The sequence below is a fragment of the Erwinia sp. PsM31 genome, from assembly GCF_030433775.1.
GTDB classification, from domain to species: Bacteria; Pseudomonadota; Gammaproteobacteria; order Enterobacterales; family Enterobacteriaceae; genus Erwinia; species Erwinia aeris.
The window spans coordinates 1-55,580 of record NZ_JARUWZ010000025.1; the positions used below are offsets into that span (position 1 = coordinate 1).

The 55,580-nt window shown below is 52.7% G+C and carries 63 protein-coding genes and 1 pseudogene; 48 read left to right on the top strand and 16 right to left on the bottom strand.

Features of this window, described 5'->3' with window-relative positions; all coding sequences use genetic code 11:
* A partial coding sequence (locus QCD69_RS16925) for a hypothetical protein (protein WP_301252858.1) occupies nucleotides 1–189 on the top strand: 189 nt, incomplete at its 5' end.
* A 356-nt stretch (nucleotides 190–545) separates the two neighbouring features.
* Here the strand turns inward: QCD69_RS16925 and QCD69_RS16930 are convergent.
* Nucleotides 546–1,172, bottom strand: a complete 627-nt coding sequence (locus QCD69_RS16930) for a hypothetical protein (RefSeq protein ID WP_140034307.1) — start codon at nucleotides 1,170–1,172, stop codon at nucleotides 546–548.
* Between the two features lie 938 nt (nucleotides 1,173–2,110).
* On the opposite strand from QCD69_RS16930, the gene QCD69_RS16935 reads away from it, so the two are divergent.
* From QCD69_RS16935 to QCD69_RS16990, 12 genes are all read left to right on the top strand, one after another.
* Entirely contained in the window at nucleotides 2,111–3,004 is an 894-nt protein-coding gene (locus QCD69_RS16935; protein WP_140034366.1) for an integrase domain-containing protein, read from the top strand.
* A 314-nt stretch (nucleotides 3,005–3,318) separates the two neighbouring features.
* The gene (locus tag QCD69_RS16940; protein WP_140034308.1) at nucleotides 3,319–3,576 is read left to right on the top strand and encodes a hypothetical protein; all 258 of its coding nucleotides are present in this window, start codon (nucleotides 3,319–3,321) and stop codon (nucleotides 3,574–3,576) included.
* Nucleotides 3,577–3,654: 78 nt separating this feature from the next.
* Nucleotides 3,655–4,002 carry a hypothetical protein gene (locus QCD69_RS16945; RefSeq protein ID WP_140034309.1) on the top strand — a complete coding sequence of 116 codons (348 nt, stop codon included), beginning with the start codon at nucleotides 3,655–3,657 and terminating at the stop codon, nucleotides 4,000–4,002.
* 93 nt (nucleotides 4,003–4,095) lie between these two features.
* Nucleotides 4,096–4,437 carry a hypothetical protein gene (locus QCD69_RS16950; RefSeq protein ID WP_140034310.1) on the top strand — a complete coding sequence of 114 codons (342 nt, stop codon included), beginning with the start codon at nucleotides 4,096–4,098 and terminating at the stop codon, nucleotides 4,435–4,437.
* 13 nt (nucleotides 4,438–4,450) lie between these two features.
* Nucleotides 4,451–4,795 (top strand): hypothetical protein, encoded by a 345-nt coding sequence (locus tag QCD69_RS16955; protein ID WP_140034311.1) that lies wholly within the window; start codon nucleotides 4,451–4,453, stop codon nucleotides 4,793–4,795.
* A 68-nt stretch (nucleotides 4,796–4,863) separates the two neighbouring features.
* A complete protein-coding gene (locus tag QCD69_RS16960; RefSeq protein WP_140034312.1) occupies nucleotides 4,864–5,472 on the top strand; it encodes a hypothetical protein in 609 nt (202 codons plus the stop codon).
* Between the two features lie 81 nt (nucleotides 5,473–5,553).
* The gene (locus QCD69_RS16965) at nucleotides 5,554–6,165 is read left to right on the top strand and encodes a hypothetical protein (protein WP_140034313.1); all 612 of its coding nucleotides are present in this window, start codon (nucleotides 5,554–5,556) and stop codon (nucleotides 6,163–6,165) included.
* 69 nt (nucleotides 6,166–6,234) lie between these two features.
* On the top strand, nucleotides 6,235–6,831 hold the full coding sequence (locus tag QCD69_RS16970; protein ID WP_140034314.1) for a hypothetical protein: 597 nt from the start codon (nucleotides 6,235–6,237) through the stop codon (nucleotides 6,829–6,831).
* 74 nt (nucleotides 6,832–6,905) lie between these two features.
* Nucleotides 6,906–7,892, top strand: coding sequence for an ArdC family protein (locus QCD69_RS16975; RefSeq protein ID WP_140034315.1), 987 nt, complete (start codon nucleotides 6,906–6,908; stop codon nucleotides 7,890–7,892).
* Between the two features lie 101 nt (nucleotides 7,893–7,993).
* Nucleotides 7,994–8,929, top strand: coding sequence for a DUF1281 domain-containing protein (locus QCD69_RS16980; RefSeq protein WP_140034316.1), 936 nt, complete (start codon nucleotides 7,994–7,996; stop codon nucleotides 8,927–8,929).
* Between the two features lie 162 nt (nucleotides 8,930–9,091).
* Nucleotides 9,092–10,507, top strand: coding sequence for a UvrD-helicase domain-containing protein (locus tag QCD69_RS16985; protein ID WP_140034317.1), 1,416 nt, complete (start codon nucleotides 9,092–9,094; stop codon nucleotides 10,505–10,507).
* A gap of 51 nt (nucleotides 10,508–10,558) precedes the next feature.
* A complete protein-coding gene (locus QCD69_RS16990; protein ID WP_140034318.1) occupies nucleotides 10,559–12,331 on the top strand; it encodes a TraI domain-containing protein in 1,773 nt (590 codons plus the stop codon).
* A 32-nt stretch (nucleotides 12,332–12,363) separates the two neighbouring features.
* Here QCD69_RS16990 and QCD69_RS16995 read toward each other — a convergent pair whose 3' ends face one another.
* The 3 genes from QCD69_RS16995 to QCD69_RS17005 are packed head-to-tail and all read right to left on the bottom strand — an operon-like array spanning nucleotide 12,364 to nucleotide 13,777.
* The gene (locus QCD69_RS16995; protein WP_140034319.1) at nucleotides 12,364–12,750 is read right to left on the bottom strand and encodes an acyl-CoA thioesterase; all 387 of its coding nucleotides are present in this window, start codon (nucleotides 12,748–12,750) and stop codon (nucleotides 12,364–12,366) included.
* Nucleotides 12,750–13,220, bottom strand: a complete 471-nt coding sequence (locus QCD69_RS17000) for a hypothetical protein (protein ID WP_115388365.1) — start codon at nucleotides 13,218–13,220, stop codon at nucleotides 12,750–12,752. Before QCD69_RS17000 ends, QCD69_RS16995 begins: the two co-directional genes overlap by 1 nt.
* Entirely contained in the window at nucleotides 13,202–13,777 is a 576-nt protein-coding gene (locus QCD69_RS17005) for a hypothetical protein (RefSeq protein ID WP_263055015.1), read from the bottom strand. Before QCD69_RS17005 ends, QCD69_RS17000 begins: the two co-directional genes overlap by 19 nt.
* Before the next feature lie 266 nt (nucleotides 13,778–14,043).
* Here QCD69_RS17005 and QCD69_RS17010 point away from each other — a divergent pair, with 266 nt between their 5' ends.
* The 20 genes from QCD69_RS17010 (at nucleotide 14,044) to QCD69_RS17105 (ending at nucleotide 31,212) form a co-directional block, all read left to right on the top strand.
* Nucleotides 14,044–14,286, top strand: a complete 243-nt coding sequence (locus QCD69_RS17010) for a hypothetical protein (protein ID WP_140034321.1) — start codon at nucleotides 14,044–14,046, stop codon at nucleotides 14,284–14,286.
* Nucleotides 14,287–14,334: 48 nt separating this feature from the next.
* Entirely contained in the window at nucleotides 14,335–15,714 is a 1,380-nt protein-coding gene (gene dnaB-PI / locus QCD69_RS17015; protein ID WP_140034322.1) for an SPI-7-type island replicative DNA helicase, read from the top strand.
* Entirely contained in the window at nucleotides 15,711–17,288 is a 1,578-nt protein-coding gene (locus tag QCD69_RS17020) for a ParB family protein (RefSeq protein ID WP_140034323.1), read from the top strand. Before dnaB-PI ends, QCD69_RS17020 begins: the two co-directional genes overlap by 4 nt.
* Nucleotides 17,278–17,859, top strand: a complete 582-nt coding sequence (locus QCD69_RS17025) for a DUF2857 domain-containing protein (RefSeq protein ID WP_140034324.1) — start codon at nucleotides 17,278–17,280, stop codon at nucleotides 17,857–17,859. The genes QCD69_RS17020 and QCD69_RS17025 overlap by 11 nt, the downstream gene beginning before the upstream one ends.
* A 70-nt stretch (nucleotides 17,860–17,929) precedes the next feature.
* Entirely contained in the window at nucleotides 17,930–18,178 is a 249-nt protein-coding gene (locus QCD69_RS17030; protein WP_140034325.1) for a ParE family toxin-like protein, read from the top strand.
* Between the two features lie 83 nt (nucleotides 18,179–18,261).
* Nucleotides 18,262–19,437, top strand: coding sequence for an STY4528 family pathogenicity island replication protein (locus tag QCD69_RS17035; protein ID WP_140034326.1), 1,176 nt, complete (start codon nucleotides 18,262–18,264; stop codon nucleotides 19,435–19,437).
* 275 nt (nucleotides 19,438–19,712) lie between these two features.
* Nucleotides 19,713–20,426, top strand: a complete 714-nt coding sequence (locus QCD69_RS17040) for a PFL_4669 family integrating conjugative element protein (RefSeq protein ID WP_140034327.1) — start codon at nucleotides 19,713–19,715, stop codon at nucleotides 20,424–20,426.
* Nucleotide 20,427: 1 nt separating this feature from the next.
* Nucleotides 20,428–20,982, top strand: coding sequence for a hypothetical protein (locus tag QCD69_RS17045; protein ID WP_140034328.1), 555 nt, complete (start codon nucleotides 20,428–20,430; stop codon nucleotides 20,980–20,982).
* A gap of 15 nt (nucleotides 20,983–20,997) precedes the next feature.
* A complete protein-coding gene (locus QCD69_RS17050; protein WP_140034329.1) occupies nucleotides 20,998–23,040 on the top strand; it encodes a DNA topoisomerase III in 2,043 nt (680 codons plus the stop codon).
* 325 nt (nucleotides 23,041–23,365) lie between these two features.
* On the top strand, nucleotides 23,366–23,854 hold the full coding sequence (locus QCD69_RS17055; RefSeq protein ID WP_110412182.1) for an STY4534 family ICE replication protein: 489 nt from the start codon (nucleotides 23,366–23,368) through the stop codon (nucleotides 23,852–23,854).
* Nucleotides 23,855–23,957: 103 nt separating this feature from the next.
* Nucleotides 23,958–24,200, top strand: a complete 243-nt coding sequence (locus tag QCD69_RS17060) for a DUF4160 domain-containing protein (RefSeq protein ID WP_064703431.1) — start codon at nucleotides 23,958–23,960, stop codon at nucleotides 24,198–24,200.
* Nucleotides 24,184–24,432 carry a DUF2442 domain-containing protein gene (locus QCD69_RS17065; RefSeq protein WP_064703432.1) on the top strand — a complete coding sequence of 83 codons (249 nt, stop codon included), beginning with the start codon at nucleotides 24,184–24,186 and terminating at the stop codon, nucleotides 24,430–24,432. The genes QCD69_RS17060 and QCD69_RS17065 overlap by 17 nt, the downstream gene beginning before the upstream one ends.
* Before the next feature lie 127 nt (nucleotides 24,433–24,559).
* Complete coding sequence (locus QCD69_RS17070; RefSeq protein ID WP_140034330.1) at nucleotides 24,560–25,180, top strand: PilL N-terminal domain-containing protein; 621 nt, start codon at nucleotides 24,560–24,562, stop codon at nucleotides 25,178–25,180.
* A complete protein-coding gene (locus QCD69_RS17075; protein ID WP_140034331.1) occupies nucleotides 25,177–25,920 on the top strand; it encodes a DUF2275 domain-containing protein in 744 nt (247 codons plus the stop codon). The genes QCD69_RS17070 and QCD69_RS17075 overlap by 4 nt, the downstream gene beginning before the upstream one ends.
* 10 nt (nucleotides 25,921–25,930) lie before the next feature.
* Nucleotides 25,931–26,650 carry a TIGR03759 family integrating conjugative element protein gene (locus tag QCD69_RS17080; RefSeq protein ID WP_140034332.1) on the top strand — a complete coding sequence of 240 codons (720 nt, stop codon included), beginning with the start codon at nucleotides 25,931–25,933 and terminating at the stop codon, nucleotides 26,648–26,650.
* The gene (locus QCD69_RS17085) at nucleotides 26,629–27,279 is read left to right on the top strand and encodes a transglycosylase SLT domain-containing protein (protein ID WP_140034333.1); all 651 of its coding nucleotides are present in this window, start codon (nucleotides 26,629–26,631) and stop codon (nucleotides 27,277–27,279) included. The genes QCD69_RS17080 and QCD69_RS17085 overlap by 22 nt, the downstream gene beginning before the upstream one ends.
* Nucleotides 27,276–27,782 (top strand): integrating conjugative element protein, encoded by a 507-nt coding sequence (locus QCD69_RS17090; RefSeq protein ID WP_140034334.1) that lies wholly within the window; start codon nucleotides 27,276–27,278, stop codon nucleotides 27,780–27,782. Before QCD69_RS17085 ends, QCD69_RS17090 begins: the two co-directional genes overlap by 4 nt.
* Nucleotides 27,782–28,354: a restriction endonuclease gene (locus QCD69_RS17095; RefSeq protein ID WP_181162252.1), complete on the top strand. Its 573-nt coding sequence runs from the start codon at nucleotides 27,782–27,784 to the stop codon at nucleotides 28,352–28,354. Before QCD69_RS17090 ends, QCD69_RS17095 begins: the two co-directional genes overlap by 1 nt.
* Nucleotides 28,347–30,446 (top strand): type IV conjugative transfer system coupling protein TraD, encoded by a 2,100-nt coding sequence (gene traD / locus QCD69_RS17100; RefSeq protein ID WP_140034336.1) that lies wholly within the window; start codon nucleotides 28,347–28,349, stop codon nucleotides 30,444–30,446. The genes QCD69_RS17095 and traD overlap by 8 nt, the downstream gene beginning before the upstream one ends.
* Nucleotides 30,439–31,212 (top strand): TIGR03747 family integrating conjugative element membrane protein, encoded by a 774-nt coding sequence (locus QCD69_RS17105; RefSeq protein WP_140034337.1) that lies wholly within the window; start codon nucleotides 30,439–30,441, stop codon nucleotides 31,210–31,212. Before traD ends, QCD69_RS17105 begins: the two co-directional genes overlap by 8 nt.
* A 350-nt stretch (nucleotides 31,213–31,562) precedes the next feature.
* Here QCD69_RS17105 and QCD69_RS17110 read toward each other — a convergent pair.
* A pseudogene (locus QCD69_RS17110) lies at nucleotides 31,563–31,810 on the bottom strand (NAD(P)H-binding protein); the annotation flags it as partial.
* A 147-nt stretch (nucleotides 31,811–31,957) separates the two neighbouring features.
* On the opposite strand from QCD69_RS17110, the gene QCD69_RS17115 reads away from it, so the two are divergent.
* Nucleotides 31,958–32,851, top strand: coding sequence for a LysR family transcriptional regulator (locus QCD69_RS17115; RefSeq protein WP_031594275.1), 894 nt, complete (start codon nucleotides 31,958–31,960; stop codon nucleotides 32,849–32,851).
* Between the two features lie 34 nt (nucleotides 32,852–32,885).
* Here the strand turns inward: QCD69_RS17115 and QCD69_RS17120 are convergent, their stop codons facing one another.
* From QCD69_RS17120 to QCD69_RS17160, 9 genes are all read right to left on the bottom strand, one after another.
* A complete protein-coding gene (locus QCD69_RS17120) occupies nucleotides 32,886–33,875 on the bottom strand; it encodes an aldo/keto reductase (RefSeq protein ID WP_140034338.1) in 990 nt (329 codons plus the stop codon).
* A 25-nt stretch (nucleotides 33,876–33,900) separates the two neighbouring features.
* Nucleotides 33,901–34,752 carry an aldo/keto reductase gene (locus QCD69_RS17125; protein ID WP_095708126.1) on the bottom strand — a complete coding sequence of 284 codons (852 nt, stop codon included), beginning with the start codon at nucleotides 34,750–34,752 and terminating at the stop codon, nucleotides 33,901–33,903.
* 134 nt (nucleotides 34,753–34,886) lie between these two features.
* Nucleotides 34,887–35,951, bottom strand: coding sequence for an alpha/beta hydrolase (locus QCD69_RS17130; RefSeq protein WP_140034339.1), 1,065 nt, complete (start codon nucleotides 35,949–35,951; stop codon nucleotides 34,887–34,889).
* Nucleotides 35,952–36,059: 108 nt separating this feature from the next.
* Nucleotides 36,060–36,644 carry a flavodoxin gene (locus QCD69_RS17135; RefSeq protein ID WP_140034340.1) on the bottom strand — a complete coding sequence of 195 codons (585 nt, stop codon included), beginning with the start codon at nucleotides 36,642–36,644 and terminating at the stop codon, nucleotides 36,060–36,062.
* Between the two features lie 9 nt (nucleotides 36,645–36,653).
* A complete protein-coding gene (locus QCD69_RS17140; RefSeq protein ID WP_031594270.1) occupies nucleotides 36,654–37,415 on the bottom strand; it encodes a carboxymuconolactone decarboxylase family protein in 762 nt (253 codons plus the stop codon).
* On the bottom strand, nucleotides 37,393–37,872 hold the full coding sequence (locus QCD69_RS17145) for a (R)-mandelonitrile lyase (protein ID WP_140034341.1): 480 nt from the start codon (nucleotides 37,870–37,872) through the stop codon (nucleotides 37,393–37,395). The genes QCD69_RS17140 and QCD69_RS17145 overlap by 23 nt, the downstream gene beginning before the upstream one ends.
* 65 nt (nucleotides 37,873–37,937) lie before the next feature.
* Nucleotides 37,938–39,395, bottom strand: coding sequence for a heavy metal sensor histidine kinase (locus tag QCD69_RS17150; protein WP_140034342.1), 1,458 nt, complete (start codon nucleotides 39,393–39,395; stop codon nucleotides 37,938–37,940).
* Nucleotides 39,396–39,410: 15 nt separating this feature from the next.
* Nucleotides 39,411–40,091 (bottom strand): heavy metal response regulator transcription factor, encoded by a 681-nt coding sequence (locus QCD69_RS17155; protein ID WP_031594267.1) that lies wholly within the window; start codon nucleotides 40,089–40,091, stop codon nucleotides 39,411–39,413.
* Nucleotides 40,092–40,106: 15 nt separating this feature from the next.
* Complete coding sequence (locus QCD69_RS17160) at nucleotides 40,107–41,273, bottom strand: aldo/keto reductase (RefSeq protein WP_031594266.1); 1,167 nt, start codon at nucleotides 41,271–41,273, stop codon at nucleotides 40,107–40,109.
* A 250-nt stretch (nucleotides 41,274–41,523) separates the two neighbouring features.
* Here QCD69_RS17160 and QCD69_RS17165 point away from each other — a divergent pair, with 250 nt between their 5' ends.
* Together QCD69_RS17165 and QCD69_RS17170 are read left to right on the top strand one after the other, a co-directional pair.
* Entirely contained in the window at nucleotides 41,524–42,573 is a 1,050-nt protein-coding gene (locus tag QCD69_RS17165) for an alpha/beta hydrolase (protein WP_140034343.1), read from the top strand.
* Nucleotides 42,574–42,843: 270 nt separating this feature from the next.
* Entirely contained in the window at nucleotides 42,844–43,524 is a 681-nt protein-coding gene (locus QCD69_RS17170; RefSeq protein ID WP_031594680.1) for a nitroreductase, read from the top strand.
* Here the strand turns inward: QCD69_RS17170 and QCD69_RS17175 are convergent, their stop codons facing one another.
* Both QCD69_RS17175 and QCD69_RS17180 read right to left on the bottom strand, forming a co-directional pair.
* Entirely contained in the window at nucleotides 43,525–44,733 is a 1,209-nt protein-coding gene (locus tag QCD69_RS17175; protein ID WP_140034344.1) for a multidrug effflux MFS transporter, read from the bottom strand. It abuts the gene before it with no gap.
* A 271-nt stretch (nucleotides 44,734–45,004) separates the two neighbouring features.
* Nucleotides 45,005–45,346, bottom strand: coding sequence for a hypothetical protein (locus QCD69_RS17180; protein WP_140034345.1), 342 nt, complete (start codon nucleotides 45,344–45,346; stop codon nucleotides 45,005–45,007).
* Nucleotides 45,347–45,627: 281 nt separating this feature from the next.
* Between QCD69_RS17180 and QCD69_RS17185 the strand changes: the two genes are divergently transcribed.
* The 12 genes from QCD69_RS17185 (at nucleotide 45,628) to QCD69_RS17240 (ending at nucleotide 55,399) form a co-directional block, all read left to right on the top strand.
* Complete coding sequence (locus QCD69_RS17185) at nucleotides 45,628–46,398, top strand: DUF3800 domain-containing protein (RefSeq protein WP_140034346.1); 771 nt, start codon at nucleotides 45,628–45,630, stop codon at nucleotides 46,396–46,398.
* Nucleotides 46,399–46,798: 400 nt separating this feature from the next.
* A complete protein-coding gene (locus QCD69_RS17190) occupies nucleotides 46,799–47,134 on the top strand; it encodes an RAQPRD family integrative conjugative element protein (RefSeq protein ID WP_140034347.1) in 336 nt (111 codons plus the stop codon).
* Nucleotides 47,134–47,376 carry a TIGR03758 family integrating conjugative element protein gene (locus tag QCD69_RS17195; protein WP_140034348.1) on the top strand — a complete coding sequence of 81 codons (243 nt, stop codon included), beginning with the start codon at nucleotides 47,134–47,136 and terminating at the stop codon, nucleotides 47,374–47,376. Before QCD69_RS17190 ends, QCD69_RS17195 begins: the two co-directional genes overlap by 1 nt.
* 30 nt (nucleotides 47,377–47,406) lie before the next feature.
* Complete coding sequence (locus QCD69_RS17200; RefSeq protein ID WP_140034349.1) at nucleotides 47,407–47,796, top strand: TIGR03745 family integrating conjugative element membrane protein; 390 nt, start codon at nucleotides 47,407–47,409, stop codon at nucleotides 47,794–47,796.
* Nucleotides 47,797–47,811: 15 nt separating this feature from the next.
* Nucleotides 47,812–48,177 carry a TIGR03750 family conjugal transfer protein gene (locus QCD69_RS17205; protein WP_064691080.1) on the top strand — a complete coding sequence of 122 codons (366 nt, stop codon included), beginning with the start codon at nucleotides 47,812–47,814 and terminating at the stop codon, nucleotides 48,175–48,177.
* A complete protein-coding gene (locus QCD69_RS17210) occupies nucleotides 48,174–48,812 on the top strand; it encodes a PFL_4703 family integrating conjugative element protein (RefSeq protein ID WP_140034351.1) in 639 nt (212 codons plus the stop codon). Before QCD69_RS17205 ends, QCD69_RS17210 begins: the two co-directional genes overlap by 4 nt.
* Entirely contained in the window at nucleotides 48,812–49,729 is a 918-nt protein-coding gene (locus QCD69_RS17215; RefSeq protein ID WP_258195920.1) for a TIGR03749 family integrating conjugative element protein, read from the top strand. Before QCD69_RS17210 ends, QCD69_RS17215 begins: the two co-directional genes overlap by 1 nt.
* Nucleotides 49,719–51,260: a TIGR03752 family integrating conjugative element protein gene (locus QCD69_RS17220; RefSeq protein ID WP_140034352.1), complete on the top strand. Its 1,542-nt coding sequence runs from the start codon at nucleotides 49,719–49,721 to the stop codon at nucleotides 51,258–51,260. The genes QCD69_RS17215 and QCD69_RS17220 overlap by 11 nt, the downstream gene beginning before the upstream one ends.
* Before the next feature lie 11 nt (nucleotides 51,261–51,271).
* The gene (locus QCD69_RS17225; RefSeq protein WP_140034353.1) at nucleotides 51,272–51,688 is read left to right on the top strand and encodes a TIGR03751 family conjugal transfer lipoprotein; all 417 of its coding nucleotides are present in this window, start codon (nucleotides 51,272–51,274) and stop codon (nucleotides 51,686–51,688) included.
* A complete protein-coding gene (locus QCD69_RS17230; protein ID WP_140034354.1) occupies nucleotides 51,688–54,546 on the top strand; it encodes a conjugative transfer ATPase in 2,859 nt (952 codons plus the stop codon). The genes QCD69_RS17225 and QCD69_RS17230 overlap by 1 nt, the downstream gene beginning before the upstream one ends.
* Complete coding sequence (locus tag QCD69_RS17235; RefSeq protein WP_140034355.1) at nucleotides 54,543–54,938, top strand: hypothetical protein; 396 nt, start codon at nucleotides 54,543–54,545, stop codon at nucleotides 54,936–54,938. The genes QCD69_RS17230 and QCD69_RS17235 overlap by 4 nt, the downstream gene beginning before the upstream one ends.
* A 203-nt stretch (nucleotides 54,939–55,141) precedes the next feature.
* Nucleotides 55,142–55,399 carry a hypothetical protein gene (locus QCD69_RS17240; RefSeq protein ID WP_258195921.1) on the top strand — a complete coding sequence of 86 codons (258 nt, stop codon included), beginning with the start codon at nucleotides 55,142–55,144 and terminating at the stop codon, nucleotides 55,397–55,399.
* The last annotated feature ends 181 nt before the right edge of the window (nucleotides 55,400–55,580 follow it).

Consider the following 55,580-nt stretch of genomic DNA (forward strand, 5'->3'; position numbering starts at 1 on the left):
GGCGTACCAGCTGCGGTGCGTGCGCGTCCGGAAGTAGGGCTGTTTCCCATATCCCGCGCTGGCGTACCAGCTGCGGTGCGTGCGCGTCCGGAAGTAGGGCTGTTTCCCATATCCCGCGCCGGCGTACCAGCTGCGGTGCGTGCGCGTCCGGAAGTAGGGCTGTTTCCCATATCAGCCTGCAATAGCTAAAGTAGGGGCTATTCCCATACTGGCCTTTATTGCGCTGAACTGGCAGTACCTGGCAGAAAATGTAGGGGCGATTCCCATACCGGCCTACACGGCGCTGCACTTGTTAAATCCGGCAGAAAAATTAGCGGGAATTTCTAGGCCGGCCTGCATACTGTTAATACAGTGAAACTAAACGCCTCAGTAGTGTAATACTGCACAATAATGATAATTACATTAAAAATGCAATTGTCGGAAAATTCATAGCCACTTTATGACTATTTTATTTCCTTCATTGTTATTGATTGTTAAAAATTAATACCCTCAAGTTAATAATAAAATTCATCTGTCGGTAGTTGCTACCAACGCCTGATTAAATCTTAACTTTCATCGCGAAATCTATTCAATGAATCTATGATTTCTTTGTTTTTCTTATAAAATCCGTACATGGGGTATGTGGCAACTGTTACTAATATAGGAACTAAAAGTACAATGGATGTGATAAACATTCCTATAGCTACTACAACATCCTTTTCGGGAACCGTAAAAGAACAAAAGAAAAAGATGTAGTAAGTAGCCAGAAATGTAATTAAAAATCCAGCGCCTTCATTCCTCTTTTTAATATACTTGCTCTTGTTAAGTTTGAATGTTACCTCTTTATTTTCATTTGCGGTGTTATTAGTTTCTTGATCAATGCAGTGTGCAAGTCTCTTAATTCTCGACTTTTGAATATCAGTAACATCATTACAGCTTAGTATTTTCAAATGCTGCCGCGCCAAAAGGGGGTCTCTTATTCCTGTTGCCTCAAGTAGAATCAGATTTCTTATTTCCTTGTCAATCGCTTTTATCTCATAGGGTTCCATTTCTATCGCTGCGCAAAGTGGCTTTATATCTTTAAAAACAGATATCCTCTCATTTGTAAGCTTTTTAAATCTTGCAGAAAAATTAAGAGCCATTGCAGCTGCTGGTAATATAAAGCTTATTCCTCTTAACCATTCAATATTCACGGTTCCTCCTGTGATTGATTTTTGTTGTATATATTAATTGCAAATCTAACGTTTGACATTTCTACAGATTGATTGATATATTTTCAACTGTTCTATGTCGTCGATGACGACCACCAATGGTCCGGTAGCTTGAGAGGATCGCCTTCGGGTAGCTACAAGAAACACTCCCGCAGCCTGAAAGGGAGAACGCAAAAGCGTGGTAAATCTGCTCACCTTTGGAAGCGGATATCGTCTTTAACAGCGCATCTATGTCGCAGACGATGAAGGTTTATATACACATCTCAGCCACGGCTTTTACATACGCCAGGCATCTCACGAACGGCATAGCTTATGCTGCTTCGCACACTTCCGTTATGAAGCTTTTCAGGTGTACGGCCTGAGCTGCATCCGACTTTTGCTATGACGCATAAGCCCATTTGGAACATTTGGGCGCTTGCGGAAGACGCATTAGGAGCATGAAGCTGCGCGGCGTCACTTTGGTTCGAGTGAAACGAGAACAAAGTGACGCGCGCAGCGCATAACGTCCAAACCCACGTACAGTGCGGTTTTCAACGGGCCGGTACAATCTGACGTGCACGTAGTACGTGTTTTCAGAACAACTCTGGCTATTTATTAACCACAACGCGGCACTGACGAACGAAACGTCAGGGGCGTTTAACTAGAAGGAGAATGATCGACTCGGTATCGATGGCGACATCAGGAAACTGATGTACGGAGGCAGACTGACTCACGTCAGCACGGCGCAAGCCGCAAACAGGTCAGAGACCTGGGGAAGCCTCGCAAGAACTCAACATTTCGCCGCCCCGATGCACAGATACCAGTTGAGCCGCAGGAAGCGCAAAGGCAACCACGCCGTCGGGGAAGAGATGTAAGCGCACAGAGTTACAGAACGGTCAGCACAGGCGTGCTGAATGTTCTGGATTCTGGCAGAGGTGAATATGTCCAATAAATTAAGTAAACAACTCGTGACGCTGGCACGCCAGGGCGGAGGAAGTTTTAAAACTGTTTCAGATCGTTCTAAGATTGCCAGCCGCTTTTCGGAGCGACTAGCAACCCTTAATATTCAGATTCGGGACGTAAGCCATGTTAAAACAAAGCATATCGAGAATTATATAAGAAGCCGACAGGAAGAGAATATATCTTCCCGAACGCTGCAGAATGAAATGGCTGCTATTCGGTCTGTGCTTTCACAGGGAGGCAGAAATATCCTTGCTAATCCCTCGCATGAAAAGTTAAGCAATGAGGCGCTGAATATTTCAGGGGCGAGCAGGGAAGGGAAGAAAATTGCAATTACTGATGAAAGACTGGCCGAAATCGTGGCTGCTGTCTCGCTCAAAGATGAAGGAGTGGCGATCGGTGTTCAGCTTGCAAGATATATAGGTCTTCGTGCAGAAGAAGTTGTCCAGTCAGCAAAATCCCTGAAAACCTGGAAGCAAACTTTAGCTGCCGGTGAAAATAAAATAAGCGTTGTTTTTGGATCAAAAGGTGGGCGGGCACGGGACGTCACAATATTTGAGCGTGAGAAAGTCATGCACTTATTGAATCAAGCCATTTCTTATGCAAATGAAAATAATGGAAGACTGATTAATAAACCTACCCTTCATCAGTCGCTCGACCGTTTTCATAATGTTCTAAGAGAAAATGGTATGACCGGCGTTAATGCCCCGCACAGCCTGCGATATGCTTATGCTCGTGACGCTGTTAATTTTCATGTTGAAAATGGAATGAGTCGTAAGGAGGCTGAGGCGCTTGTTTCAATGGATCTTGGGCATGGCGACGGGCGGGGTGCATATGTTGCCCGCGTATATAATCGAATGATCAATGATGAATAATATTTTCTTGAACAATAAGTACAATAAACGTTATTATTAAACTGTTTCGCACGTTGTCTTCGGACAACCACCAATGGTCTCGTAGCTTGAGATGACCGCCTTCGGGTAGCTACAAACGAACACTTCCAAAGCCTGCAAGGAAGTACACGTAAAGTGTGGTACATCTGCTCACCTCTGGAAGCAGATATCGTCAGTTTTCGCTCCTAATGCGTGACGATCGAGGTTTCTTAACTATCCGGCTTCGGCCTTTGTCCTTCGGGGAAACATTCCCGATCGGGCTAATGTTTCTCCATTTATCGTGAGAAACTATACCTATGATGAATCTATCAACAACTCTGTCCGATATGCTGAGATTAGCTGAATTCGAGAGCGAATTGCTCACTGCATTAGCTTATAAAAAACTCGGCATAGATGATCCTAATCATGAAGTGCATATCGATAGTGAAATCGCTATTTTCACCTTCGAGTACGGAATTGATATAGGACATTTTCTTGCCCCGGCCTGTGCAGATTTGGTGTGCTCAATACAAACTCTCGCACAGGAAATAAACGGGGTACATGTAGTTTCTTAACTATCCGGCTTCGGCCTTACGTCCTTCGGGAAAACATTCCCGAGCGGGCTCATGTTTCTCCCGTTTTCAGGAGAAATCATGTCACTTATCCGTTCGTTTCTTACTGAGCTCAGCAAACCGTTTGATTTGGCCCGTTCTGCCACAACTCGCGTTGTTTCAGACTGTCCCCGACTCAAAGCTGCTATCAGAAGAACGCCCTGGCTTGCCTCACCCTCCGGTCTGCATGAATACCGCTCCCACGTCTGGTTTGACGATCGTCGTTACCACGCCATTGTTATGGCCCGTAAGATGATCGACGGACAGCCGTCGGAAGCATTTGTGCACAGCCGTCACGGTGAGTTTCATACGTTCAGAGCGGCCCGTAAAACGGCGCAAATGGCAACGTCAGCACTGGCGACACTTACCGTCTTAACGGGTCAGGACTGATTACTTTCTTAACCATCCATCCGCTCAGCGGACCCCCTCGGGAAACATCTTTCCCGACAGGGCAGGTGTTTCCCGTTTTACAGGAGAAACACCATGATTACCCTTTTATTACCAACCTCCCTTTCCATAAAAGGCATCTTTTCAGCAGCCTTCGCTACAGCTTTATCCCTGAGGGATCGCGTTGCGGCCGGCAAAAGAAAAGAAGAGTGGATAACGAACCGGACTGGCTCACTCAGCTTTAAGGTTCAGGTTCATCAGTTACCTTCAGGAAAATGGACGGCCGGCATACTTACTCGTTCCGGCACGTTTTACGGTAATCACCGGTTTGGTTCTTTGAAAAAGCCGGATGAGGTATTCCGCTCTTACCGTCAGGCTCGCCGTTTTGCACTGAAGCTGGCGAATCAGATGGCAAACCTGCGTTATGCATATCAGTAAAGGGACGTGGAATATGACTATTTCAACAAACCTGGCAGATATGCTGCAGTTAGCTAAATACGAGTGCGACATGCTTACGGCATTAGCCTATCAGCGATTTGGTCTGGACGATCTTGACGAGCAGGTGCACCTATACGGTGAGCTGCCCTTCACGATAGCTGTTCAGATCAACGTCATATACAACCTTGAGTTCGGTATGGTTCAGGATCGTTTTCTCAGTTCTGGCTGTGCTGATTTGGTTGACTCCATCCGTGCCATGAGCATCAGGCTTGACCGCTCTTTGCATGAACGGATTTCCTTAAATGGACGTTCTGAAGGCTTGGGCGATCTGGCAATTGGCCGATTAGAATCTTTCTAATCTGACTTAACCCTGTGGGGATTTATTCCCCATCAGGGGGATAAATCCCCTTTTTTTGAGGATTTATCATGACACCAATCTCCGTACCGCCCCAACACGTTACCTATACCGTGAAGCAGAGCGGATGGATATCCCCTAGCCAGTGGCACAGTTTTACCCTGGCGGTCACTGAAGCATTCTGGCTGTTACCGGTACATCTCCGTCCGTGCTCGCCAACTGACGGTACACGTCTGGAACGTGCATCTTTGATGTTTACTCACCCTGATGCTTTTGAATTCGTTGGAAAAGACGAAGGGAATTACATATCTCAAAGCGTGATGTTTACCCGGGATACGAGCCCTGATTTGCGTATTGAAACGGAAGGTCAGCCCATCGACTTTTTCACGCGGATTGCGCTGCTAATGCTGTATCACCATTGCTCAGGCTGCTTTGAGATAACGTCATCAGCCGGCGGCGTCAGCTGGGCGCTTCCTGTTCGCTGGGCAATACGACACCAACTGATTGATGGCAGTGATGCTCCTCAGTCTTTCAGCATGGAAGGTTTCATTACCGGCGCAGCTGATGAACTGCTTATCAGAAGCGTTTCCGGAGGTGAACGTCCGTTTACGACGGCTGACTGGGGACTGGTTTCAGAACTTGAGTTCACACTCGAAGAACAGAAAACCCGCAAACGCTGATCCGGCAATCGATTTAACTTAACCCAACGGGGATTTACCTCCCTGTGGGCGGTAAATCCCCGTTTTTAATGGAGATTCACCATGACACATATACCAACCGAGCATCTGGTCCTTCCAGGCGTCTACCAGTTTGAGCAGGGAGCGTCCATAAATGATGAACAGTGGTTCAGATTTACCGACGCAGTTAAAGAAGCATTCTGGCTTCTTCCCGCTCAGCTCCGGCCTTATAAACAGCTGGGTTTTGACATGAACCGCGCGTCAGAACTTTTTGATGACGAGGGTTCAGTCACGTTTAACCACAAGGACGGTGAAGGCTACTGCCTCAATCCGTTTTACCTCAGGCAGACGCTTTCGGATAATTTTCGGCCGTACCGCAAAGTGGAGAGCCAGCGATGCAAACAGGATTTATTCGTGCGCATCGTGCTGGTTCTTCTGCATAACCTATGCCCGGACAGCTATCACATAACCAGTTCCTGTCCACAAAACTGGCTTTTCGCGCAGCGATGGCTGGCATGGAATATGGATATGTTCACCAAAGCACCTGAAAAAATACCGGCATCGTTTGTTATACCTGGCGCAATTGAACACCTGCTGCTGGTAAAAACCTCCGGTCCCGGTAAGCAGGTCACCACTGAAGAGTGGGAAGCTATATCAGGCATTGAGTTCTGGCTTGCTCAGCAGCACAACGACTGACCTATACCTATCCTTCCGGTGTTTGCTCTCCGTAAGGAGACAGATCCCGCTATTACAGCAGGTGATCCAATGTTTACTTTCAACAGCGACGCGCTCGCGCAGCTGTTTCATGAAACCTACCATCAGGCTATGTCAGTCAGGCTTGTTATCTGTTCGCAGGAAGGTTTGTTCCTGGAATTCAGGAACGGATTACCAGGTCAGCTTTTCTACCGCAAAGAGCGCATTTATGCCCTGGAATACAGCGGAGGGAGTGCCGACCCGGGCGTGCAGGTCGAACTGAATTTTGGTCAGATCTCTGAGACGTACGCTCTCACTGTAGATGACCCTACCTTTTTCAGTCCCATAACGCCTGCAGACAAGGTGGTTGTTCTGTCTGTCCGTTCAACCTATCAGCTGAAGCGTAAAACCATCAGCTGGCTCAGTCAGCATAAACTCGGGCTGTTCCGTGAACGGATGGACCTGATGAGGACTGCGGATTTTTGTGACTGCAGTTGCGACGAAGAGCGGGCCCGGTGGTTCGGTTCGGCAGCTTCAATGCTTGAAGAAGCAATGTTTACTGACAGTAAGCGGCATGACCACCACGATTTTTATCATTCCAGGCGGCAACTCCGGTCGCGACTAAACAGCATAACCGCCGACGGAAAGATCATTTCTCCGGTGCGTTAAAAACTTACCCTGACGGGCGTATTTCTCGCCCATCAGGGGAGGGATACGCCCTTTTTTTACTGAAGGAGTATCCCGTGAAGAAACCAGTCAAAGCGCGTCGCGCCAAGAAAACAGAAACCGTCGATCTTTATCAGAAGGTAACGGATCGCATCGTGCAGGCACTTGAGAAAGGCGTCGCGCCATGGAAAAAACCGTGGCGCACGACACAGAAGTACGCCGCAGCAGGCCCGCTGCCGGTCAATGCATCGACGGGGCGCGCCTACAGCGGTGTTAACGTTCTGCTTCTCTGGCTTGAGGCCGAAGAGAAGGGGTACAAAACGGATCGCTGGGTGACGTACAAACAGGCTCAGGACATGGGCGGCCAGGTTCGCAAGGGTGAAACCTGCGCGCAGGCCGTTATCTTCAAGCCTTTTGAAAAACAGGCTGAAGACCTCAGTGGAAACCTGCGTTTCGACGCCGAAGGTAATCCGCTGATGGAGTCGCGGGTGATGATAAAGCCCAACTTCCTGTTTAACGTCGATCAGTGTGACGGGTTACCCGAATCTGCTGTTGATATACCGCATGCCTCTCCTGATGAAGATGAGCAGGGCGGGCTTCACTGGCCGACCGAACAGCGAATAATGGAACTGATCGATGCCGCAGGCGTGGCTATCAGCATTCGTTTACAGGATCGCGCCTACTACAGCCCTGGCACAGACAGAATTGTGATGCCGGAGGCGAAGCAATTTTTTACCGAGGCCGATTACTGGTCCACGCTGCTGCATGAGATGGTGCATGCATCAGGCCATGAGAAACGACTCAACCGCGAAGGCATAACCAAATCATCCAGAAAGTTTGGCGATCCGGTTTATGCATTTGAGGAGCTGATAGCTGAAATGGGCAGCGCGTTTCTCTGCGCCCAGCTTGGCGTTTATGGTGAGGTCCAGCATGAAAGCTATATCGACTCCTGGCTGAAGGCGCTTAAAGAGGACAAAAAAGCCCTTTTTCGTGCCTGCCGGCACGCGAGAGAAGCGTCAGATTTTTTACTGCAGTCAACTGAAAAAGCGGCCCAGGCTGCTTAATTAAACAAACCGGTAGCGCTCACTTCGCGCGCTGCCATCCCGTGAGGGCATTATTCCTCACGGGATGATGCCCTCTTTTTTTACCTGAGAGGAAATCAACCATGTCTGACTGGTGCAGAAATCATTTTGAAATTACCGGTAAATCTCCGCTTCTGGCCGTTGCGGAGGAATGGATAAAAGGCGAAACAGAGCCTCTTTACCGTCATGCCGTTATGCAGAGCATAAAAATTTTCCTTGCTGGCTATAGCGGCCTGCTCCGCCCCGTTAAAACGGCATCTTTTTCACCCTTCCCGGAGCTTATAAAATTTGGGGTCGGGCAGAATACGCTGGCTAATCAGGCATATGAACAGTGGCTGGAATATCTGAAAAAAGACGTACCCCTGGACGGTCATCATATCCGGTCGATAAATCGTGTTTATCATCAGTCGGGTATTGGCGCCATAAAGTGGGAAAGCATTCCAGAGTTGTCGCGCAGACATATTGGCAGGCTTATGGAAGATCGGTATGCCGACTGGTTTGGTGTAGCGTCCCTTTCGCGAGACATTGACTTTGCGTTGTGCTGGGAAAAACTCGGGCAGTTTCCCGAACGATCTCAGCCCTGCGATCTGCTGCAGATTATTCCCAGCCGGCTTGCGGCTGAGATAAACGGGAGCGGTGGATTGTTGGCCGGTATGTCTACGGCAACCAGTCTTTACTGTCGGCTGTACGGAATGGAATGGCCCGCCGGCCATAACGTCCGCTTTCAGCGTGAAGGGATAAACAGCATAAAGCTGTCCTTCGACTCACCCTGGTTTCCGCCGTCTGGTGAATCAGTGGCCGCACTATCGGCAATGTTCGATTGCGAGGTTCGTCACTGGTACAGCGAGCCCGCCCATGAACTTGAAGGTTTCGATTGTTACGATCGGGGGCAACACGTCAGCAGTGGCGAAGTCACTATCGACGAGCTGGCCGCGGAAGTAGAAGAGGTAGTCGTTCCTGATAATGTGGATGAACCTGAAGCCGTGAACAGCGCGCAGTCATCGTTCGCCGCTTTATAACGCTGCCTGAACCATAACGCCTCCTCGGAGGCGTTTTTATTGTCTGGTATTTGGAAAAAAGCTGAAGAAGAAAATATTAAATTTCAACATTCAGTTTATGGTCGTTTATCCCCCTCAAAACCGGCAGCCTTGTGACACCCAATTGTCAGAGGTTGCCGAGCTATGTCTTTTAATCAGACTCCCGAGCAGGAAAGAATCATTACGTGGACGGGAAACAAGCTTGTTGTGGGTGCTTTTGCCGGAACCGGAAAAACATCAACGCTTGAAGCGTTCGCAAGAGCGAACCCAGAGCGGCGAATGCTGTATCTGGCATATAATCGTGCCATCCGGGATGAGGCTGAACGCCGTTTTCCTTTCAATGTTGAATGCAAAACGTCGCATCAGCTTGCCTGGTCCCAGTTCGGTCGTTTCTTTCAGCATCGACTTACTACGTCTCTTCGCATAACCGACGTTGCAAAGCTGTTGAACTCACGATACTGGCCTCTTGCAAAAGCATGCCTCACTTCGCTGAATAACTTCCTCTACAGTGCTGATTTAGCTCCGAGTCTTGCTCATTTGCCTGATGAAAACGATCGTAGCGGCCTTGATGCTGGCAAAATTTTGGGTGCCGTACAGGTTTTATGGCGAGAAATGAGCTGCTCTGACTCCCGCTTTCCCGTTACACACGATACCTATCTGAAACTATTCCAGCTTTCAACTCCAGATCTTAGTTTGAAATGGGATCTCATCCTTTTTGATGAGGCTCAGGATGCTAATCCTGTGACCAGTCATTTTGTGCTTAATCAGAGATGTAGCGTCATTCTGGTCGGTGACCAGTATCAACAGATTTACCGTTTCAGGGGGGCTGAAAATGCTCTTAATGCAAATGAGCTGGCAGACGCAGATCGACTCTGGCTAACAAACAGCTTTAGGTTCGGACCGGCTGTAGCAGAAGTGGCAAATGCATTATTGAGAGAGGCAGGAGAAAAACGGAAAGTCACTGGCTGCGGTGGTGAAGACAGTATTGCTGATACGCTTCCGGAGAATGCAGAACATCACTGTGTGATCAGCAGAACGATAGCCGGCGTTATTTGGGCAGCGCTTACGGCAAGCCTTGCAGGAAAAAGAGTCTTATGGATAGGCGGTATCGAAGGATATAGGGTCGAGGATCTGGAGGATTTATATTGGTTCTCAGTTGATATGCCTGAGCGAATGCAAAAGTCGCTGCTTACCAAAGATTACAGGGATTTTGAGGAGTACAAAGCGATAGCAAAAGCTACAAAAGATGCAGATATGGGGCAGGCTATAAAGCTGCTGGAAATGTACTTTCCACTTCCGCAGAAACTCGTAATTTTGAAGCGACAGATAGCACATAACGAAAGCGACGCGGATTTAACAGTAGTAACGGCTCATCGCAGTAAGGGCCTGGAATGGGATACGGTCGTTCTTAACGACGATTTTAATGACATCAATAATCCGCTGATAAGCGCAGAAGATAGAAGAGATGAGCTGAACTTGCTCTACGTTGCAGCGACACGGGCCAGAAAAATGCTGATTCTCAATGAAATAGTCAGGCAAGTCGTCAAACAAACGCCATAAATCCCTCTGTATAGCTCTTACGAACCAACACCAACTTCTCAGGATTTCAGTATGTTAAACAAGCTGAAAAATTTATTTTCAGGTAAGGATGCAGCTGAAGACAGTTCAGCAAAAAAATCTCCTTCAGGATACTTTACACCTTCCACAGGCGCTGAGCTGCTGGCTTTGCCACACAGAAAAAAGCTTTTAAAACAGCTCTGGGATAACACTTCGCTTCCTGAAAATGTGTATGAAAGACTTTATCTGGAACCCCTCAGAACGCTCGCGCAAACTACCCAGAATGTCCCAGCCACTTCAACTGGAGAATGGAGCTCAGAAGGCGGATATCTTGATTTGACGATCAAGTTTACAGCCTACAGCGTCAGATTAGCGAAGGGGTATATGTTTCCACCCGGAGCTGCTCCTGAGGAGCAGGCGGCGCAAAATTCTTTATGGAATGCTGTGATTTTTTGGGCGGCGTTATTCCATCATCTGCCATTACTGGCTCACTACGAAGGCGAGCTTTTGGATGGTAGTTCCTGGCCTCCCGGGGTTAAAGCACCAGACAGTATTTTCAGGTTCCGGAATATTGCTAAAGATGCCGGCAATGCCAGTGGACAGCCATTAGCAACATTTATCGCCGCCCGACTTTTGCCGCAAGACGGAGTTTTATGGCTTTCTTCCAAACCTGCTGCTTTTAAGGCTATGACTCTTCTGATGCATCAGGGAGTAAGTGGAATACCTTTAATTGAGGAGATCATTGCAAAGGCAAGGGAACTGGTGGGCTCACCTGAACTGCATGCTCCAGGTGTTTTAAACCACACACTGGCGACAGCAGAAAGTCATCCTTCTACTAAGGAGACATCGCCGATTCCAGGCTTAGAAGATACGCTAAGTCTGACAGCTTCAGGAGCGAGTCTGGAACCTGCAATTGATGAAAGCATTGCGAAGAGCCACGAACTCGGCTCGACATCTTCAGGGGAGGATCTATCTGCTAATCCAGAACTTGCAGATAATCTGGACGCTTTGCTCTCATCAGCTTTACCACATTCTGAAACTGACCTAAATCTGGTCCCAGATAAACTGCAACAAGGCATAGAAAATACAGAGCCAGAGCAAAAGGTGTCGGAGGACACTGCTCAGGTTCAGGAGGACGACACCGCTCTTTTACTTAGCATGTTTGCTGTTGATAAAGACAAGGATGACAAAGGATTAGACACAGACCACCATGCTGAAATGCCTATTCACGCATCCGCTTTTTCGGAAAATTCGCAGGAGTCAAAACTGGAGCCAGTACCTCTCGTAAAGGAGGCATACCTAGCCGTTGATCCTACAGTAAAAAGCAATAATTTAGACTTGGAAGATACTGTTACCCAGGGGGAAGAACTGGAAATTTGCGTTAAGGAAAAATTAAATGATGAAAATCTTATATCAGTCATTGAAGAACCAAAAAATAATATAACTGACATTAATGATTTAGGTCCCCAGTTTATTTCATGGCTATCAGAGGGGATTGAAAGGGGAGACCTGAGTATTAATGAGAATGAAAGCTTAGTGCATACAGTAAGTGGATTCTTATTCGTATCGTTACCTGACACCATATTCAAATTTATCAATTCTAACTCTCTTGAAGTAGATAAAAGGAAAGTACAATCAGCAATAGAGAAAATGAATATTTTACATTCTAAAAATGACAATCGTTTTTTTAGGGCTCGTATATATGAAGAGGTTGAATTTCAGGGGAAGTTTAAGAAAAAAAGCGGTTATATGTTGAAGTCTTCAAAGGTATTAGGGAAGAGTGAATTTACCAGCGGGGATGGAAAATATATATTTATAGATGTTTAGTTAATAGGGAATCCGAAAGGATTCCCTTAATATCAATTAGCGAGAGCGTTTTTTACGACATCAGGGACAGACGGGCGCCCTTTAACAAGGCAGGTTGCTACAAATACAGCCTCTGCATACACTGAACCATTTACTAATATCTGCTGAACGAAATTGATACGGTTCTTTTTTTCATTTTCCGCAACGGAGCATGTGACCTGCATTTCATCAGCTTTTTGCAGGCTTTTCTTGAATTTCATCGTGTACTCAAGAATCATGTGAATTCTACCTTCAGTGAATTCCTGCTCCAGATCCAGACCAAGCTCATCTTTCATAAACGCATGGCGCGTCCATTCCATATAGAATGGATAGTAAAGTCCGTCAACAACACCTTGAAAATCAACATGTTTTTCGTCAACAGTAAAATCTTTAGTAAACATTATAAATCCTTAAAATAATTCAGAAGCGCAAAGCGCATTGGGAGCATCAAATTTTCGAACTCCTTTTGCGATGTGTCTTCTCCAGTGCAGACATTGAGGGCCATACTTACATTGTCCTCAATGCCGTAAATAAAGCTTATGCCATGATAAATATTATGCTCGCGACGCTGTTTGTCGATAATGTTATCTTTGTCAATCTTAAGGGCTTCATCCCATATAACTGTGCTAACATCACCCTTCCGAATCTTGGTTAATTCGATACCTATTTTTATCAGAAGACTGTCTTTGTATTTACCTTCATAATAAAACTTGTTATCCCAGTCTGCGTAACCATTGCTCTGATGAGCACAGATCAGATTATTCTCTACAAGTAAGGTAGATACGTATGTGGTTCGCTCAAATTTATCTAAAAAATTAATTACCTCGTTACTACAACGATGGAAGTTAATTTTTATTTCTTTTGAATCCACTTTATTCTCCGACACTCTATTACGTTCTCTTTTTTTACATTTATAATTTCTTTGCCTTGAATCTGAATTGTATCTTCATCCAAAACTAAGATAACCCCTATCTTTATGCCATCAACATGCCTGATGTAACACAACTTACCATTATTAGGGTCGATATTTATCTCATTAGATACAATGCAGAACTCTCCGAAATTTACATACGGCTCACCATAGACGCCGCCAATTTGTATCAGCTCAACATCAGCCAGCTGCCGGCTTGCAAGAATAAAAAGAGTGTCTTCGTCTAGCGTGGTGTATTCAGCAAACTGAGGAGGAAATCCTTCGCCAGTTAAGATCCATTCCGTTTCAACATGAAGCCCATGCTTGTTGAAAAATTCAACAATCACATTGAGTGCCTGGATTTTTTTGACAGGAAAAGCACTGCCGGCTTCCCAGCGTGTGTAAGAAGTGTAAGACAGGTCCAGTTTTTTTTCATGAACATAGGCAACTAACTCTTGAGGAGAAGTGCCGGTTGCAGCTCTACAGCATTTAAGCCGCTTCCCAATCGTATCTAACATGCACACACCATGAGGCTAATTAATTTTATGATTTTAAAGGAAATTTATAAGCATTAAAGGTAAATAAAAAACAATCGAACGCAAAATAATTGCGTTTTTTTCATTAGTAATGTTAATATGTAAACTCTAAAGTTATTTAGTGTTTAACATTATCATAATATTGCTCTTTCTTAACACAAACCTGTTTGAGCGAGGGTTAGCGCGGTTTACATGGCAGCGCATTAAAATTTCAGGGGCTCAGTTCGTTTTCATATGGAATTTTATTTATGGCTAATTCCACAACAAAACTTAACAAGGAGTCAGTAGCTATGCCCTCGCTCGAAAACGATAAAAAATTAGCCCCTCTGGTTTACATAGGTCCCGCAAGACGAGTCAAAACCGAGCAGGCTGCTATGTCAGTCGGCTCCGCGTTCGGAAGAGTTATGACGTCATCAAAGCTCGTACAAGGCCTGATCGACCGTTATTTAGATACTTACGTGAATGAAATAACGGCCCGCAAAACTAAATAATCTGATTGTTTACTTCTTTATATCTACTTGACGGTAGAGGGGAATTTCATGCCTGAAAAAGCTACTGATATACCTTTTTCGACTGAGGCGGAACAGTGCGTGCTTGGTGCGCTGATGCTGGAAAATGATCGATGGGATGACGTCAATCTACTGCTGAAGAAGGAAGATTTTTTCATTTCCGGGCATCGCGCCATTTATATGGCTATGTCTACATTGTCTGCCGCGTCCCAGCCTTTTGATCTGATCACGCTTAGCGAGAAGCTGGAACGCAGTAATGATCTTGAGCGCTGTGGCGGTTTCGCTTATCTGGCGGAACTCTCTAAAAATACCCCTTCAGCTGCCAACATTATGGGCTATGCCGCCGTCATGGTGGAGAAAAGTCGTTTACGGGAGCTGCTTGTGGTTGGCAATGCCATTCTTGCCGACGTGCATCACCATCGCCTTAGCGCGCCGGAGGTTGCTGAGCATGCTGAAAATGCCCTTTTCAAACTAAGTGAGCAGGGCGTTTTTCAGAATGCAAAAGAGCTCGAAGTAACGGAAGCGCTGGACTTACTGCTTAGCAAACTTGAATCAGCTACAGGATCAGACAATTTTATAACCGGCACTCCAACAGGTATGGCAGCGCTGGATTACATGTCCTGCGGACTTCAGCCAGGGGATCTGATTTTGCTGGCCGCCAGGCCATCAATGGGTAAAACCTCTATGGCGCTGAGCTGGTGCATTGGCGCATTGCTGGGACGACCGAAACAAAGTGTTTTCATTTTCAGTATTGAAATGCCTACCGAACAGCTGATGATGCGGCTGCTTTCCATGCGTAGCAAGGTAGAGCTTAGTCGTCTGCGCAGCGGTGATCTTGGTGACACTGAATGGAATCTCATTAGTAAAGGGGCTCACGAACTGGCCGAATGGCGCAATCGACTTATCATCGATGATAACAGCGCCCAAACCCCGGCAACGCTTCGTACCCGTGCGCGCCGTTATATCCGTAAGTACGGGCAGCCTTCACTCATCATGGTCGATTATCTGCAGCTGGTACGTTGTCCTGGCATGGAGAACCGCACGCAGGAAATCGCCGAGATTTCACGTTCTCTTAAGGCATTGGGCAAAGAACTCGGCTGCCCGGTGCTTGCGCTCTCCCAGCTTAATCGTCAGGTAGAACAACGCGCTGATAAACGCCCTAATAATGGCGATCTTCGTGATTCCGGCGCGCTTGAGCAGGATGCTGACCTGATTAGCTTTATCTACAGAGATGAGGTTTATAACGCCGACACTAACTGTGCAGGGCAGGCAGAGATCATCATCAGTAAACAGCGCCAGGGGCCAACCGGAACCCTGAAAGTGCAGTTTGATGGAAAATATACGCTGTTTTCTGAGTACCCTGAAGGCAGTTATGACCTCGGATACGATGACAGGAAGCAGTCCCGATGAAAAAAATCCTGCCTGAAGGTTCAATTGCTGGAGTAGAAAGCACGCTTACGCGGGTGTTTACGCTTGATCAGTTACGTCCTAATCCTGACGATCCGCGCAAAACGCGTAATCCTCGCTTCGATTATATAAAAGAGTCAATCAGGGCTCGCGGACTTGCCTCCGTGCCGATTGTTACTCGTGACCCACGCCTTCCCGATGGGATATGGACGTTCAGTGACGGGGGTAACACCCGGTATGCAATTCTTAAAGAGCTTTGGGAAGAAACGGGTGAAAGCCGGTTCAATGAGATTTTATGCGCCATTAAACCCTGGCCTGGCAGATTAAATTGCCTGGTTGGTCATCTGGCCGAAAATGAAGGGCGCGGGTCACTGACGTTTATCGATAAAGCGTTTGGCGTGCAGAATGTCCGAAAAATTCACGAGGAAACGGTTGGTCGAAAGGCAACCTTACGTGAGCTGTCAGCTATTCTGGCGAAGGAAGGTCTGCCCGTTCACTATTCCACAATAAGTCGGATGGAAGACACTCTAAAGCATCTTTTTCCCTGGATGCCGACCCTGCTGACATCCGGTTTTAAACGAGAAAGTATCAACCAGCTTCTGTCGCTCAGGCAAAGTGCCGAAAAAGTATGGGACAACTGCTGCCTTAATAAAGGCATTGAGCCTGTTAAAACCTTCGCAGAGGTGTACGGCGGGTGTTGCCAAAAATTCGACGATCCTGAAAGCTGGTCTCAGGACATGTTCCTTGACGAGCTTATTGGTGATCTGACTGATGCGCTGCCTGATGATGAAATGGACTATGACCGTTGGCTGCTGGAACTTCGAGACGCCAGAAAACCAATGTTGCACGCTGGGGATCTTGAGCAGGAGGTCTTGCATCAACCTCAAGCGTCAGTCGTGCCAATTGTTGGGGCCAATGATGAGGCAGTTGCTCATATGGCAGAAACAGAGATTGAACCAATCGCTGCTGATATACCGCGAAATAACGAACTCCACATTACAGAAGAGAAGACTCCCTCTAAAACCTCTGATTTGCTTGATGATATTCAAAGCGAGTCATCTCCGGTTGTACATGCAGAAGTCGCTTCATCAGCGTTTGAAACACATACTGCAACTGATGGACAATCACCTCAGTCTGCTGACTTCACTGCAAACAACCAATCAGATGTTTCTTTCTGGCAAATAAATGCCCTTCAGGACGATATCGAACATCTGCAAAGCATGGCCTATCGACTGTGCTGGGATATCAGCGAAGCGTTAGGCTGTGCTGAAGGTTTCGAGCCGGCGAGCGAAGACGAAAACGCCCCAGGTTATCGTATGGCATCTGCAGAAACTTCACATCCGGCTGCACTACTTCTGGCTTCGCTCACTGGCACCGGTGCTGACACCGTGAATATGGAGCTCGTTGTAAATCTGCTGATCGGTACATCTGAATCTCATCCTCCTTTACTCAATGACGATATGACCCTGACGTTATTTCGCCTGGTCAGGGTGCTTCGTCGCCTCCGCGAACTGCAGCGACAGGCCGCTGCTCCGACTTATGCCTTAACAACTGAAGGGTTGCACAATGAACACTAATTTATCCCGCGCTGCTAACGGTTTTCTGCTCGATCTCGTTATGGAGCTTAAAAATGGTTTCATTCGTCGCTGTGACAAAATGGGGTTGACTGGGGAGGAAATCGCCGCACTCAAGGATATGACGATCGAGGATATTCACTACATCTGTAACAGTGAGGTTTCTGTGCTGTCGTTCCAGATAAACCATGAAAACCTCAGCCGGCTGCTGAATCAGGCGCGGACAGAGCAGACACGGCTTAAAAGGCTCGATCGTGCCCTGGCCTTGGGTGGCTCAATTGCGCTGCTGTCCCACTTCTTTGGCCTACCAAGCAGCGAAGTTGCTACCCGCCGCCGCATTGCCGGCATAAAAGTTCGTGCCGGTCGTGGAACGGTCATATCTGACGATGAGAGCGCCCGGCTCTGGTCGATTTGGGATAATAGCGGCAAGACGGTCTCCTGCGACACGGAAGAAGGTCTTGAAATCATGTTGCTTGCGGCTGAGGAAATGAACATTCCGCTTACCGCCGTCTGGAATACGATCCGTAAATGGGAAAGTGAAAAGCTGACCGCTGCGAGTCGAAGAATGGCATAAGAGCCTGCCCGCGGCTTGAGACAGAGCGGGCATGAACATTCACTGTAATAAGTAAGCTAAGGGACTCATCGTGAAGCTAAATGAAATTATCCCGGGTCTGAAAGCGCCGGCTACGGCTCCATCTGCCATTTGCAACAAGGCCGCCAGAGCGGTACGCGGTTTTTATAAGGGGGAGCGTAACTTTAAGCGGCTCCATGAAAATCAGACTGGTTATTACAAAATAGATATTGGCCCCTTCTGGCGCTTACTCAGCAGAGATGAAGGCCAGACCTGGATAATGATGAATCATGAAAGATACAACACTGCGATTCGTAACTGAACGCGAGAGAGACTGCTTAGCGGTACGCTTCCAGGCGTAGCGCTAAGTGTTTTTTATAGCCACGATCCGCATAAGGGAGAGTAATGAAGCTTCCGGATGACAGCCTGATTAGCCACGCTGTCAAAAAAATGAATGACCGCCTGCAGGCGCGTGAGTCGGGAGAGCAAAACAACTTTGCGCGCGGCGGGCTGCTGTTTATGGGTAACGTGCATGATGCACTTCCCCGACGATTGTTGCTGGATACCCGGTTATCTCCTCTCGATAAAATGGCCTGGATAATTATTCGCCTGCACGCCCAGCATAACGATGGCGCGGTATTTCCTTCTTATGATGATCTGCAGCTTCAGCTGGCAACGCCGGGCAAAGGTAAAGCCTCCAGAGAAACCATCAGCCGGGTATTGCTTATGCTGCGCATTACCGGCTGGCTGAGCCTGTGTAAGCGTGTTCGAGATGATAAAGGACGAATAAGGGGAAATATTTATGCGCAGCATGACGAACCTCTGGCATTTGCAGATGCCGAGTTACTTGATCCTCGCTGGCTTCAGACGGTAGCGGAGGCGTGCTTTAGCAGCAATAAGACAATAAGCCAGACGGCAAAAACCATTATCAACGATGTTTGCCTTGATCCCGCCATGCGTCATCACCGAAGTCACCTGGCGGTTATAGAAGGGCGGCTGGGGGCAGCGCAAAACCCCTCTGACATGAAAAATCGTATGCAGCTAATGCATCCCGGTTCGGAATCCGAACCCGGTGACAAAGGCTATAAAATATTACCGGATTCGGATTCCGAACCCGGTGAAAAAGCCCCTGGAAACAACAGAGTTCGGGAACCGAACAGTTACGTACGTATTGTTAATAACAATACTAAAAATACATACGTACAGCAGGCATCTGCTCTGCCGGAGAAATTTGCCAGCCTGCTCAGTGAGCAAGACCGTAAAATGCTGAGCGCACAGCTTCAGGCGCTTCAGCCAGAACAGGCACAGCTGGTTTTGCAAAACCTCGCCAGGGCCATGAAAGAAGGCACTCTGCAAAATCCGGTGGGATGGATGCTGACCGTGCTCAAGAAAGCGCGAAAGGGCGAGCTTTACCAGCCGCAGAGGGAATCCATCGCTAAACCTGTACCCGCCCGGCCTGAGTACCGGCCAGTCCAGTCCGAACGGCCTTTGCGCCGGCAGGTCACTAATGACGCCCGCGTGCGGGACATCATTCAGCGTGTGCGATCTCACATTCATTCTGACCGCTCTGACAATGACTAAGTCAGCTTCCGGATGAGAGTGTGAGGCGCTCAGTGTTGCACGCTGCAGCAAAGTACAAAAAGTAAGCAGTGTTGCAGTCTGCAACAAAGTACGAAAAGTGAGCAGTGTTGCAGCCTGCAACAAAGTACGAAACGTAAGCAGCACTCCGCTGCGCGACACCTTTTTCTGCGGAAATTTTCTGTTTCCAAATACTGATTTTGAATTGTTCATTCGCTCCTCAGGAATGAGGATGCCCCTTCAGCATAATCGATGCCTTTGCCTAACAGGAGACAGCTATGGCCGAACAAACCCCCCCTCAGGCCGCACCACGCCGCTCGGGAGCCCTGCAGTCATCACTTTCCATCGACCTGCATTCACACTACGCCATTCGCCTGTGGGAAGGCCGGCGCCGGGATGAAATACCGAATCAGGGTAAAAAAAGACCAGAAATTATCGGTATGCCGCAGGCTATCTCGCGTGCAGGGTTGGCCGGGCGTGATTCTGCCGCCGGCAACCCTTATGCCGATCAGGTTCTCGTACGTCTTGAGGATGCGCTGAAAGCCGCTACCGACCGGGTACATGAAACCATTGAAAAGGTTGAACGCGTCCTTTCGGCTATCCCGGCAGGTATCAATCTGTCTGACGTCTCATCCGTTGAGCCCCTGAATCTGGATGTCTTCAGCCGATCGCCTCTTGGCTACCGCTGCGTGTGGCTTCTGGTGCACTTTGACCAGCTAGCCCTCAAGGTTTTCCAGGCATTCCATTACGGTCTGATTTCGCTGTCGGAACGTGATCAGTACCTTAACGTTGGTGGTCACGCCGTGCGTCAGGTCTATGGCGTCATTCAGGGATACAAAACCGTGCCGGTGACCTATGACGATATCCGCAATAACACCGCCCGGAGCATCGCCGCTGCTGAAAAGCTTGGCAAAATTGATCCGGCCATCCTTTCCGGTGAAAAGCGATCCTCTTTTTCCCCGCTTCTGACAACCCCTGCTGAGAATGTCTGACATGAAAAAAATACTAATTACCGGCGCCGTCTGCGCACTTCTTACCGGCTGTGCCGGCACCGACCTGGCCGCCATAAACAAGAACATCAGCGATACCGCTTTCAGCGTCAGTAAAACCCTACGTGGCGGTGGCGAAGATCCAGGCAATGGCATGCCTGTAATGACAAAAGCGTCAACTGGGGTAACCGAAAGTGTCAACCGCGAATTCAGCCTGCCGGTTGACATCGATACCGCAGCCGCCCGTCTCAAGCGACACTACGGCTATGTCACCCCTGATGAGATCGCCCATATTCGCAATAAAGACCGTAACAGCCGCTGGGCCGCTGCCGCGATAGAAGACAGCCATCCGGTCTGGGAAGCTGTACAGGGCAGTTCTTACCGAATGGGCAGTGATGTAGGTGACAACGATCATATGGAGATTGAGCTGGAAAAAAACGGGGCCGGCACGCGCGCTTATGTCACATACCGGTCGCCGTCGGCATCGCACCTGACCGGCAACGCATTTGAAAAGCTGATGACGGAAGTTAAGCAAGTCGCATCAGGCAAGGTCCGTTAATCCGGGAGGTCAGCTGTGCAGCTTTATCTTTGTGAAAAACCGTCACAGGCAAAGGATATCGCCAGAGTGCTGGGCGTCAGCCAGCGCGGGCAGGGATATATCTCAGGCGAGAACGTCACCGTCACCTGGGCGGTGGGGCATCTGCTGGAAACTGCCACGCCCGAGGCTTACGGTGAACAGTTCGGGCGGCCATGGCGGGCAAACGTGCTGCCGGTGATCCCCGAAACCTGGCAGATGGTGGTTAAGAAAGAAACGGCAGATCAGTTTGCCGTGATTAAAAAGCTGCTGAAAAAAGCCCGCGAGGTAGTGATCGCCACCGACGCAGATCGCGAAGGCGAAGTGATTGCCCGGGAACTGATGACGTACTGCGGCTACCGTGGCGCTATTCGCCGCCTGTGGCTGTCTGCGCTGGACGAGGGCAGCATTCGGCAGGCGCTACAGAACATGCTGCCCGGCGAGAAAACCGAAAAACTCTATCAGGCGGGCGTCGGCCGTTCGCAGGCCGACTGGCTTATCGGGATGAATCTGACGCGCCTGTACACCCTGAAGGCCGGCGAGGTCGGCCATGCGGAGATGTTTTCTGTGGGGCGGGTACAGACGCCGACACTCGCTATAGTGGTTAACCGCGACAATGAGATCGCGAACTTCACCCCCAAACCCTGGTGGCAGGTCAGGGCACAGCTGGAAAAAGACGGCGTGACTTTTCACGCCGAGTGGGTCGGCGCAGAACAATACTGCGACGAGGAAAAGCGCTGCATCAATCAGCCGATTGCCAATGCCGTTCTGCAGCTCTGCCAGAAAACCGGATCGGCTATCGTTCTGACCGCGGAGAAGAAGCGGGAAAAAACGCCCGCCCCGCTGTGCTTCGATCTCGGCACGCTTCAGCAGGTGTGCTCCCGAAAGTGGGGTATGGGGGCCAGCCAGGTACTGACCATCGCACAGGCGCTTTATGAAACCCACAAGGCGACAACCTATCCGCGTACCGACTGCGGCTACCTGCCGCTGTCCATGCGGGACGAGGTGGCGGACGTTCTCCGGGCTGTTCTGGCATCCGACCCTTCGGTCGGTCCGGCGCTGTCGGGCCTGGACAAAAGCTTTATGTCCCGGGTATGGAACGATAAAAAAATCACCGCTCACCATGCGATCATTCCCACGCGCCAGGCATTTGACCTGGCGCGCCTCAGCTCAGACGAGCTGAAGGTTTATCAGCTTATTCGTCAGCACTATCTGGCGCAGTTTATGCCGCTGCAGGAATCTGACGTCACCGGCGCGACGTTTAACCTGGGAAACCAGCTGTTCCGGACGCGCGGACGCGTTACCGTGGTGCCCGGCTGGAAAACGCTGTTCAGCGGCCTGCAGGACGACGACGAGGCGGAAGGCGAAGAGGACGCACCGGCCAGCCTGCCGCCGCTCGACAAAGGCGATGTATGCCGCGTGAAGGGCGGGACTGTAAAAGACAACGTGACGAAAGCGCCCGCGCCCATGACCGAGGGCACGCTGATTGCGGCCATGAAAAACGCGGCCAGCCTGGTCAGCGATCCCCAGCTCAAAAAGGTGCTGCGGGAAAACGCCGGGCTGGGTACGGAGGCCACGCGCAGCGGCGTGCTGGAAACGCTTTTCAAGCGTCGATACCTGGAGAAAAAAGGGAAACACATTCACTCCACTCAGATGGCCCGCGAGCTGATCGCCGCGCTACCGGAGACGCTGACCAGCCCCGGCATGACAGCTCTCTGGGAGCAGGCGCTGGACGATATCGCGCAGGGGAAATCGGGTCTGCACGGCTTTATGCAAAAACAGGCGCAGTGGACGCGTCACCTGATTGAAAAGGGGCGCGCGCAGCCGTTTCACGTCACAGTGCCGGTCGGTCCAGACTGTCCACTCTGCGGCAAGGCGATGCGTCAGCGAACGGGTAAAGAGGGCACGTTCTGGGGCTGCGTTCAGTACCCGGAATGCAAGGGGATCGTTGGTGAGGCCAACCGCAAAACAAAACGCCGGGCCGCCGGGAAGCGCAGGAGCAGCGGGCCAAAAGCCCCGGGCGTTTTACAGGTGGACGGTTGACATTGCGAACGCGCGGCCTAAAAATAAAAGGGCTTATCCGTCGTCTCTGACGACCACCAATGATTCATCAGCCTGAGAGAATCGCCTTCGGGTGGCTGAACAGAAAGCTCCTGTAGCCTGAAAGAGAGCGCACACTGTGTGGTACATCTGCGCACCTTTGGAAGCAGATATCGTCAACATATGGCACCTACTGCCTGACGATCAGGGTTTATTCAACTAACCAGACAGTCAGACTCACCTGAATCTGACTCCCCGACGGGAAGACTTCTCCCGTCCGGGCCGAAGTTTTCTCCGTCGATTTTTTTTGACCCCCGGAGATAACATCATGTCTGTAAACAACGCGCAGTCCGCCACCACCACTTCCGCCGCCAGCCGCAACGATTACTTTAACCTGACCATAAAAGGCCTGGGTTACCTGAGTAACGTCCGGCAGGTTAACGCGCAGTCCGGCACCTTCATCAGCTGCGTGATCAACGCGCTGTCCGGCCCGAGTGACAGTCCTTCCTACGTTCGTTTTGACGTAACGGTTGCTGGCAAAGAAGCCAGTAGCCTGATTAACCGCTGCCAGAAGGCGGTTGATGAGGACAAGAAGGTGCTGATCGGGTTTTCTCTGAGCAACCCGTCAACCGACATTTTTCAGCTGAAAAACGGTGAGCACGCCGGCGAAAGCCGCGTCAGCCTGAAGGCCCGACTGATCAAGGTAGACTGGATTAAAATCGGTCAGGACATGGTCTACAAACCGGAACGCAGCGATGCGCCGCCGGCACAGAGTGGCTCAGAGCAGGCACCGTCCTACGCTGACAATTCGTTCTGATTTTACCCTCCCAAATCTGCCCTTTCACGGGCAGTTTTACGGCGTTTGCAGGGTTTTGACTGCCGCTGTAATCTCCACCATAATTCCCTAAAGGTTACTGACGATGCCTGTCATACTTCGGCTGAACGGTTTTCGGTTCTTTTTCTACTCCAACGAAGGCAATCCGCGTGAACCCGCGCATATCCACGTTTCCAAATCTGGCGCTGAAGCTAAGTTCTGGCTTGAACCCGTGGTGGCGCTGGCAAGAAATGACGGATTTGACTCACGGACCCTTAAAGAGCTGTTTGTACTGGTGAAGCTACACAAAACGACACTACTGGAGGCCTGGAATGACTATTTCAGCTAGAGACGTCCGGTTCGATGACTCCACCATGTGGGTTGAACTCACGGACGATCGCACGCTTGGCGTACCGCTGTCCTGGTTTCCGCGGCTGCTTGACGCCACGCCCGAGCAGCGCAACGACTACGAACTATCTCCCCGTGGCATACACTGGGACGCCCTTGACGAAGACATCTCCGTTGAGGGGCTGATACAGGGGCGCGGTGACATCACGCACCCTCCTCATCAGGTCGCCTGACGCGCCCTGCCTGAACGCTGACCCCGGTCGGCGTTTTTTTTTGGATCCGGAAAAAGAGTTGTTCGTGGAAGCCCGCTGAAGAGTTCCGCACAGTGATGCCTGTTCTGTCACCTACAGGAATCTTCAGATGAAACTACACGCCCTCGCCGCCGTTCTGCCCTTGGTGCTGCTGACGGGATGCGCCACGCCGCCCCAGAAGCTGCAGGAGCGGGCGCCCGTCCAGCCGACACCGTCGGTCAGCGTCTCCCGCAACGTCCAGACTCCGGCCGACGATCCCTACGGGCGCGCGCCGGAGGTGGTGCGCTACGACCGTTACCTTCTGGTCAGCACCGACCCGCAGGCAGCCCAGCAGGATCCGCTTTCCCAGATTATCGACATCCGCATTCCCCCGTCCGTACAGCCCACGGTCGCCGACGCCATGCGCTATGCCCTGAAGCAGTCCGGTTACTCGCTCTGTCAGACCGGCCCGGCCAACGGCGTGCTATACCGGCAGCCGCTGCCGGCGGTGCAGTTTCAGCTCGGCCCGATGCGTCTGCGCACCGCGCTACAGGTAATGGCCGGCGCGGCCTGGCAGCTTGAGGTGGACGACGTGCAGCGCGTGGTGTGCCACAGCCTTCGCGCCGGTTATCAGCTTCCGGCCACCCAGCTGTCGCCGCGCACCGCCACACTGCCTGAGGCGTCCGGCAACACCATTTCCCCGCCGGTGATTCAGGGCCAGCCCGTACGCGGAGGGTTTCTGACAAAATGAGCAATCCCGCCCTTGATGAAGACGATTTCGCCGGTGAAGTGCAGCAGAAGCCACGCAAAGGCGCGGCGATTCTGCGCCGACTGCCGCTTTATGGCGGCCTCGCGGTGGCGCTGGCCGTGGCCGGCCTGACGTTTGTTTCCCTTAAAAGCGTGAGCGCGCTCGATCAGCGTCTCGCCCACGTCGAAAAACAGCAAAACGTGGTGTATTCGCAGGCGCTGACCCAGTCCGATCTTACGCCCCTGCAGGACAGCCTGAAGGCGTACGGTGGAGATCTGAAACGGCAGCAGCAGCAGATCGCCGCCCTGCAGGCCGCGCTGAAGCAGGACCGGAGCGGCCCGGCGCTTGTCGCCCTGCAGCAGGCCGTCGGCGATCTCAGCGCCGCCCGGCAGAGCATGCTGGCGCAGCTGTCCGGGCTCGACGCGCAGCTGAACGCGCTCCAGGACAAGACGAAAGAGACGCCTCACGCCAATACCCCGCCCGCCGTAAAAAAGCAGGCACCCGCTAAGCCACATCGTGCCGCCCATAAAGTGGCACGCCGGGCGCCGTTTGTGTTGACCGGCGTGGAAAAGCGGGGCACCACGTCCTTTGCCGCTGTAGCCCCGCAGGGCTTCAGCGACCTGTCGCAGATCCGCCTTATCGGCGAAGGCCAGTCCGTGCAGGGCTGGACGCTAATCGGCGCCGGATACGGACAGGCGCAGTTTCGGGTAAACGGGCACGCAACCACCGTTAACGTTCACTAACGGAGTCGAAATGAAGATAAAAGCACTGATTCTGTTGCTACTTACCTGCGGCGGCACCGCGTATGCGAGTATCCAGACCACTGACAGCCAGGGCCAGGCTACGGACGCGCAGCACACCGGGCAAAGCGCGGTTCAGAATCTGCAGCAGCAGGCGGGGCAGTGGGGGCTGAACCAGCAGGACTATCAGCGCTATCAGCAGCTGATGAACGGCCCCCGGGGCACGCAGTCGCCCGGCCTCGATCCACTCTCCACGCTCGGCATCGAGGCGCGCAGCGCCGAAGAGCGCCGTCAGTACGCCGAGAAGTGGGTGAAGCAGGAGTTTGCCCGCACGCAGAAAGAAATGGAATTTCAGCGCGAGGTAAACAGCGCCTGGCAGCGGCTGTACCCCAACACGCTGGCCGTTAACATGGGCAACGCCGCGGGCATTGCTCACGACACCGGCGGGCGACTGGCGCTGTTCGTGAAGTCTGCCGGATGCGCGCAGTGCGACGCGAGACTGTCCGCCGTGCTGGCCGACAAGCGTCCGGTCGATATCTATCTGGTTGATAGTCAGGGCAACGACGACGCGCTGCGCAGCTGGGCCAAAGCGCATCACATCCCTCTGGACAGAGTACGCAGCCGTGAGATCACGCTCAATCACGACGGTGGCCGCTGGATGCGGTTCGGCAACGGCATGATGCCCGTGGTGCTGCAGCAGGGGGAAAACGGATGGCAACTCGCGGCATACTGACCGGCGCTGCCCTGCTGCTGCTGGCGTCGGCAAACTGCTGGTCATCTGGTATGCAGACCGTGCCCGACGGCTATACAAAGGTGGCGCGCCAGCACGGCGTGCCACCGGAGGCGCTGTATTCGGTTGCCCTGCAGGAATCCTCCCGCACGCTGGCTCAGGGCGTACGTCCCTGGCCCTGGACGCTGAACGTGGCGGGAAAGGGGTATCGCTACAAAACCCGGCTTGAGGCCTGGCAGTCGCTGCAGGTGTTCATGAAGACCCATTCCCTGAAGCGCATTGACGTGGGCATTGCGCAGGTCAACCTGGGCTGGAACGGCGATTACTTCACGTCCACCTGGGAAGCGCTGGATCCGTACACCAACCTCAACGCCGCCGCCGTTATCCTGCGCGCATGCTGGGACCGCAAGCCCGGCAGCTGGCTGGACGCCGCCGGCTGCTATCACCATCCCGCCGGCGGACAGGCCGCCGCGCGCTACCGTTCCTTTATCAGAACAAAGCTTGCCACGCTGCAGTCGCCGCCTTCACAGCCGGCCCCGGCTCCGGTGCAGCTGGCGGACAACGCCCCTGTGCCAGCATCTACTTCCAACACCGGATTCGTCTGGATTGAACCCAGGAGCCCGAGACCATGAAAAACGTCCGCTTTCTTGCTATGCCCTTTATCCTGCTGTCGCTATCGTCCCAAGCGGAGCTGAACGTGCTGGCCGACCTTGGCGGACAGAGCACGCAGGCCATCTTTGACGCGGTTAACCGGCAGGACTCGCCGGCACCCGTCTCCGCGCCGCCCGTTCAGGGCGAAGCCGCAATGCTGCCTGTTACCACGCCGGAAATGTCGCCGGGCGCGGTCAGCCCGCGCGACCTGCAGCTGCCCGGCATCGGCGCGCTGTTCATCATCGGAGACGATCACGTATCCCGGTCCTGGCTGCAGCATAACGCGCAACGCCTGTCGGCCAGAGGCGCTGTGGGGCTTGTCGTGAACGTGGATAGCCAGGACGCCCTAGACGGGCTGCGCGGCCTGGCGCCCGGCATGACCCTTGCCCCGGCCTCCGGTTCGGATCTGGCGCGCCGCCTGCAGCTGACGCATTACCCAGTGCTTATCACCGATGGCGGGCTTACCCAAGAGCCCGCGCCATGATGGGCACGCCCCAAACCGTTGCCCTGCTGCTGTCGGTCAATCCTCTGCTGGCCGCCGGGCTTGTCGTCCTGCTTATCGTCGTCGCGTGGCTGTTTCGCCGGGAGACGGCCACCGCCCGTCGGCACCGTCGTTATCGCGCCACCGCAGCGCGCGTGCATCAGCGCCTGCGCGAACTGAACGGCGACGGCCAGCGGATGAGCTATCTGCGCAAAATAAATCCCTACGTTTTTGAGGAGCTGCTGCTGCTTGCCTTTGAGCGGCAGGGGCTCAAGGTCGAGCGCAATGCGTCCTACAGCGGTGACGGCGGCCTGGACGGCAAAGTGTTTATCAACGGCGAGTGCTGGCTGATACAGGCCAAACGCTATAGCCGGGCCATTTCTCCCGGGCATGTCCGAGATTTTGATGCGCTGCTCTCCCGCGCCGGCCAGCGCGGCTTTTTTATCCATACCGGCAGAACCGGGCAGATGAGCCAAGCCGTCTGCCGTACCTCTTCCCGGCTTAAGATCATCAGTGGGCAAAACCTGCTGAGGCTGCTGTCCGGCATTTCACTGAAGGAATGGTCCTATGAGTAACCGCTACGTTATAGAAGCGCTGCTGCGCCCGGCCGTTGAGCTGAACACGGCCGCCGTGGCGGGCACCGCCGCCGTGGTGTGCGTCACCGCGCCCTGGGCGGTCGCCCTTGCCCCCTCCGTCAGCTACGTTACGGCAGGCGGCTTTGCCGTGCTGTCCATCGTGCGGGCCCGTCAGGGCATGCAGGTGATCCGCTACCGGCGCAACCTGCGCCGGCTGCCGCGTTACGTGATGACCTCCCGGCAGATCCCACTGAGTAAGCGACGGCTCTTTATAGGCAGGGGATTTCGGTGGACGCAGACGCATACCCAGCGCCTGCGCGACACGCTGCGCCCCGAGGTCGCCCACTATCTGCAGCCGTCCAGGCTGTACCAGCTGGCACGCCGCGCCGAGGAGGCCACGGAAAAGCGGCTGCCCGCGCTGAGCAAATTGCTGAATGCCGACTCTGTTCTGAATCCGGTCCGCCCGCTGCCACCGGTCGGCGGTAACCCGGCCATACACGGCATCGAACCTAACGAAATCGACGTCACGCTGGATCTACGCGAGCGCGTGGGGCACACGGTGGTCTACGGCACGACACGCGTGGGTAAAACCCGGCTGGCCGAGCTGCTGATCACTCAGGACATCCGGCGCGGCGACACCACGATCGTGTTTGATCCGAAAGGGGACGCTGACCTGCTCAAGCGCGTGTGGGCAGAGGCGCACCGCGCCGGTCGTGGCGACGAGCTGACCATCTTCCACCTCGGGTGGCCCGACATATCGGCCCGCTATAACGCCGTGGGGCGCTTCGGGCGCGTTTCCGAGGTGGCGTCGCGTGTGGCCGGTCAGCTAAGCGGCGAAGGCAACAGCGCCGCATTCCGGGAGTTCGCCTGGCGGTTCGTGAACATCGTGGCGCGGGCGCTCGTTGCACTAGGAGAACGGCCGGACTACACGCTGATCACGCGCTACGTGAATAACATCGCCGACCTGTACCTGCGCTACGCGGTGAAAGTCATTACAGACAAGCTTCCCGACCTGAGCAAGCAGATCGAAAACAACCTCAAACTTTTTGGTGATGATGACGTGCCCCGCAACATGCAGGGACAGCCGGATGCCGTGCGCATCTGGGCGTATGAGGTGGCGTTGAGCTCCGAACTGGGACAGCAGCTGTACGACCCGATACTGGACGGCCTGCGCTCTGCCGTGCGCTACGATCGGACCTACTTTGACAAGATAGTGGCATCCCTGCTGCCACTGCTGGAGAAGCTGACCACGGGCAAAACCGCCGAGCTGCTGTCGCCCGACTACCTCAACATGGGCGACCCGCGTCCGATCTTTGACTGGGAGCAGGTGATCCGTAAAAAAGGCGTTGTGTACATCGGCCTGGACGCGCTGAGCGACAGCGAGATAGGCAGCGCCGTGGGTAACAGCATGTTTGCCGATCTGGTGAGTGTGGCCGGCCACATTTACAAGCACGGTATCAACGCGGGCCTGCCAGGGGCGGACGATCGCAAAAATCCGATTAACCTTCACTGTGATGAGTTCAACGAGCTTATGGGCGATGAGTTTATTCCCCTGATTAACAAGGGCGGCGGCGCAGGGATGCAGGTCACAGCCTACACACAGACGTCCTCTGATATTGAGGCGCGTATCGGCAGTGCGGCCAAAACCTCCCAGGTGCAGGGTAACTTTAACAACCTCATCATGCTGCGCGTGCGCGAGAACCGGACGGCAGAGCTGCTGACCACCCAGCTGCCGCAGGTGGAAATCTACAGCAAAACGCTGGTCTCCGGGCACCAGGATTCAGCAGACGTCACCGTTAATCACGACTTTACCTCCAGCACGCAGGACCGCGTCGGCACGATCAAGGTGCCGCTGCTGGAGCCGTCGGATATTGTATCGCTGCCGAAGGGCCAGGCGTTTGCCCTGCTTGAGGGTGGGCAGCTCTGGAAAATCCGCATGCCGCTGCCGGCCGGTGACGCCGCCGACGAGCACATGCCGGACGATATTACCCGCCTGGCCGAAGAGATGCGCCGGAACTACCACAGCAGCGAAGGGTGGTGGAACGGCGGCGCGGCCGGTCACGGTGCCCTGAAAGGAGAAGACAATGGCTGAACCCCGTCGTAACGTCACGCCACAGAACCCACAACAGCAGCCGATTCCGCCGCGCGAGCACGGGCTGATTTACAACCTGGTCTGGGGCTGGCCGTGGAAGCTGGTCGGCATGATCCTGGCTTCTCTGTTCCTGAGCCTGATTGTGGAATACATCGGTATCGCGTTCTTCTGGCCGGAAATGGGCGCCGCACATAGCCAGCAGGTGATGACCACGGAAATGGGCTACCTGTCGTCGGATTTCACCCGCAGCCTTCTGCTCTCGGAACCTTCAGTTACCGTCACGCACTGGATCACTTTTGCCTATCAGTGGGCCTTTGTTGACAGCGGTTTCGTTGGCTGGGTGCAGTCGATGTATGAATCGGAAATGAACAGCGGCAACGAAATTTCCCGCCAGCTGAAATCGGCCAGCGGCTGGCTCGCTGGCTACCTGCAGCAGTATCTGCTTGCCAGCGTCTGGGTGGCCGTGGTGACGCTCATTCGGGTTACGATACTGACGCTCTCCATCCCGCTGTTTGTGCTGGTCATTGCCGTGGCCGTGGTAGAGGGGCTGGGACGCCGCGACCTGCGTCGCTACGGGGCGGGGTATGAATCGTCGTTTTTATACCACCGCGCAAAAAGGCTGATTAAGCCGGCGGTATACATACCGGCAATGGCGTACCTGTCATGGCCGTCGGCGGTCTATCCCAACCTGTTGCTGCTACCCGCGGCCATCATGCTGGGGCTTGCCATTACGGTAACCACAGCGTCCTTTAAAAAGTACCTCTGATCTCCCCTGGCCCGCAAAAGCGGGCCTTTCACTTGTTCAGGTCACTTACCTTCTTTCATTAATTTTTATCCTTAGTGAAATCTGGTGCTTCCATGCCGCTAAAGCGGCATTCAGGGGCTGACTGCTCGCTGCGTACTAGCTTGGTTCATTTTATGCCTGCGTTGAATGTCTGCTTTGTGCCAGAAGCAAACATTGGTTGAATTAAAAGTAGCTCCTAAAGGGTAACGACTGTGCTCAGTTGCCGCCTGAATTTACTGTTTCTGCACATTTTCCAGTGAGCCAGACCTGAACACTGCAGCCCACAAACATGGCTGTCCCGCTGGGAGCCAGGTGAGAATCCTCAAACAATACGCTCTGGTGCCAATCCGCTCCTGACCATCGGAACCAAGTGTAAAAATAACGACATCAATGTTTTTCGTCACATCAGTTAACGTTTCAGGCAGAGAAAAATCACCATAAAAAATATCAGCGCCATGAGGAAGCTATTTCACTTTGCGCCGTTTCCTGACTAAAGCCACAGGTTGATGTCCCAATTCAATGGCTGTTTTATGACATGAAGACCCATACTTCCTGTCGCTCCAGTAACGAGTATTTTCATAATAAACCTCAATATATTAAAGGCTTATTTCGACATGCTCAGAATATCAATTATCATATTTTTCAGTAATGGGGTTAAAATGATTGTGTCTATGACCACCTTTCATGAGTGCTCTGTGGAGGGAATACCTGATTAAGGAAATCGCCAATGCTCAAAGAAAACTTCAATGAACTCCAGATCTTTCTTGTTGTGGCAAGGGAGCGAAGTTTTACTAAAGCTGCCGGCAAACTCGGCGTGTCCCAGTCAGCACTTAGCCACGCGATAAAATCACTGGAAGAGCGCTTAAACATCCGTCTTTTGACCCGAACAACCAGAAGCGTTGCCCCTACAGAAGCTGGTGAGAGAATTATCGCCTGCCTTGAACCCCGTATTGCCGATCTTGAGCAGGAGTTGGAGTCGCTTATTCAGCTGAATGGCACGGCTTCAGGCAATATCCGTTTATCTGCAGGAGAGCATGCTGCACGCAGTCTGGTATGGCCAAAGTTAAAACCTTTCCTCCAGAAATATCCCGAAATCCATGTCGATCTGGTTGTTGATAATGGTTTTGTCGATATTGTCGATGGGCGTTTTGATGCCGGGGTTCGCCTTGGTGAAAGCGTTGCTAAAGACATGATTGCCGTAAGGATTGGTCCGGATATGAGAATGGCAGTTGTTGGTGCACCCTCCTATTTTGCAGCTAACCCTGTGCCTGAAACCCCGCATCAACTCCAGAATCATAGATGCATCAATATGCGCTTACCGACGACCGGTGGTCTTTATCACTGGGAGTTCGAGAAGGATGGAAAGCCGCTGCGTGTGAGGGTTGAAGGACAAGTCACGTTTAACCTGCTGGCAGAAAGGATCGACGCTGTTTTATCTGGCTTTGGTCTGGCCTGCGTGCCTGAGAATATGATTCAGGATCACGTAAAGTCAGGGAAACTTATTCAGATTCTGCAGGAATGGTGTCCCACCTTCCCCGGATATTACCTTTATTACCCAAGCCGAAGACAGCATCCGCCCGCTTTTGCGCTGATGATAGACGCGCTTCGTTACTCAGAGTAACGGGTCCGCAGTTTGATGCAGACCCGCTTGAGTCTTAACGACCTACACGAGCCAGATGCTCTGGCGAGTAACGCTCACCGACGATTTGTATCGTTTCAAGCGCCTGTGTGATCTGAAGCGAATCATCCTTTGAAAGGATAATCTCAGCTGCTCCCAGGTTCTCCTCCAGACGGTGCAGTTTGGTGGTGCCCGGGATAGGCACTATCCAGGGTTTTTGTGCCAGCAACCATGCCAGTGCGATTTGCGCCGATGTTGCCCCTTTTTCTGCAGCCAGTTCACCCAGTAAAGCGACCAGTTTTTCATTGGCTTCAAGCGCCTGCGCGGCGAAACGCGGCACGGTGCTGCGGTAATCATCCTGACCAAAAGTCGCACCAGGCTTAATTGCTCCCGTAAGGAAGCCTTTGCCCAGTGGGCTGAATGGTACAAAACCAATGCCCAGCTCCTCAAGCAATGGCAGGATCTCCTGTTCAGGCTCACGCCACCACATGGAATATTCACTTTGCAGGGCAGTAACAGGTTGTACCGCATGCGCTCGACGAATAGTTTGAGCGCCAGCTTCGGAAAGGCCGAAATGTTTGACCTTGCCTTCAGCAATCAGGTCTTTCACCGTTCCCGCGACATCTTCAATAGGCACATCCGGATCGACACGGTGTTGATACAGCAGATCAATAACATCTGTTTTGAGACGACGTAAAGACCCTTCAACAGCTTCGCGGATATGCTCAGGACGGCTGTTTAAGATTTGCTGCTTATTGTCATCGCCGAAGGTAAAGCCAAATTTGGTCGCAATAACGACGCGATCGCGGAAGGGCTTTAAGGCTTCGCCGACAACTTCTTCATTTACAAACGGGCCATACAATTCAGCCGTATCGAAGAAGGTAACGCCATGTTCGACCGCAGCACGAATGAGTTCGATAGCCTGACGGGTATCTGTTGCCGGACCATAGGCGTGGCTGAGCCCCATGCAACCGAGTCCCAGAGCTGACACTTCCAGCCCGGATTTACCCAGGTAACGTTTCTGCATTGAATTAATCTCTCTTTTGCGTGATTTAAACGTCAAGTTTGCGGCCAGTCAGCCATTCCACCATCGCAGGGTCACGATGCGAGAAGAAGGCACTGGTGGCGGTATCAAGGGCGGCAATCTGCAGCATATCTTCTGAACTGAGTTCAAAATCAAGGATATTGATATTTTCTTCCATACGTTCTTTTCGTACAGATTTTGCCAGTGAAACAATGCCACGCTGGAAGATCCAGCGCAGGACAACCTGACCCACGCTTTTGCCGTACTTTTCACCAATTGCAGTCAGAACAGGATGCTGAAACAGGCCATTTCTCCCTTCTGCAAAAGGGGCCCATGCTTCAGGCTGAACACCACGACTTTGCATCCATGGCACAGCATGCAGTTGCTGATTGAAGGGGTTAACTTCAATCTGGTTTACCGCAGGGGCAACCTTATTGAAGGCCATAAGGTCGGCAAGCCTGTCAGGATGAAAGTTGCTTACGCCAATGGCGCGAATTTTGCCGGCCTGTTGCATTTCTTCCATGGCACGCCATGCGCCATGGACATCGCCGTAAGGCTGGTGAATCAGATACAGGTCAACGTAGTCCAGCTGCAGCCGATTCAGTGAACGTTCAAACTGCGCTTTCGCACCTTCGTAGCTGGTATCCTGCAACCAGAGCTTGGTTGTCACAAAGAGTTCTTCACGTGCGATGCCGATCTGTTTCAGTGCGTTCCCTACCTGAGTTTCGTTCTGGTAGGAGGCCGCAGTATCTATCAGTCGATACCCCGTATCGATAGCATCAATGACAGCTCTCTCGCATTCAGCGGCATCTGACATCTGAAACACACCAAAACCCAGCAGGGGCATTTCCATACCGTTGTTCAGTTTTACAGTTTGCATGACGTTATCCTTCAGCTGTTGTATGAGAAAAGCATAACGCAAAGTGATTTATCCGATTAGATAGGGCAATGAGCTAGGGTTAATTAATTTAATTCATTAATCGTGACTGAACTCAGGCTTCGCTCGCTCACTGCCTACTGCAAATTTTTTTCTTTCAGAAACTGGCTGACTAAATCAGCGATTTGCACATTATTCAGGTCAGAGAACGGGAAGTGGGTATTACCTTTGATTCCCGCTTCAGGCAGATGCGTCACTGTCACATCTCCGCCATGTTTGTTCACCACATCGCGCCACTCGCGGGCCATAGCCAGACGTACTCGCCAGCTGTCCTGAGCCGGCATAGCTACAGGCTTATCCGGTATGTTATCGCCATAAATAATCAGGATGGGGATTTTAGTCAGCGCCATAAACTGTTCCATCGGAACAGGTTCACCTTTCAGCGTGTCAAATGCGCTTGGCATTGGTGCAGGTAATTCTTTCTCCGGGAAAACAAAACTGCTACCCGGTTCGAAGGCGACAATGGCTTTGACCTTGCTGTTTTTCATTGCAGTGTACCAGCCGGGACCACCGCCCTGAGAGTGAGTGAAGAGAATAGCCGGACCAGATTTATCCACTACGGCGGACATGGCATCAGATATTACATTGATATCAAATGGCCCGGTATTCGGGGTCATCTGGCGGAAATACTGATTCAGGGCTTCTTTATCGTGAGAGAACTGGACGCCTTTAAAATAGTCTGGCCAGACACCTACACGGAACTGATTGAACCACATCTGCTCATCCGGCTTCGGCGTTACAGTGCCTTCTGCCGTTGTGCGTCCCGCACTGCCCCGACGCGGTTGGTCAACCAGATACGTTGAGAATCCACGACGCAGGAATATGTTCTGGAATCCTTCACGACCGTCCGGCGTACTTTCCCAGGTACGCGAAAACTGGCCTGCGCCATGCAACATGACCAGGGGATATTTATGAGGATTCTCCGGGATCTGGTAGAACACTGATGCATGATCGCCATGATAAGTCTGACCGGCGGAATCCAGCGGCTTCGTTGCGTCAAACTTCCCGGGAGCGGTGATGACAGTACCACCGGCAGAAAAGCTTCCCTGGTCCTTAATGACCAGAGGCGCGGCATAAATGGACTGAGTCACCAGACCACCTGCCATCACGCAAATGACCAGCGTTTTTAAGATTGTTTTCAAGATTACGTCCTCTGTTACGTTTGGCGTTCAATCATATCTGAGTTGTCAGAGAGGATTATTTGGCCCCCTGTGATTACCCTTATCTGAGAGTTTTATGAGTACGCATAATCAGCTGCGTATCGTCTCTAACCAGCTCGTTACCGTTTCCGTGGTTCTTCGTTCCTGATCACATTCAATGACCAGAGGTTTTTCCCGATGCGCATCCGGGGCAAGGCTTGCAAGAATATCGTCGCTGTCACCTTTGCCGTAACCGCCATGGGTAATGAAAGGTATAAGCAACTTCTCCGCCAGGTTATGGCCGCTCAGAAAGGTCTGCACTGCGGGCGGCACGCTGGTTCCCCAGACGGGGAAACCTAAATAGACAGTTTCGTAGCGTCCCATATCGGGCACGCTATTCTTTAAAGCCGGTTTTATTCCCCGGGCTCGCTCATTTTTCGCCTGCTCAACGGTCTTAAAATAGTCTTCCGGATAAGGTGCAGCCGGTTCGATTTCAAACAGATCGGTTTTCAGGCTTCGGTGAATGACACCCGCAATGACCCGTGTATTGCCGCTACGGGAAAAATACGCCACCAGAATACGGCTGTTGCCCTGAACATTAGCAGTTCCGGGCGCCGCCGATGCCAGTGAAACGTTCGCCAGCGTGAGCCCGGCAAGTGCGGTGATTAACATTCTGCGGTTAGGATCATGCTCCATAACCCACTCCTAATTGTTTGCGAGCGCCTGTTGCAGCGCCTTTTCAGCACGCATGGCGGCATCATTTTCGTCATGTTCACGCAGAACCTGTACCAGCTGGCGCAGCTGCGCTGCCGTCAGGCCGACCCGCATGCTGGCTCGCGTATGCGATAACAGCTGGGCTTCAACGCCTGGTGTGGCCGCCAGTGCGCCGACCGTTGCCAGCTCGCGGCTTTGCCAGTCGAGGTTATCGCGGGCAAAAATGTCGCCGAACAGGTGGGTTTGCAGGAACTGATTAATGGCCGGGGCAAAATCAAAAAGTGGCCCCTGGACGGGTGCCCCTGAGATTCTGGTCTGATTAGCGGTGCCGATCTGACGAAGTTCATCACCGACAGGGATGGGAGAAGCAGGTTCTGCACCCTCAACATCTTTAATACCGCGTTGCTTTCGCGCTTCAACAACCTTCATCAGTGCACTGAGGGCATTAAGGCTGCGAGGAAAACCCGTATAAGCATAGAGCTGCACGAGAATTTCTTTGGCCTCGTTTATTGTGAGTCCTGCATCCAGTCCCTGATTCAGTGCACGGTCCAGCTTATCCATCTGACTGCTGGCCATTGATGCTGCAATCAAAGGGATAGCCTGCTGACGGGTCGTCAGCGCTTCTGAAACGGTTTTTTCCTGGTTCATTTCTGAGGTTCCTTTCGCCGCTGACGCAACGTTTGTCAGGAGACCAAAACCAGCGGTGAGAAGTACCGCTGCCATCAATGCTTTAATGGGCATGGTATTGTTCATCTGTCACCGTCTCCATCCAGTTAGCGCTTTTGCCATCGACGATCCCCGTAATCGCCAGATGCGTCATGGCGCTGTCAGGCGAAGCACCATGCCAGTGCCTGACGCCAGGAGGGCAGGAGACGACATCACCAGGGCGGATTACCTGCACAGGCTGACCTTCCTGCTGCGTGAGCCCGACGCCGGCAGTGACAATGAGTCGCTGACCTGCCGGATGCGTATGCCAGGCGGAGCGGGCACCCGGCTCGAAGGTGACGTAAGCGCCTGATACTCTCATGTTGTTATCAGGTCTGAAGAGAGGATCAACCCGGACGCGCCCGGTAAAATTCTCCGCAGGTCCATATACTGCGGCCTGACTTCCAGCTGGAGCAATCTGAGCTGAGGTATTTTGCTCCGCAGCCCAGGATGGGACAGTAAAAAGAGGCAGTAACAGCCCGATGTAGCGTAAATGTCTGATCATGCAAAGCGTCCTTATCAGTCATGAGGTGGAAAGCCTGCGATGATTCTAGCGAGAGTGGCATGTCGTCAGGCTGACGATCTCCTGACAATTGTGTCAGTTAAATGTATTCCGGATTCCACCTCAGGAAGAACATCACAGAACGCTTTTCCGGGTTGCATTGCAAAGTTCAGTCCAAACGTGTTGACGCCACTTTCACTGCGCGCAAAGACATCTCCCCGGTGCATAATGGCGACGGCTCGTACGATAGAAAGACCCAACCCATGATGGGTATCACTGTTGGCTCTGGAGATGTCGACCCGATAGAACCGTTCGAAAAGTCGACGTAAATGCTCTGCTGCAATGGGCTCTCCCGGATTTGATACCTCAACACAGGCGTAATTCTTTTTTTCGCTCAGCCTGACGGTCACCGTGCTTGCCGGAGGTGAATGCCTTGCACTGTTTTCCAGTAAATTAGCCAGGGAGCGGTGAAATAACCGCCGGTCAATATGCGCAATGACATCGCCCTCAACGTCCAGTGAAAGCTGTTTTTCAGCAAACGAGGGTTCGACATATTCCGCTGTTTTGAGGGTTTCTTCCCGCAGGGAGACCCGGGCAAGCTGAGAAGCATGTTCACCTGCGTGAGCATGTGACAGAAAAAGCATGTCGTTAACGATCGATGTCATACGTTCAAGCTCCTCGAGATTAGAACCGAGTAACTCTTCCAGTTCATCATGCGACCGCCGGCGTGACAGCCCCAGTTGCGTCTGGCCAATAAGATTTGTCAGCGGCGTTCGGAGTTCATGGGCCACATCCGCATTAAAACTTTCGAGTTGTCTCCACGCTATCTCCTGACGCTCCAGCACGCCGTTAAATGACGAGGCGAGTTGCTGCAACTCTTCGGGTAATCTCGTGGTATCAAGGCGTTGGCCGTGGTCTCCAGGGGCGAGTTGTTGCGCCTGTTTGCTAAGGGCGCCTACCGGACGCAGGCCGATTTTTGAGACCATATAACCCAGTAAAGCGACAACAAAGACACCCAGTGCGGTAATAATCAGCAGAGTGCGGGTGAACGCATTGAGTGTGCCCATATACGGTGTGGAGTCGATGGCAACGACATAGCGCAACTCAGGTCTTTCACCATTTTGGGGGATAGTTTTCACTAACAGGAAAAGTGAACAAGCTCCGTCGGATGCGCCGGGCATTTTATTGAAGCCTTCCTGTAAAGAAGACCACCCGACTCCCACTGGCGGTGTACCACCGATACTGAACCGTGGATCATCACTGACAATCCAGTAGCGAACGCGCTCACCTTCGGAATTGGTCAGAACGGTGAACTTACTGGCAAGCACTGACCAGCCGTCAGCTGAGGTTCGGGCGGTGATCCACGGGCTCATTAATGATTCCCGAAACAGCAGCTCGTTGTGCATTTGCTTTTGCAGGGATTCATGTAATGAGCTTCTTAGCAGGATGCCGATAACAGAAACAATCAGAAGTGCCGATAATGCAAACATCAATGCCAGATGGACTGAGATGGCGCGCTTTATCATGCTTATCCCCTTCATTTATACTGGCCTTACTTCCAGAACGTACCCCATCCCGCGCACGGTATGGAGTAACTTAATGTCGAACGGGGCATCAATTTTTGCCCTCAGACGTTTAATGGCAACCTCAACTACGTTGGCATCACTGTCAAAATTCATGTCCCATATCTGTTCAGCGATCATCATCTTTGACAGAATCTCGCCCTGATGACGGGCCAGAAAGCTCAGCAGAGCAAATTCCTTCGCGGTCAGTTCAAGTCGCGTTCCGGCACGAAACACCCTGCGAGCCAGCAGGTCGAGTTGCAGATCGTGAATCTGTAATTGCGTGATGTCGGCACCATCTGTTGACCGGCGACGTACCAGAGCCTGAATACGAGCTACCAGTTCGATAAGCGAGAACGGTTTGGGGAGATAGTCATCTGCGCCAAGCCTGAGTCCTTTGACGCGCTCATCGACCGAGCCCCGTGCAGATAACATCAGTACGGGGGTCTGTTTACTGGCGCGTATGCCTTCAAGTACCCGGTAGCCATCCATCCCCGGCAGCATCACATCAAGAATTATCGCGTCGTAGTCGAACTCCAGCGCGTAATGAAGACCTTCTGCACCCTCTGCAGAAACATCCACCGTAAAACCCGATTCACCCAGCGCACGACTGAGATAGGTTGACGTTTTTTCTTCATCTTCGACTAACAACAGGCGCATGACGGGGACTTCCTCTTAACTTTTCAGCGGAGCTTCAACATCTGAATAAACCTGAACGGCATCCGGCAGCCGTTGCCCCCGGACGGTGATAGCGTCCAGTGAACCGGTCAGCTCGGTCATCTCAGCATGTGTCAGCGAGACGGCAGCAGAAGCCGTGTTCTGCAGCATATGGTCTTTATTTGTGGTTCCCGGGATCGGGACTATCCAGGGTTTACGTGCCATCAGCCATGCCAGCGCAATCTGACCCGGTGCGGCGTCTTTTCTTATCGCCCAGGTTTTCAGTAACTCAACCAGCTGTAAGTTATGCGGGAGGTTGTCGGGGGAGAAGCGGGTTTCTATGGCGCGTATATCACCTGCAGCAAATCGGGTTTTTTCATCAATCCAGCCTGTTAAAAACTGTACGCCTAGTGGGCTCCAAGGCACAAATCCAATCCCCAGCTCCTCACAGAGCGGAAGCACATGTTTTTCTGGTCCTCGCCAGAGCATGGAATATTCACTTTGTACGGCAGTGACAGGTAATGCCGCATGCGCCCGCTTCAGCGTATTGATGCCCATTTCGGACAGACCCCAGTGCAGGACTTTCCCCTGCTCCATTAAATCCTTTATGACACCGGCGACGTCTTCGATCGGAACCTGAGGATCGACCCGGTGCTGATAGAGTAAATCGATGCGATCGGTACGCAGGCGCTTAAGCATGTTTTCTACTACCAGCCTGATATGCTCCGGTCGGCTATTGAGGCCAGGCAGGCGTTTACCTGTCTGCTGATCAATATTCCAGCCAAACTTGGTGGCGATAACGATTTTATCCCGGAAAGGGCCAACGCCTTCCCCGAGGATTTTCTCTACTTCAAAGGGTCCGTACGCTTCTGCTGCGTCAAAGAACGTTACACCCTCATCAAATGCCCGGCGGATAACCTTCACCATCTCAGGACGCCACGGGACAGAGGTATCATATTTACGGCTCATGTTCTGCACGCCCAGGCCAAGGGCAGAAACGTCGAGATTACCGAGTTTGCGTCTGCTCATTGCCGCAACGCGCTGGCTACTGTGTCCCGTTGAATCGACCTGAAAGGATTTCCCCGCCGCCGTTGCCTGAGGAACAATTGATGCGGCGGCAATACCGGCCCCGGCGAATAACAGCTTACGTCGTGTGGGCATTGCAGGGTTGTTTTGACTTTTCATGGACCATTCCTTTTCGAAGCAAATTGAATATGAATCCCATTTAACCAGAGAACATTCTGCTCCCTGATTGCCAACATAATGCTGACGGCTGGCTGACAGCCCTGTCAGAAAAGGTTGCCTGCCAGATAACGCTTCCTGACAAAAATGTTATGTCTCTGTCACGATGCTGACAGCCCCCCGCTCCTAATCTGGGACTGCATATTTGATACCGCAGCCTGCAGAGCCGGGCTGACACGCATCGGGAGAGATCATGAAATTCACGCTTATAAGCGCAATACTGCTCACGGCAATAGCCGGAGCGACTTCAGTCAATGCGGCTGACTACAAAAAAAACCCCTTTACGCTCGCTTATGACGGTGCCATCACTGAGAACGTCAAAGGCAAGGTCAACATCCATCCGGTAAAATACGATCTGCATGGCATCCAGATTGCCGCGAATGTTTACACCCCGGCCAATTACGACCCTGCAAAAAAATACCCTGCAGTGGTGGTCGCACACCCCAATGGTGGTGTGAAAGAACAGGTCGCCGGGTTGTATGCGCAACGCCTCGCTGAGCATGGTTACATTACTATTACTGCCGATGCAGCCTGGCAGGGCGGCAGCGGTGGCAGACCTCGTAGTGTGGATAAGCCTGCAAACCGCATTGAGGATGTTCACGGTATGGCTGACTACATCAGCCAGTATCCGGGGGTGGATACGTCCCGCCTCGGCCTGCTTGGCATCTGTGGCGGCGGTGGGTATTCACTTGTTGCAGCCGAAACGGACAAACGGTTCAAATCGATCGCAACAGTCAGCATGTTTAATTCAGGGCTTGTACGCCGTAATGGTTTACAGGATTCACAGCTGGATACTGTCCAGCAGCGGCTGCAGCAGGCTTCTGACGCGCGGGCTCAGGAAGCTGCCGGAGGGAAGGTTCTTTATTCCGGCGATGCAAATCTGACTGATGAACAGATCGCTAAATTACCTTTTGCCTTATACCGACAAGGCTATGAGTACTACTGGAAAACCCACGCGCACCCGAACTCTACCTTTAAATACACGACAAGTAGCCTGCTGGATTTGATGAACTTTGACGTGACAGACCATATCAACCTCATCAATAAACCGCTGTTAATGATTGCCGGTACAAAGGCAGATACCTTGTATATGACCGAAGCTGCCTTTGCTAAAGCGACCGGTACGAAGAACAAAGAGCTGTTCCTTATCGACGGTGCAACCCATATAGAGACTTACTGGGTTCCCGGATATGTTGATCAGGCAATGCAAAAATTAGACGTATTCTTCGATAAGAATATTTAGTCAGCCTCCGAGGACACCCCGGTCTGTCCGGCTGGGGGATATCGCCTGCCTGCCGTTACTTCCCGCTTCACTTCACTCTTTTCATTTAAGTGATATATCCAGACTAACGAAGTTGTGGCTAAAGATAATTGCGCTACGAAAATAGGTGCTATGAATAAAATTCATAGGCTTAATCAGAAACAAGGAATGATCATTAAAAGCCGGTTGTGACAGGATGGGCCCGGAGAGAGCGATACATTCTCTTAAGATCACTTTCAGGCGGAGGAGCAAATGAGTTCGCAAGAGCCAACATTCAGTGACGTTGTTAAAAGCAGGCATTCAGCAAGAGCCTTTCTTCCATCTCCTATTCCCGATGATGTCCTCGAAGACATTCTGTATGAAGCACAATGCTCGCCATCCAACTGCAACACGCAACCCTGGTCCCTGCACATCGTCATGGGAGATAAGCTTGAAGAGTTAAGCCAGGCATTGACTGCGGATCTCAGGGCCGGAAACGACAGTTCCGATTTCACCTTTGATAAAGAAGCCTATCCTGAGCCATTCAGGGAAAGGGCTTCAGAACAGGGACGCTCCTATTACCAGGCTCTGGGTGTTGCGCGCGGCGATACGCTGAGTCGTTCAGAAGTGGTCGAACGCAATGTCAGATTTTTCGGGGCACCCCATGTGGCATTTTTGTTCATTCCTGTTGTAGGCGATAACGTTCGCGTTGCCTCAGACGCCGGCATGTACGCTCAGACGTTCCTGCTATCGCTCACGGCTCGCGGTTATGCGGGAGTCCCGCAGGCAGTACTGAGTTACTTCGCGCAAACGGTGCGCCGGATCTTACATGTCCCTGAGAATTTCAGGCTGCTTTACGGCATTTCGTTTGGTACGCCAGATAAAACTCATCCTTCCCTGCATTACAGGGAAGGACGAATTCCTGTTCAGGAAAGTGTTACCTGGCATCGATAACTAAGCGTGATTTTTTACCTTCACTGTCAGTGCCATCAGGGCGCTGGCTGCCGTGAACAACGCGATAATCCAGCCCATTGTCCATGGTGTGCCATCGCTAAATAGTGCCAGAAGCAGCGATGAGACGATACCGCTACCGTATTGCAGCGCGCCCATTAAGGCTGATGCTGAGCCTGCAACTTCAGGTACAGCGTCCAGTGCACAGGCCGTAGACGTTGCGGCGATAATGCCATTCATGGAGAAGAACACGAAGACAGTTGCCACAATCACGCTGATACCGCCAACTCCCAAGCCAGTTGTAACTGCCAGCGCTAATGCTGCAATAGCAGCGATGAATACAGCAATCCGGAGCAACGTTTCCAGCGGATAGCGGTGAACCAGGCGTCGGTTAACCATGCTCACTGCCATCAATCCAACAACGTTTACGGCAAATAACCAGCCGTAATGTTGCGGATCAACACCGAACCAGGTGATGTACACAAACGGCGAGCCGGTGATAAATGCATAGGCCGCGACATAATAGAACGTCAGGCATAACGTAAAACGCATATAACTGGTGTTGGTAAGTAATGATTTGTAGTTCCGAAAAGCGCCGGGTACGGAAGCTTGTATACGTTTTTCCGCGGGAAGCGTTTCCGGTAACCAGAATAACGATATCAGCAATAATGTCCCGATAATCGCCAACAGCCAGAAAATGGTGTGCCACGAGGTGACTTTAATCATTTGCCCGCCAACCAGTGGCCCGGCGATCGGCGCTATTGCCATGATTATCATCAGGGTAGACAGCATGTGTGCTGCACGGGTACGACTGAACAGGTCGCGAATCATTGCTCGCGCCAGCATCGGACCGGTACAGGCCCCCAATGCCTGAAAAACGCGCCAGAAGACAATCTGTGTAATATCCGTTGATAACGCACAACCTACCGAGCCTATAACGAATAATCCCATCCCGAAAAACATCGGCCGGCGTCGACCGAAGCGATCGCTAAGAGGCCCCCAAATGAGCTGGGCAAGGCAAAACCCAATCAGAAAACCCGTGATCGTCAGTTCTGCATCGCCCTGTAAATCAGTGGCCATGACAGGCATGGCAGGAAGATAAATGTCGGTTGATAAGGAAGTAACGGCCATTAAGGCACTGAGAATTAGCAAAAAAGAAAAACCGATTTTACTGGTTGTCGCTGGCTGTGTTGGAGCCTGAGGGTTAAGCATGGCAGTCCGCTTTGATATGAATAATCAGACGTATGCTAACGTGTTTATCCTGCCGGATAATGGTATGCAGAGGGATTAGAGCTATGAATAATATTCATTAATTTCTTGAATTTTGAAGGCAGTGAGAGCCTGATAGCACACTGGCCTGTATGAGGGGTTATCACTCATTAAAAGCAAATCAACTCTGTGTCAGAGTTAAGGCCACTCTCCGCTTTTAGCTAATAGCATACCTTACCATGCGCAGATGTCCGCTTTGTGCCAGAAGCGGACGTTAAGGAGTAGAAGGAGAGTCATATTCCCAGGCAGATGGATCGCTGTAAATATTACCATCGTCGTCCATTACCCGAGCGCCGAGGAACCCGGCAATGTCTAACATTTTTCTATATAGCTGCGTGTCTGGCCATTTGGTGTAAATATTGCCATCGTTCCAGTCAAGCCATGCCTCATCATGCGATGAAGCACCCAACCACAAAGCATGATAATCGCCATTTTTAAGGTCTATCGTTAATTCGTTGTCACTATCAATGAGAGAAAGCCACTCCTCAGGAGTTATTTGTGCTTCTTCATTTTCAGCCCAAAAATCAGCCCGTGTTATATATAACTCTACGCCCATGATCTCTCCACTAACCATTCAAACATTGGTTTTGCTTAACAGGTTCACTTACAAATTAACACTGGGGATTGTTTTACGCGAGTTACATGCAAACTCCGGTATATGATGACGTCCGCTTTTCGCTCATAGAAGACCTTCGTCCTGCTCGTCAAGTACCATGAGTAAATTGTGCGAACGTATTGATACATTAAATACCTGAGTGATCCTGAGTAGACCTACAAACATTGTCTGTCGCTTGGGTTGAGCATAAAATACCCATTCAATTTTGAGTGGGTATTTGTATGGAATACGTGGCTTTTGGCGATGAAAGTGGTACGACAGGAAGTGACCGCTGTTACGGCATTGGTTTGCTATGTGTGCGTAAAGATACGTTGCACATCTTCAATGAGCGCGTCCAGAAGTTAAAAGATAAGTACGGGATTGTCGGTGAGTTGAAGTGGTCCAAGATTAAGAATAGTGCAGGGCAGGCAAACATCTGCATTGAGCTGCTTGCTATAGTGCTTAAGAACTCGTGCTGCTTCCACTCGATTGTTGTAGTTAAGAACATCTACAACAACTGGCAGACGGACAGGGAGCTGGCTTTTTACCAGACGTACACAATGCTCGTTAAGAACGTTGCTAAACAGATCAAGAGTGACGTTGAGGTCATCATCGACCAGAAGATCGATAAGTACAAAAAGAATGATGAAGTGACAGGTATTGTTGCTAACAATATGCTGGCGAGGGCAGGGATGAAGAAGCTGGTTAAGTCTGTCACGATGCACGACTCTAAGCATCATCTTGGATTGCAGGTTGTCGACATTCTGACCGGAGCTGTAAACTCTGGGTACTTGAAGTATCTTAATCCTCGGCTGGAACTATCAGTGGCTAAGGAGCTTGCCTTTGAACGTATGGCTGCTCTGCTTGGGTGGGATTCATTCCATTACGATACATTCCCGAATAAGGATTTTAATATCTGGCATTTTCCACAAGAGATGCGAGCTATGCCGGGTTCAAAGAGTATTCGACCTGATTACAGCGTTCCATTAGTTAAGCGGGAAGAGCTGTCCTAACCTTGACTTCAAAAATAGATTGTTATGCATAGGCCGACCAGATTTAAAGGATAGGTGTCAATCGACTCTGTAGTGGCGCACTAAATTTGGCCACCGGAACTAATATGTGAATATCCGCTTTTCGCTCATAGCGGACTTTAATGTCTTAATAGCGTAACCACTGCTTTTACCAGGCTGGACGACGTTACCTGAACTCGTTTCGGGTAACGTCGTCAGCAGGCAAGCCGCGAAGCGGTGCGACAGCAGAAGTTAATAGTTACAACACCCTAAAACATTCTAACCACTTCACCCCGCTTCAACCCCTCCCAATTAATTTTCATTTTCGGGTAATGAGTTAACGGCTGACCCGTCCAGCCGGATTCCGCATCCTTACCGCACCAAACAACCAATGGAGGTGCATATGAAATCTTATCGCCCGGTAGCTCGACTTTTTCTGTATGGCGGCGTGCTGGGCCTTTCATCTCTCACGGCGCTGTCAGCTCAGGCATCTGAAAAGGATGAGCTGGCGTCCGCCCAGCGCATGATCGTTCAGGTGCAGGCGTCGCTGGAGCGTGCCCGGGTGGCCGCCGCTCAGGAGGATACCGCAGAACGTGGCCGCTACTTCTTTGACTACCAGCGCGCCACGGCAGATCTGCGCACCATCAGCGCCGGCATCGATCGTTACATTGAGCCGTCCCGGGCACAGCCTCGCGATCTGTCGGGCGTTTCGGGCAATTACCGTCGGGAGCGTCCCTGATGGCAATGACTCAGGCGCAGGTGATGGCCTTTAAGGCAGCTTCGGGCGATCTGGACCCCGCAGCGATGCACCTCTTATGTCTTGGTCTGCTGTTCTCCACGCTGTTTACCTGGGTCGCCTGGGCCGCCATTGACCTTTACTCGGGCTGGGCCAACCAGCGGGTGAGGGAATCAGCAGTAAAAAGCCTTTTTATACGGGGCATCGTTTTAGTCGTAATCAGTATCTGGATGTTCGGAAGTTAATTTTTTTCAATCACTTAAACAGGAAATATCATGTCAAACATTGCGTCTTTAGTTTCCATTACGCGTTCCGGCGTGCGTAAAAGCTGGGCCCGTGCCACCACGCTGGTGACCCTGAGTGCTCTGTCGGTTGGTAATGCTATGGCGGATCTGCCGGCTGTTGAAGCCCCAACCTCGGGCGGCGGCGGCGGCGGGCTGATGACTACTATCAAAGGTTATTTTCAGGACGGCATCATTCTCATCGGCCTCATCATCGCCGCCGTGTGCTTCCTGAAGGTTGCGGAAGCTGGCATCACCACGTTCAGCGAGGTCCGCGACGGGCGCGCCACGTGGGGTAAATTCGGCGGAATTATGATCGTGGGCGTAGTGTTGCTGGTTCTGGTTATCTGGCTGCTGGGCAAATCCGCCGAAATTGTTACCTGATAAGGAGCGGTGTGAATGGCGACCATCCGAGATATGCCGGATCGTCTCAATTCAGAGCCAGTCGTATTCCGGGGGTTTACCACCCCCGAGTTAGGCCTGGCTGCCTGCATCGGAGTCGTTCTGGGCTTGATCATTTCACTGCCCTTTGCACTTTTTCTCAGTTGGCTGGTTATCCCCACGGGGAGCCTGCTATTTCCGCTGGTGTTCATCAGCTTTGGCGGAAAGTGGCTTGCCCGCAAAAAGCGCGGCAAGCCCGAGAACTATATCTGGCAGATGTTCGCGCTCAGAAAGCGCCACATGGGGATCGGTGATCCGAAACTGATCGTCGATTCCCGGCGCTGGTCTGTGCGCCGGAGTATACCAATCAGGAGTACCAAATGAGTCGTTTTCGCCACGCGGTTAAGGGCCGCGATCAGCATATTTTTACCCTGAGGGCGGCCTGCTTCGTGTTGCTGATACTGCTGATGACCGCTCTGGGTGGCTGGATGCGCGCCCCGGAGAAGCTGACCATTCATATTCCGCCCGATCTGCGCAAGGGCAGCACGCGTCCCGTGTGGGAAGTGCCACCGCCGACCGTTTACAGCTTTACGTATTATATTTTTCAGCAACTTAACGCCTGGCCGAAAAACGGCAAAGTGGACTATCCCGCCCGTATTGAGTCGCTCTCACCGTACCTCACGCCTCAGTGCAAGGCGTTTCTTAAAGAGGATTCAAACCAGCGGGATGCCAAAGGCGAGCTGACTGACCGCGTGCGCGTTGTTTATGAAATCCCCGGTAGGGGTTACACCACTAAAAGCGTCAAGGTTATCGACCGGGACAACTGGGTCGTAAGCCTCGATCTGATTGCGGATGAATACTACCTCACCGAGCCGGTCAAGCGCGCAACGGTACGCTATCCGCTGAGAGTCGTTCGCTGGGACGGCGATTCCGAAACCAATCCCTTCGGGCTGGCACTGGACTGCTACGAGGGTATCCCGCAACGGCTTTCTAAGGCAGAAAATAAGGGAACATTGTGATGATTTGCTCAAAGATGACCTTCAGCTCCCGCGCCTGCCTGGTGGCGCTGTCGCTCACACTGCTGCCCGCCGCGATACTCAGCTCAGCATCTGCCCGCGCCGACGAGCTGATGAAGTGGGAACGCGTTCCCCTGCAGATCCCCCTGAAAACAGGCACCGAGCGCGTTATTTTTGCTGACAAAAACGTACGCGTCGGCTTTCCGCCCGCGCTCAACGGCAAGCTGCGTGTGCAGAGCACCGGCGGCGCGGTTTACCTCAGAGCTGAAAGCGACTTCCCGCCAACCCGCCTGCAGCTGCAGGACATGGAATCGGGCGAGGTAATCCTGCTGGACGTTCGCGCCACCGGTAAAGGCCCGACCGAGCCGGTCAAAATCATCTACAGCGGCGACGTCAGCACGGCCAGCAGCGCCGCTGAAGCCAGCTCCCCGGCGTCCGGCGCGGAGGGAGATAAACCGCAGGCTAAACGTAAAAAAGTCAGCTACAAGGCGCCCATTCCTGTCCTACTGACGCGCTATGCCGCGCAGAACCTTTACGCCCCCGTACGCACGGTTGAAGGGGTGTCGGGTATTCATCCGGTTAATCCGCAGCTGCCGTCGCGAATCACCACGCTTTACCCCTCGGCGCCTGTGACCGTGTCACCCGTGGCCGGCTGGGGTGTGGCCGGTCGTACGGTGGTGGCGCTGCGGGTGCGTAACAACTCCCCGCAAAAGATCGTGCTCGATCCGCGGGAGCTACAGGGCCAGTTCGTCACCGCCACCTTCCAGCATCGCTGGCTGGGAGCCGCCGGCACGCCAGAAGATACCACCACGCTTTACCTGGTCACCGCCGGCCGCGCCGATGAGGCATTCGTGCGTGAGCCCTCTACTGCCCGCAAGGCCGTCCGTTCCGCCCAGAAGGTGAACCGCTATGAAGATTAAGTCAAACGGCCTGGTCAAGGTCCTGGTGCCGGCGGTGCTGATTGCCGGCGTCTTTGTGGTCGTTAAAGGCCACAACAGCAAACCGTCCGAACCGGCGCAGCCCTCAGCGCAGAGCTCGCCAGCGCTTGCGAACCTGACGCCGCAGGAGCTCAAGGCCATCGGGGTTGAGGGCGACACGCCGCAGGACACACTGCGAACCATCGTAGGCTCGCTCAACGCCGTGCGCCAGCAGCAAGCCACACTGAACAAACAGAACGCCGACCTGCTGGAAGAAAACCGCAAGCTGCGCGCTCGCAACCAGAACGTGTCCGGACAGGTTAACGAGGCGGTACAGGGCGTACAGAAAGGGTTTAGCGAGCGCGAAAAGCAGCTGCGTCAGCAACAGAATACGCTGACGTCGAAAATTAACGACCTGACCTCCCAGCTGCAGAGTACCGGCAAAGGGCTGGCCGACAAGACCGCCGGCCAGGATGGCGACATACCGCTGGGCCTCGGGCTGGACGGAATGGGAAGCGGGAACGGCAGCCCGGCTGCGGCGGGTAATGACGGCATGATGTGGGTAACGCCACAGGACGGTAAAAGCGCCGCGTCCGGCCAGGGCAGCAATGGATCCGGTGCCGGCACCAGCGGCACAACGGCCTTCCCGACCTCATTCATGAGCGACAATGCGATTACAAAGCAGAAAGCACACTACGAGCAGCAGGTGAAGGGATCGACCAGTGAAAAGGGTGAGGAAGACGAGGCCGAGCCGGTCTATACCCTGCCGGAAAACTCAACACTTATTGGTAGCCGCGCCATGACTGCCCTGCTGGGCCGCGTGCCAGTTAACGGCACCGTGACCGACCCATATCCCTTCAAGGTGCTTATCGGTAAAGACAACCTGACCGCCAATGGCATCGAGCTCCCGGACGTAGAGGGCGCGATCGTGTCCGGCACGGCCTCGGGCGACTGGACCCTGTCCTGCGTCAGGGGCCAGGTGAGTAGCATTACCTTCGTGTTTACCGACGGTACGGTGCGCACCCTGCCGAAGCCCGACCGCAGTGGGCGCGCGGGCAACGGCAGCGGTCAGAACGCCCGCAACGGCGACAAAGACACCGGCACAAACGGCGGCATCGGCTGGATTTCCGACGAGAACGGCATTCCGTGCATTTCCGGCACGCGTAAATCCAACGCGTCCACGTACCTGCCGACGCTGGGCCTGCTGGGCGCCGCCGGCGCCGCCGGCGATGCGGTGGGCCAGAACCAGCAGACCAGCCAGACCAACGCCTACGGCGGCGTCACCTCCACGCTGACCGGCGACGCCGGACAGGCCGTGCTCGGCAAGGCGCTTTCCGGCAGCTCCGACGAGATCACCGAGTGGGTGAAGCAGCGCTACGGCCAGACCTTTGACGCCATTTACGTTCAGCCGGGGGCGCACCTCGCCGTGCACATCACCCGCGAGCTGGCAATCGACTATGAAGACAAGGGCCGCAGGGTGCGCTACGACTTCACCCTGCCTGGTGAAGACGGCCGCACCGGCGGGCTCGACTGAGGAGAAATAACATGCAGATTTCAGCAACGCTTGGCGTTTTTGTACTGGTCGCGGCCGCCACCCTGACGGGCTGCTCCACGTCAAAGGATGAGATGCTTCCGGCGGGCGACAGCAACATGCTGGAGCTGTGGAAGGGCACGGACGGCGAAAGCGGACCGTCGCGCGGCGTGGAGGGGCGCGCCGCCCTGCGCCGCGCCCTGACCGACGGCGAACAGCAGGCAGCCGCCGGCGACGATCGCAGTTACAGCCGCACGCAGGAGTCGGAGATCAATCAGCAGTTTCCGCGCCTGCCGAATCCAGACATGGTGATGTACGTTTTCCCGCACCTGGCGCAGGGCAACACGCCCGTGCCGGGCTACAGCACCGTTTTCCCTTTCTATGACCAGACGCAATACGCGATGCCAGGCGAACGCACGGAGGCGCTCTAATGTTCGGACTCTTTAAAAAAAGTCAGCACACGCGACAAGATTCACCTGAAAAAAGCATCCCGGAGCCGCTGACGCGTCCGGGAAATATGACGCAGAATGATGAAAAGCGTGTTTACGCGCATAACCCGTCCGTCGTGGACTACCTGCCTTGGGCGGAGTTCCTGGACGAAGAACAGTGCCTGCTGCTTGACGATGGCGTCTCGGTTGGGGCGGTGTACGACATCACCCCGGTTGCCACCGAGGGACGTCCCGACACACGCCTTGAGCAAATCCGTGATGTGATTGAGGACGCCCTGCAGGACAGCTTTGATGACATTGAGGCCAATCCCTGGATCGTGCAGTTTTTCTGCCAGGACGAAAACGACATGGACGCCTATCTGGACAAGCTGCGCGGGTACGTCAAGCCGCACGCGCAGCACACCGAATTTACCGAAGCGTGGCTACAGGAAACCGAAAGTCACCTGCGCGGCATCGCCAGACCGCAGGGGCTTTTTGAAGATAAGCTGATCACCGGGCAGCCTTGGCGCGGCCAGCAACGACGGACCCGCATGGTCGTATACCGCTGGGTGGATAAAAACAGCCGTGACCTGATGCCTCCCGTCAGCATGCTGAACCAGGCATGCGAAAGGCTGTGCGGCGCCCTCTCCAGCGTCAACATCGGCTGCACGCGCCAGAACGGCCTGCAGATCCATGCCTGGCTGCTACGCCTGTTTAACCCGGCACCGGAAGGCATGGACAGGGAAAGCTTTTACCGTGCGGCGGCTTATGAGGATAGCCGCAACACTCCGGACGGCACGATCCCCGTTGAAAACGATTTCTCCGAGACGCTGCTGTTCACGCCGCCACGTTCTGACGTAGAGAACGGCGTGTGGTGGTTTGACGATCTGGCGCATTCAGCGCTGTCGGTTGAGCGGCTGCGTAAGCCGCCGACGCCGGGTACGCTGACCGGGGAGAAAAGCCGGGGCGAGAAAAAGGTCAATGCTCTGATGGACATGTTTCCCGAAGGCACGATGCTATGTATGACCATCATTGCGGAGCCACAGGACACGCTGGAAGAGAAATTTAACCGGCTGGCAAAGAACGCCATCGGGGAAAACACCGAGTCCGGACGTGTGCGCCAGGACGTGGCCGCCGTAAAGGAGTTGCTGGGCAGCCGGCACAAGCTGTACCGCTCCGCCATCACGTTCCTGCTGCGTGCAAAGGATATGACCGACATGAATCGAAAGCGCATCGAGCTTTCCACAGTGCTGCTCAACGAGGGGCTGCAGCCCGTCCGCTCCGAGCACGAAGTTGGCCCGCTGAACTCCTGGCTGCGCGCGCTGCCGATGTGCTTTAACCCCCAGAGTGACAAGAAGCACTGGTACACCCGCCTGACGTGGGTTCAGCACCTTGCCGGACTGCTGCCCGTCACCGGACGTGAAACCGGCACCGGCAACCCGGGTTTCAGTTTTTTTAACCGGGGTGGCGACGTGCTGAACTTCGATCCGCTCAACAAACACGACCGCTCGCAGAACGCGCACATGCTGCTGTTCGGGCCAACCGGGGCGGGTAAATCGGCCACCCTGTGCTCGATGCTCTGCCAGCTAATGGCCGTACAGCGCCCACGTCTGTTTATCGCCGAGGCTGGCAACAGCTTCGGTCTGACGGCGGACTACTTTGAAAGCCTTGGCCTCACGGTGAATAAGGTCAGCGTCAAGCCTGGTAGCGGCGTATCGCTGCCGCCGTTCGCCGACGCGCACAAGCTGTTTGAGGTGGACGCGCCGGCGCCGGCAGTAAATGAAAGCGACCTGCCTGAGATCGACGAGGACAACGAGGACGAAGAGGGAGACGGCAACGAGAAGCGCGACATTCTGGGCGAAATGGAAATCTCAGCCCGCATGATGATCACCGGCGGCGACCCGAAGGAAGACGCTGCGCTCAGACGCGCCGACCGGGCAATGATCCGCGAAGCGCTGCTGATGGCCGCAAGGCAGAGCCTGAATGAAAATCGCCAGATGCTGCCGGGCGATCTGCAGAACGCACTGAACCGCATATCCGTGGATGAGGCCAGTGAAGGAGGCCAGATCCGTAATGAGTCGCGTCGGGCAAAGGCAGCTGAAATGGCTGAGTCGCTGGGCATGTTCACTCAGCCCGGCAGCTTTGAGGCCGAGCTATTCAATCAGGAGGGCGCGCTGTGGCCGGAAGCGGACGTGACGCTTATTGACCTGGGCCACCTTGCACGCGAGGGTTACGAGGCGCAGATGGCGCTGACTATGGTATCCCTGACCAATACTGTTAACAATATTGCCGAACGCGACCAGTATCGTGAGCGCGACATCGTGTTTACCGTGGATGAGGCGCACATTGTGACCGTTAACCCGCTTCTCGCGCCGTATATGACCAAGGTGGTCAAGATGTGGCGTAAGCTCGGCGCGTGGCTCTGGCTTGCCACCCAGAACCTGGAGGATTACCCGGCGGCTGCAGGTAAAATGCTGAACATGGCCGAATGGTGGATCTGCCTGACCATGCCGAAGAAAGAAGTTGAGGACATCGCCCGCTTCCGCACGCTTTCCGAGGAGGAAAAGACCGTGCTGCTGTCTGCCAGCAAACTTTCCGGGTGTTATACCGAGGGCGTGGTGCTGTCGAAAAAAATGCAGGCACTGTTCCGGGCCGTGCCGCCCAGCCTGTTTCTGGCGCTGGGCATGACGGAGAAGGAAGAGAAAGCGGAGCGCAAGGCACTGATGCGTAAACATAACTGTTCAGAGCTCGATGCTGCTATTCTCGTAGCAAGAAAACTGGATCGTCTGCGTGGACTGATGACGGCTGAGTCGGCTGGGATGCCGGAATACAACGATAAAAGAGAGAAGCTGACCGCATGATTAAGCTTAAATACGCGAGCCCTGTAACACACACACCTGCGGCCGATGAGACGCCCACGCCGACTCTTTTCGGCCTGTATCCGCAGGGTGAGCCTGTCGCCACGCAGAGCACCCAGGAGCGACTTGAGGCGATGAAAGGCGCGCTGAAGGAGCGCCTGCAGCCGCCGGTCGCCATTACCTGTAACCCGCATCGGATCGGGAAAAACAGCTGTGTTGCCATTCATCTGGAAGATGGCCGGGGAAAGCGTGCTGACATTCTTCTGACTCAGGAAGGTCGTGCCAGCCTGCCACTGGACAATGAATTTGACTCGCCTCGCTGGTACGTCAACGTGCCCGATGCGGCGGATATGGTTTATATGACGCTCTGGGTTAGCAGTATTTTTCAGGAGTAATGCCCGTCTCAGACGTATCAATTAGCCGGCCGATCTGGCCGGTTTTTTAGCATCAAATCAAATCTTTTAATCCACGTTAATTAACATCCGCTTTCAATTAATACTTGGTCTCATCTTGCTTCCAAATACTGGAATACATTAATTTCACTAACCAGCAATGATCCAATCATATTATTTCAATAAATCACAAAGAGGGTTACTTAGTGAAAAACACAACTGCTATTGCTCAGGAACTGGAGAATTTTTTAAACAATCGTGAAAATGATAGTGCCAGCTCGCGAGCCGAACTGGCTGAGTTTTGCGTTGAAACCATTTATAAATTTGTTAAATTTAATCGCTCTGAAGGCGAGGGTCTTGATGGCCGGGACGGACCTGAACGTCAGGGGCTCGGAGAGGTGCTGGACGCAGCAAAAAATCATAAGTTCGACATTGGCATGGCTCAAATTAATAAGAAAATTTAACATTAAATCTGCACTGTCCAGCTTTTATCTGTTTGTCCAAATGCCTCCTGAAAGCGCAGGAGGCAATTTTCCATCCTGGTTAAACCTGTCACTACAAATGTTCTGTCGCATACTTTTTTGTTCAAACGCCGAATTCTGGCGTGACCTGAAAATTTTCAAAATCCGAAATAGAGTTTACTGC

Coding starts and splice junctions, on each gene's coding strand:
- QCD69_RS16935 (WP_140034366.1), top strand. CDS start 2,111: ATGTCCAATAAATTAAGTAAACAACTCGTGACGCTGGCACGCCAGGGC.
- QCD69_RS16940 (WP_140034308.1), top strand. CDS start 3,319: ATGATGAATCTATCAACAACTCTGTCCGATATGCTGAGATTAGCTGAA.
- QCD69_RS16945 (WP_140034309.1), top strand. CDS start 3,655: ATGTCACTTATCCGTTCGTTTCTTACTGAGCTCAGCAAACCGTTTGAT.
- QCD69_RS16950 (WP_140034310.1), top strand. CDS start 4,096: ATGATTACCCTTTTATTACCAACCTCCCTTTCCATAAAAGGCATCTTT.
- QCD69_RS16955 (WP_140034311.1), top strand. CDS start 4,451: ATGACTATTTCAACAAACCTGGCAGATATGCTGCAGTTAGCTAAATAC.
- QCD69_RS16960 (WP_140034312.1), top strand. CDS start 4,864: ATGACACCAATCTCCGTACCGCCCCAACACGTTACCTATACCGTGAAG.
- QCD69_RS16965 (WP_140034313.1), top strand. CDS start 5,554: ATGACACATATACCAACCGAGCATCTGGTCCTTCCAGGCGTCTACCAG.
- QCD69_RS16970 (WP_140034314.1), top strand. CDS start 6,235: ATGTTTACTTTCAACAGCGACGCGCTCGCGCAGCTGTTTCATGAAACC.
- QCD69_RS16980 (WP_140034316.1), top strand. CDS start 7,994: ATGTCTGACTGGTGCAGAAATCATTTTGAAATTACCGGTAAATCTCCG.
- QCD69_RS16985 (WP_140034317.1), top strand. CDS start 9,092: ATGTCTTTTAATCAGACTCCCGAGCAGGAAAGAATCATTACGTGGACG.
- QCD69_RS16990 (WP_140034318.1), top strand. CDS start 10,559: ATGTTAAACAAGCTGAAAAATTTATTTTCAGGTAAGGATGCAGCTGAA.
- QCD69_RS16995 (WP_140034319.1), bottom strand. CDS start 12,750: ATGTTTACTAAAGATTTTACTGTTGACGAAAAACATGTTGATTTTCAA.
- QCD69_RS17005 (WP_263055015.1), bottom strand. CDS start 13,777: ATGTTAGATACGATTGGGAAGCGGCTTAAATGCTGTAGAGCTGCAACC.
- QCD69_RS17010 (WP_140034321.1), top strand. CDS start 14,044: ATGGCTAATTCCACAACAAAACTTAACAAGGAGTCAGTAGCTATGCCC.
- dnaB-PI (WP_140034322.1), top strand. CDS start 14,335: ATGCCTGAAAAAGCTACTGATATACCTTTTTCGACTGAGGCGGAACAG.
- QCD69_RS17020 (WP_140034323.1), top strand. CDS start 15,711: ATGAAAAAAATCCTGCCTGAAGGTTCAATTGCTGGAGTAGAAAGCACG.
- QCD69_RS17025 (WP_140034324.1), top strand. CDS start 17,278: ATGAACACTAATTTATCCCGCGCTGCTAACGGTTTTCTGCTCGATCTC.
- QCD69_RS17035 (WP_140034326.1), top strand. CDS start 18,262: ATGAAGCTTCCGGATGACAGCCTGATTAGCCACGCTGTCAAAAAAATG.
- QCD69_RS17040 (WP_140034327.1), top strand. CDS start 19,713: ATGGCCGAACAAACCCCCCCTCAGGCCGCACCACGCCGCTCGGGAGCC.
- QCD69_RS17045 (WP_140034328.1), top strand. CDS start 20,428: ATGAAAAAAATACTAATTACCGGCGCCGTCTGCGCACTTCTTACCGGC.
- QCD69_RS17055 (WP_110412182.1), top strand. CDS start 23,366: ATGTCTGTAAACAACGCGCAGTCCGCCACCACCACTTCCGCCGCCAGC.
- QCD69_RS17060 (WP_064703431.1), top strand. CDS start 23,958: ATGCCTGTCATACTTCGGCTGAACGGTTTTCGGTTCTTTTTCTACTCC.
- QCD69_RS17065 (WP_064703432.1), top strand. CDS start 24,184: ATGACTATTTCAGCTAGAGACGTCCGGTTCGATGACTCCACCATGTGG.
- QCD69_RS17070 (WP_140034330.1), top strand. CDS start 24,560: ATGAAACTACACGCCCTCGCCGCCGTTCTGCCCTTGGTGCTGCTGACG.
- QCD69_RS17075 (WP_140034331.1), top strand. CDS start 25,177: ATGAGCAATCCCGCCCTTGATGAAGACGATTTCGCCGGTGAAGTGCAG.
- QCD69_RS17080 (WP_140034332.1), top strand. CDS start 25,931: ATGAAGATAAAAGCACTGATTCTGTTGCTACTTACCTGCGGCGGCACC.
- QCD69_RS17085 (WP_140034333.1), top strand. CDS start 26,629: ATGGCAACTCGCGGCATACTGACCGGCGCTGCCCTGCTGCTGCTGGCG.
- QCD69_RS17090 (WP_140034334.1), top strand. CDS start 27,276: ATGAAAAACGTCCGCTTTCTTGCTATGCCCTTTATCCTGCTGTCGCTA.
- QCD69_RS17095 (WP_181162252.1), top strand. CDS start 27,782: ATGGGCACGCCCCAAACCGTTGCCCTGCTGCTGTCGGTCAATCCTCTG.
- traD (WP_140034336.1), top strand. CDS start 28,347: ATGAGTAACCGCTACGTTATAGAAGCGCTGCTGCGCCCGGCCGTTGAG.
- QCD69_RS17105 (WP_140034337.1), top strand. CDS start 30,439: ATGGCTGAACCCCGTCGTAACGTCACGCCACAGAACCCACAACAGCAG.
- QCD69_RS17115 (WP_031594275.1), top strand. CDS start 31,958: ATGCTCAAAGAAAACTTCAATGAACTCCAGATCTTTCTTGTTGTGGCA.
- QCD69_RS17120 (WP_140034338.1), bottom strand. CDS start 33,875: ATGCAGAAACGTTACCTGGGTAAATCCGGGCTGGAAGTGTCAGCTCTG.
- QCD69_RS17125 (WP_095708126.1), bottom strand. CDS start 34,752: ATGCAAACTGTAAAACTGAACAACGGTATGGAAATGCCCCTGCTGGGT.
- QCD69_RS17135 (WP_140034340.1), bottom strand. CDS start 36,644: ATGGAGCATGATCCTAACCGCAGAATGTTAATCACCGCACTTGCCGGG.
- QCD69_RS17140 (WP_031594270.1), bottom strand. CDS start 37,415: ATGAACAATACCATGCCCATTAAAGCATTGATGGCAGCGGTACTTCTC.
- QCD69_RS17145 (WP_140034341.1), bottom strand. CDS start 37,872: ATGATCAGACATTTACGCTACATCGGGCTGTTACTGCCTCTTTTTACT.
- QCD69_RS17150 (WP_140034342.1), bottom strand. CDS start 39,395: ATGATAAAGCGCGCCATCTCAGTCCATCTGGCATTGATGTTTGCATTA.
- QCD69_RS17155 (WP_031594267.1), bottom strand. CDS start 40,091: ATGCGCCTGTTGTTAGTCGAAGATGAAGAAAAAACGTCAACCTATCTC.
- QCD69_RS17160 (WP_031594266.1), bottom strand. CDS start 41,273: ATGAAAAGTCAAAACAACCCTGCAATGCCCACACGACGTAAGCTGTTA.
- QCD69_RS17165 (WP_140034343.1), top strand. CDS start 41,524: ATGAAATTCACGCTTATAAGCGCAATACTGCTCACGGCAATAGCCGGA.
- QCD69_RS17170 (WP_031594680.1), top strand. CDS start 42,844: ATGAGTTCGCAAGAGCCAACATTCAGTGACGTTGTTAAAAGCAGGCAT.
- QCD69_RS17175 (WP_140034344.1), bottom strand. CDS start 44,733: ATGCTTAACCCTCAGGCTCCAACACAGCCAGCGACAACCAGTAAAATC.
- QCD69_RS17180 (WP_140034345.1), bottom strand. CDS start 45,346: ATGGGCGTAGAGTTATATATAACACGGGCTGATTTTTGGGCTGAAAAT.
- QCD69_RS17185 (WP_140034346.1), top strand. CDS start 45,628: ATGGAATACGTGGCTTTTGGCGATGAAAGTGGTACGACAGGAAGTGAC.
- QCD69_RS17190 (WP_140034347.1), top strand. CDS start 46,799: ATGAAATCTTATCGCCCGGTAGCTCGACTTTTTCTGTATGGCGGCGTG.
- QCD69_RS17195 (WP_140034348.1), top strand. CDS start 47,134: ATGGCAATGACTCAGGCGCAGGTGATGGCCTTTAAGGCAGCTTCGGGC.
- QCD69_RS17200 (WP_140034349.1), top strand. CDS start 47,407: ATGTCAAACATTGCGTCTTTAGTTTCCATTACGCGTTCCGGCGTGCGT.
- QCD69_RS17205 (WP_064691080.1), top strand. CDS start 47,812: ATGGCGACCATCCGAGATATGCCGGATCGTCTCAATTCAGAGCCAGTC.
- QCD69_RS17210 (WP_140034351.1), top strand. CDS start 48,174: ATGAGTCGTTTTCGCCACGCGGTTAAGGGCCGCGATCAGCATATTTTT.
- QCD69_RS17215 (WP_258195920.1), top strand. CDS start 48,812: ATGATTTGCTCAAAGATGACCTTCAGCTCCCGCGCCTGCCTGGTGGCG.
- QCD69_RS17220 (WP_140034352.1), top strand. CDS start 49,719: ATGAAGATTAAGTCAAACGGCCTGGTCAAGGTCCTGGTGCCGGCGGTG.
- QCD69_RS17225 (WP_140034353.1), top strand. CDS start 51,272: ATGCAGATTTCAGCAACGCTTGGCGTTTTTGTACTGGTCGCGGCCGCC.
- QCD69_RS17230 (WP_140034354.1), top strand. CDS start 51,688: ATGTTCGGACTCTTTAAAAAAAGTCAGCACACGCGACAAGATTCACCT.
- QCD69_RS17235 (WP_140034355.1), top strand. CDS start 54,543: ATGATTAAGCTTAAATACGCGAGCCCTGTAACACACACACCTGCGGCC.